The 54,775-nt window shown below is 58.9% G+C and carries 61 protein-coding genes and 1 riboswitch (2 of these 62 running past the window's edge); of the genes, 24 read left to right on the plus strand and 37 right to left on the minus strand.

Features of this window, described 5'->3' with window-relative positions; translation table 11 throughout:
- On the plus strand, positions 1-708 hold the 3' portion of the coding sequence (gene ligD, locus ACYJRZ_RS16800) for a non-homologous end-joining DNA ligase (protein ID WP_459460723.1). 180 nt of this gene lie to the left of the window's left edge; only the last 708 of its 888 coding nucleotides appear in the window; its start codon lies off the left edge, out of view; the stop codon is at positions 706-708.
- Positions 709-710: 2 nt separating this feature from the next.
- On the opposite strand, the gene ACYJRZ_RS16805 is transcribed toward ligD, so the two are convergent.
- From ACYJRZ_RS16805 to ACYJRZ_RS16815, 3 genes are all read right to left on the minus strand, one after another.
- A complete protein-coding gene (locus ACYJRZ_RS16805; protein ID WP_459460725.1) occupies positions 711-1,274 on the minus strand; it encodes a methyltransferase family protein in 564 nt (187 codons plus the stop codon).
- A gap of 3 nt (positions 1,275-1,277) precedes the next feature.
- The gene (locus ACYJRZ_RS16810; protein ID WP_459460727.1) at positions 1,278-2,015 is read right to left on the minus strand and encodes a glutathione S-transferase; all 738 of its coding nucleotides are present in this window, start codon (positions 2,013-2,015) and stop codon (positions 1,278-1,280) included.
- A gap of 139 nt (positions 2,016-2,154) precedes the next feature.
- Positions 2,155-2,469, minus strand: a complete 315-nt coding sequence (locus ACYJRZ_RS16815; RefSeq protein WP_459460729.1) for a plasmid stabilization protein — start codon at positions 2,467-2,469, stop codon at positions 2,155-2,157.
- A gap of 71 nt (positions 2,470-2,540) precedes the next feature.
- Here ACYJRZ_RS16815 and ACYJRZ_RS16820 point away from each other — a divergent pair, with 71 nt between their 5' ends.
- Entirely contained in the window at positions 2,541-2,831 is a 291-nt protein-coding gene (locus tag ACYJRZ_RS16820) for a hypothetical protein (RefSeq protein WP_459460731.1), read from the plus strand.
- Positions 2,832-2,991: 160 nt separating this feature from the next.
- Here the strand turns inward: ACYJRZ_RS16820 and ACYJRZ_RS16825 are convergent, their stop codons facing one another.
- A complete protein-coding gene (locus tag ACYJRZ_RS16825; RefSeq protein WP_459460733.1) occupies positions 2,992-3,258 on the minus strand; it encodes a DUF2934 domain-containing protein in 267 nt (88 codons plus the stop codon).
- A 327-nt stretch (positions 3,259-3,585) separates the two neighbouring features.
- Here ACYJRZ_RS16825 and ACYJRZ_RS16830 point away from each other — a divergent pair, with 327 nt between their 5' ends.
- From ACYJRZ_RS16830 to ACYJRZ_RS16840, 3 genes are all read left to right on the plus strand, one after another.
- On the plus strand, positions 3,586-5,049 hold the full coding sequence (locus tag ACYJRZ_RS16830; RefSeq protein ID WP_459460735.1) for a phospholipase D-like domain-containing protein: 1,464 nt from the start codon (positions 3,586-3,588) through the stop codon (positions 5,047-5,049).
- 122 nt (positions 5,050-5,171) lie between these two features.
- Positions 5,172-6,014 (plus strand): endonuclease/exonuclease/phosphatase family protein, encoded by an 843-nt coding sequence (locus tag ACYJRZ_RS16835; RefSeq protein ID WP_459460737.1) that lies wholly within the window; start codon positions 5,172-5,174, stop codon positions 6,012-6,014.
- 101 nt (positions 6,015-6,115) lie between these two features.
- Positions 6,116-6,913, plus strand: coding sequence for an NAD-dependent epimerase/dehydratase family protein (locus ACYJRZ_RS16840; protein WP_459460739.1), 798 nt, complete (start codon positions 6,116-6,118; stop codon positions 6,911-6,913).
- Positions 6,914-6,916: 3 nt separating this feature from the next.
- Here ACYJRZ_RS16840 and ACYJRZ_RS16845 read toward each other — a convergent pair whose 3' ends face one another.
- The 12 genes from ACYJRZ_RS16845 to kdpF form a co-directional block, all read right to left on the minus strand.
- Complete coding sequence (locus ACYJRZ_RS16845) at positions 6,917-7,963, minus strand: sulfate/molybdate ABC transporter ATP-binding protein (protein WP_459460741.1); 1,047 nt, start codon at positions 7,961-7,963, stop codon at positions 6,917-6,919.
- A gap of 11 nt (positions 7,964-7,974) precedes the next feature.
- A complete protein-coding gene (cysW, locus tag ACYJRZ_RS16850; RefSeq protein WP_459460743.1) occupies positions 7,975-8,847 on the minus strand; it encodes a sulfate ABC transporter permease subunit CysW in 873 nt (290 codons plus the stop codon).
- On the minus strand, positions 8,837-9,694 hold the full coding sequence (cysT, locus tag ACYJRZ_RS16855) for a sulfate ABC transporter permease subunit CysT (protein WP_459460745.1): 858 nt from the start codon (positions 9,692-9,694) through the stop codon (positions 8,837-8,839). Before cysT ends, cysW begins: the two co-directional genes overlap by 11 nt.
- 6 nt (positions 9,695-9,700) lie before the next feature.
- Entirely contained in the window at positions 9,701-10,729 is a 1,029-nt protein-coding gene (locus ACYJRZ_RS16860; RefSeq protein WP_459460747.1) for a sulfate ABC transporter substrate-binding protein, read from the minus strand.
- A gap of 161 nt (positions 10,730-10,890) precedes the next feature.
- Positions 10,891-11,346 carry a PTS sugar transporter subunit IIA gene (locus ACYJRZ_RS16865; protein ID WP_459460749.1) on the minus strand — a complete coding sequence of 152 codons (456 nt, stop codon included), beginning with the start codon at positions 11,344-11,346 and terminating at the stop codon, positions 10,891-10,893.
- 99 nt (positions 11,347-11,445) lie between these two features.
- Complete coding sequence (locus ACYJRZ_RS16870) at positions 11,446-12,138, minus strand: response regulator (RefSeq protein WP_459460751.1); 693 nt, start codon at positions 12,136-12,138, stop codon at positions 11,446-11,448.
- Complete coding sequence (locus ACYJRZ_RS16875) at positions 12,135-14,846, minus strand: DUF4118 domain-containing protein (protein WP_459460753.1); 2,712 nt, start codon at positions 14,844-14,846, stop codon at positions 12,135-12,137. Before ACYJRZ_RS16875 ends, ACYJRZ_RS16870 begins: the two co-directional genes overlap by 4 nt.
- 59 nt (positions 14,847-14,905) lie before the next feature.
- The gene (locus tag ACYJRZ_RS16880; RefSeq protein WP_459460754.1) at positions 14,906-15,511 is read right to left on the minus strand and encodes a K(+)-transporting ATPase subunit C; all 606 of its coding nucleotides are present in this window, start codon (positions 15,509-15,511) and stop codon (positions 14,906-14,908) included.
- 12 nt (positions 15,512-15,523) lie between these two features.
- Positions 15,524-17,611 (minus strand): potassium-transporting ATPase subunit KdpB, encoded by a 2,088-nt coding sequence (gene kdpB, locus ACYJRZ_RS16885; RefSeq protein ID WP_459460756.1) that lies wholly within the window; start codon positions 17,609-17,611, stop codon positions 15,524-15,526.
- A gap of 48 nt (positions 17,612-17,659) precedes the next feature.
- A complete protein-coding gene (locus ACYJRZ_RS16890; RefSeq protein WP_162747771.1) occupies positions 17,660-17,821 on the minus strand; it encodes a hypothetical protein in 162 nt (53 codons plus the stop codon).
- Positions 17,822-17,833: 12 nt separating this feature from the next.
- Positions 17,834-19,537: a potassium-transporting ATPase subunit KdpA gene (gene kdpA / locus ACYJRZ_RS16895; protein WP_459460758.1), complete on the minus strand. Its 1,704-nt coding sequence runs from the start codon at positions 19,535-19,537 to the stop codon at positions 17,834-17,836.
- Positions 19,538-19,564: 27 nt separating this feature from the next.
- A complete protein-coding gene (kdpF, locus tag ACYJRZ_RS16900) occupies positions 19,565-19,654 on the minus strand; it encodes a K(+)-transporting ATPase subunit F (protein ID WP_041678183.1) in 90 nt (29 codons plus the stop codon).
- An 87-nt stretch (positions 19,655-19,741) separates the two neighbouring features.
- On the opposite strand from kdpF, the gene ACYJRZ_RS16905 reads away from it, so the two are divergent.
- The gene (locus ACYJRZ_RS16905) at positions 19,742-19,936 is read left to right on the plus strand and encodes a hypothetical protein (RefSeq protein ID WP_459460761.1); all 195 of its coding nucleotides are present in this window, start codon (positions 19,742-19,744) and stop codon (positions 19,934-19,936) included.
- Between the two features lie 199 nt (positions 19,937-20,135).
- Here the strand turns inward: ACYJRZ_RS16905 and ACYJRZ_RS16910 are convergent, their stop codons facing one another.
- The 3 genes from ACYJRZ_RS16910 to ACYJRZ_RS16920 all read right to left on the minus strand — a co-directional run bounded on the left by ACYJRZ_RS16910 (position 20,136) and on the right by ACYJRZ_RS16920 (position 22,838).
- On the minus strand, positions 20,136-21,146 hold the full coding sequence (locus ACYJRZ_RS16910; RefSeq protein WP_459460763.1) for a zinc-dependent alcohol dehydrogenase family protein: 1,011 nt from the start codon (positions 21,144-21,146) through the stop codon (positions 20,136-20,138).
- 313 nt (positions 21,147-21,459) lie between these two features.
- Positions 21,460-22,458: a Tim44 domain-containing protein gene (locus ACYJRZ_RS16915; RefSeq protein WP_459460764.1), complete on the minus strand. Its 999-nt coding sequence runs from the start codon at positions 22,456-22,458 to the stop codon at positions 21,460-21,462.
- A gap of 158 nt (positions 22,459-22,616) precedes the next feature.
- Positions 22,617-22,838: a hypothetical protein gene (locus ACYJRZ_RS16920; protein WP_459460766.1), complete on the minus strand. Its 222-nt coding sequence runs from the start codon at positions 22,836-22,838 to the stop codon at positions 22,617-22,619.
- Positions 22,839-23,195: 357 nt separating this feature from the next.
- Here ACYJRZ_RS16920 and ACYJRZ_RS16925 point away from each other — a divergent pair, with 357 nt between their 5' ends.
- Positions 23,196-23,474, plus strand: a complete 279-nt coding sequence (locus ACYJRZ_RS16925; protein ID WP_459460768.1) for an HU family DNA-binding protein — start codon at positions 23,196-23,198, stop codon at positions 23,472-23,474.
- A 165-nt stretch (positions 23,475-23,639) separates the two neighbouring features.
- Here the strand turns inward: ACYJRZ_RS16925 and nrdF are convergent, their stop codons facing one another.
- From nrdF to ACYJRZ_RS16960, 7 genes are all read right to left on the minus strand, one after another.
- Complete coding sequence (nrdF, locus tag ACYJRZ_RS16930) at positions 23,640-24,614, minus strand: class 1b ribonucleoside-diphosphate reductase subunit beta (protein WP_459460770.1); 975 nt, start codon at positions 24,612-24,614, stop codon at positions 23,640-23,642.
- 20 nt (positions 24,615-24,634) lie between these two features.
- The gene (nrdE, locus tag ACYJRZ_RS16935; RefSeq protein ID WP_459460772.1) at positions 24,635-26,776 is read right to left on the minus strand and encodes a class 1b ribonucleoside-diphosphate reductase subunit alpha; all 2,142 of its coding nucleotides are present in this window, start codon (positions 26,774-26,776) and stop codon (positions 24,635-24,637) included.
- A gap of 20 nt (positions 26,777-26,796) precedes the next feature.
- Complete coding sequence (nrdI, locus tag ACYJRZ_RS16940; RefSeq protein ID WP_459460774.1) at positions 26,797-27,192, minus strand: class Ib ribonucleoside-diphosphate reductase assembly flavoprotein NrdI; 396 nt, start codon at positions 27,190-27,192, stop codon at positions 26,797-26,799.
- A gap of 11 nt (positions 27,193-27,203) precedes the next feature.
- A complete protein-coding gene (gene nrdH / locus ACYJRZ_RS16945; RefSeq protein WP_113350929.1) occupies positions 27,204-27,425 on the minus strand; it encodes a glutaredoxin-like protein NrdH in 222 nt (73 codons plus the stop codon).
- A 247-nt stretch (positions 27,426-27,672) separates the two neighbouring features.
- Positions 27,673-27,890: riboswitch (cobalamin riboswitch) on the minus strand.
- Between the two features lie 122 nt (positions 27,891-28,012).
- The gene (locus tag ACYJRZ_RS16950) at positions 28,013-29,110 is read right to left on the minus strand and encodes an FUSC family protein (protein ID WP_459460776.1); all 1,098 of its coding nucleotides are present in this window, start codon (positions 29,108-29,110) and stop codon (positions 28,013-28,015) included.
- 220 nt (positions 29,111-29,330) lie between these two features.
- Positions 29,331-29,873 carry a DUF1269 domain-containing protein gene (locus tag ACYJRZ_RS16955; protein WP_459460778.1) on the minus strand — a complete coding sequence of 181 codons (543 nt, stop codon included), beginning with the start codon at positions 29,871-29,873 and terminating at the stop codon, positions 29,331-29,333.
- 91 nt (positions 29,874-29,964) lie between these two features.
- Positions 29,965-30,255, minus strand: coding sequence for a hypothetical protein (locus ACYJRZ_RS16960; RefSeq protein WP_459460780.1), 291 nt, complete (start codon positions 30,253-30,255; stop codon positions 29,965-29,967).
- A gap of 277 nt (positions 30,256-30,532) precedes the next feature.
- Here ACYJRZ_RS16960 and ACYJRZ_RS16965 point away from each other — a divergent pair, with 277 nt between their 5' ends.
- Both ACYJRZ_RS16965 and ACYJRZ_RS16970 read left to right on the plus strand, forming a co-directional pair.
- On the plus strand, positions 30,533-30,808 hold the full coding sequence (locus tag ACYJRZ_RS16965; protein ID WP_459460782.1) for a hypothetical protein: 276 nt from the start codon (positions 30,533-30,535) through the stop codon (positions 30,806-30,808).
- Between the two features lie 62 nt (positions 30,809-30,870).
- On the plus strand, positions 30,871-31,350 hold the full coding sequence (locus ACYJRZ_RS16970) for a pyridoxamine 5'-phosphate oxidase family protein (RefSeq protein ID WP_459460784.1): 480 nt from the start codon (positions 30,871-30,873) through the stop codon (positions 31,348-31,350).
- A gap of 70 nt (positions 31,351-31,420) precedes the next feature.
- On the opposite strand, the gene ACYJRZ_RS16975 is transcribed toward ACYJRZ_RS16970, so the two are convergent.
- Positions 31,421-31,645 carry a hypothetical protein gene (locus ACYJRZ_RS16975; RefSeq protein WP_459460786.1) on the minus strand — a complete coding sequence of 75 codons (225 nt, stop codon included), beginning with the start codon at positions 31,643-31,645 and terminating at the stop codon, positions 31,421-31,423.
- A gap of 666 nt (positions 31,646-32,311) precedes the next feature.
- Between ACYJRZ_RS16975 and ACYJRZ_RS16980 the strand changes: the two genes are divergently transcribed.
- Positions 32,312-33,076, plus strand: a complete 765-nt coding sequence (locus ACYJRZ_RS16980; protein ID WP_459460788.1) for a putative nucleotide-diphospho-sugar transferase — start codon at positions 32,312-32,314, stop codon at positions 33,074-33,076.
- A gap of 40 nt (positions 33,077-33,116) precedes the next feature.
- On the opposite strand, the gene ACYJRZ_RS16985 is transcribed toward ACYJRZ_RS16980, so the two are convergent.
- The gene (locus tag ACYJRZ_RS16985) at positions 33,117-34,046 is read right to left on the minus strand and encodes a phytanoyl-CoA dioxygenase family protein (protein WP_459460790.1); all 930 of its coding nucleotides are present in this window, start codon (positions 34,044-34,046) and stop codon (positions 33,117-33,119) included.
- A 97-nt stretch (positions 34,047-34,143) separates the two neighbouring features.
- Between ACYJRZ_RS16985 and ACYJRZ_RS16990 the strand changes: the two genes are divergently transcribed.
- Positions 34,144-34,971 carry a helix-turn-helix domain-containing protein gene (locus ACYJRZ_RS16990; RefSeq protein WP_459460792.1) on the plus strand — a complete coding sequence of 276 codons (828 nt, stop codon included), beginning with the start codon at positions 34,144-34,146 and terminating at the stop codon, positions 34,969-34,971.
- Positions 34,972-35,013: 42 nt separating this feature from the next.
- On the opposite strand, the gene ACYJRZ_RS16995 is transcribed toward ACYJRZ_RS16990, so the two are convergent.
- A complete protein-coding gene (locus tag ACYJRZ_RS16995; protein ID WP_459460794.1) occupies positions 35,014-35,907 on the minus strand; it encodes a helix-turn-helix domain-containing protein in 894 nt (297 codons plus the stop codon).
- A gap of 95 nt (positions 35,908-36,002) precedes the next feature.
- On the opposite strand from ACYJRZ_RS16995, the gene ACYJRZ_RS17000 reads away from it, so the two are divergent.
- The 9 genes from ACYJRZ_RS17000 (at position 36,003) to ACYJRZ_RS17040 (ending at position 44,608) form a co-directional block, all read left to right on the plus strand.
- The gene (locus ACYJRZ_RS17000) at positions 36,003-37,565 is read left to right on the plus strand and encodes a 4-hydroxyphenylacetate 3-hydroxylase N-terminal domain-containing protein (protein ID WP_459460795.1); all 1,563 of its coding nucleotides are present in this window, start codon (positions 36,003-36,005) and stop codon (positions 37,563-37,565) included.
- Positions 37,566-37,575: 10 nt separating this feature from the next.
- Complete coding sequence (locus ACYJRZ_RS17005; protein ID WP_015342805.1) at positions 37,576-38,088, plus strand: flavin reductase; 513 nt, start codon at positions 37,576-37,578, stop codon at positions 38,086-38,088.
- A gap of 57 nt (positions 38,089-38,145) precedes the next feature.
- Positions 38,146-38,532, plus strand: coding sequence for a 5-carboxymethyl-2-hydroxymuconate isomerase (locus ACYJRZ_RS17010; protein ID WP_459460797.1), 387 nt, complete (start codon positions 38,146-38,148; stop codon positions 38,530-38,532).
- A 41-nt stretch (positions 38,533-38,573) separates the two neighbouring features.
- On the plus strand, positions 38,574-40,091 hold the full coding sequence (gene hpaE, locus ACYJRZ_RS17015; RefSeq protein WP_459460799.1) for a 5-carboxymethyl-2-hydroxymuconate semialdehyde dehydrogenase: 1,518 nt from the start codon (positions 38,574-38,576) through the stop codon (positions 40,089-40,091).
- A 39-nt stretch (positions 40,092-40,130) separates the two neighbouring features.
- Positions 40,131-41,111 (plus strand): 3,4-dihydroxyphenylacetate 2,3-dioxygenase, encoded by a 981-nt coding sequence (gene hpaD / locus ACYJRZ_RS17020; RefSeq protein ID WP_459460801.1) that lies wholly within the window; start codon positions 40,131-40,133, stop codon positions 41,109-41,111.
- Between the two features lie 68 nt (positions 41,112-41,179).
- Entirely contained in the window at positions 41,180-42,634 is a 1,455-nt protein-coding gene (gabD, locus tag ACYJRZ_RS17025) for an NADP-dependent succinate-semialdehyde dehydrogenase (protein ID WP_459460803.1), read from the plus strand.
- A 23-nt stretch (positions 42,635-42,657) separates the two neighbouring features.
- Positions 42,658-43,530 carry a fumarylacetoacetate hydrolase family protein gene (locus ACYJRZ_RS17030; RefSeq protein WP_459460805.1) on the plus strand — a complete coding sequence of 291 codons (873 nt, stop codon included), beginning with the start codon at positions 42,658-42,660 and terminating at the stop codon, positions 43,528-43,530.
- The gene (gene hpaH, locus ACYJRZ_RS17035; protein ID WP_459460806.1) at positions 43,530-44,333 is read left to right on the plus strand and encodes a 2-oxo-hept-4-ene-1,7-dioate hydratase; all 804 of its coding nucleotides are present in this window, start codon (positions 43,530-43,532) and stop codon (positions 44,331-44,333) included. Before ACYJRZ_RS17030 ends, hpaH begins: the two co-directional genes overlap by 1 nt.
- Before the next feature lie 11 nt (positions 44,334-44,344).
- Entirely contained in the window at positions 44,345-44,608 is a 264-nt protein-coding gene (locus ACYJRZ_RS17040; RefSeq protein ID WP_459460808.1) for a hypothetical protein, read from the plus strand.
- 70 nt (positions 44,609-44,678) lie between these two features.
- Here the strand turns inward: ACYJRZ_RS17040 and hpaR are convergent, their stop codons facing one another.
- The 4 genes from hpaR to ACYJRZ_RS17060 form a co-directional block, all read right to left on the minus strand.
- On the minus strand, positions 44,679-45,200 hold the full coding sequence (gene hpaR / locus ACYJRZ_RS17045; RefSeq protein WP_459460810.1) for a homoprotocatechuate degradation operon regulator HpaR: 522 nt from the start codon (positions 45,198-45,200) through the stop codon (positions 44,679-44,681).
- A gap of 122 nt (positions 45,201-45,322) precedes the next feature.
- Complete coding sequence (locus ACYJRZ_RS17050; RefSeq protein WP_459460812.1) at positions 45,323-46,030, minus strand: GIN domain-containing protein; 708 nt, start codon at positions 46,028-46,030, stop codon at positions 45,323-45,325.
- A gap of 34 nt (positions 46,031-46,064) precedes the next feature.
- Positions 46,065-46,637, minus strand: coding sequence for a DUF1700 domain-containing protein (locus tag ACYJRZ_RS17055; protein ID WP_459460814.1), 573 nt, complete (start codon positions 46,635-46,637; stop codon positions 46,065-46,067).
- Positions 46,634-46,960, minus strand: coding sequence for a PadR family transcriptional regulator (locus ACYJRZ_RS17060; RefSeq protein WP_459460816.1), 327 nt, complete (start codon positions 46,958-46,960; stop codon positions 46,634-46,636). The genes ACYJRZ_RS17055 and ACYJRZ_RS17060 overlap by 4 nt, the downstream gene beginning before the upstream one ends.
- Before the next feature lie 175 nt (positions 46,961-47,135).
- Between ACYJRZ_RS17060 and ACYJRZ_RS17065 the strand changes: the two genes are divergently transcribed.
- Together ACYJRZ_RS17065 and ACYJRZ_RS17070 are read left to right on the plus strand one after the other, a co-directional pair.
- On the plus strand, positions 47,136-47,555 hold the full coding sequence (locus ACYJRZ_RS17065) for an NUDIX hydrolase (protein ID WP_459460818.1): 420 nt from the start codon (positions 47,136-47,138) through the stop codon (positions 47,553-47,555).
- A gap of 245 nt (positions 47,556-47,800) precedes the next feature.
- Positions 47,801-48,274 (plus strand): Ros/MucR family transcriptional regulator, encoded by a 474-nt coding sequence (locus tag ACYJRZ_RS17070; RefSeq protein WP_459460820.1) that lies wholly within the window; start codon positions 47,801-47,803, stop codon positions 48,272-48,274.
- Between the two features lie 188 nt (positions 48,275-48,462).
- On the opposite strand, the gene ACYJRZ_RS17075 is transcribed toward ACYJRZ_RS17070, so the two are convergent.
- From ACYJRZ_RS17075 to ACYJRZ_RS17090, 4 genes are all read right to left on the minus strand, one after another.
- On the minus strand, positions 48,463-49,734 hold the full coding sequence (locus ACYJRZ_RS17075) for a CynX/NimT family MFS transporter (RefSeq protein WP_459460822.1): 1,272 nt from the start codon (positions 49,732-49,734) through the stop codon (positions 48,463-48,465).
- On the minus strand, positions 49,731-50,408 hold the full coding sequence (locus tag ACYJRZ_RS17080; protein WP_459460824.1) for a FadR/GntR family transcriptional regulator: 678 nt from the start codon (positions 50,406-50,408) through the stop codon (positions 49,731-49,733). The genes ACYJRZ_RS17075 and ACYJRZ_RS17080 overlap by 4 nt, the downstream gene beginning before the upstream one ends.
- Positions 50,409-50,497: 89 nt before the next feature.
- On the minus strand, positions 50,498-51,700 hold the full coding sequence (locus tag ACYJRZ_RS17085; protein WP_459460826.1) for an MFS transporter: 1,203 nt from the start codon (positions 51,698-51,700) through the stop codon (positions 50,498-50,500).
- 157 nt (positions 51,701-51,857) lie between these two features.
- Positions 51,858-52,550 carry a GntR family transcriptional regulator gene (locus ACYJRZ_RS17090; RefSeq protein ID WP_459460828.1) on the minus strand — a complete coding sequence of 231 codons (693 nt, stop codon included), beginning with the start codon at positions 52,548-52,550 and terminating at the stop codon, positions 51,858-51,860.
- Positions 52,551-52,863: 313 nt separating this feature from the next.
- On the opposite strand from ACYJRZ_RS17090, the gene ACYJRZ_RS17095 reads away from it, so the two are divergent.
- Positions 52,864-52,992 carry a hypothetical protein gene (locus tag ACYJRZ_RS17095; protein ID WP_459460830.1) on the plus strand — a complete coding sequence of 43 codons (129 nt, stop codon included), beginning with the start codon at positions 52,864-52,866 and terminating at the stop codon, positions 52,990-52,992.
- A protein-coding gene (locus ACYJRZ_RS17100) for an ABC transporter ATP-binding protein (protein WP_459461259.1) crosses the window boundary here: on the plus strand, positions 52,992-54,775 show its 5' portion. The gene runs 40 nt beyond the window's last position; 1,784 of the gene's 1,824 nt are visible here — the first part of the coding sequence; it begins with the start codon at positions 52,992-52,994; its stop codon lies beyond the right edge, outside the window. The genes ACYJRZ_RS17095 and ACYJRZ_RS17100 overlap by 1 nt, the downstream gene beginning before the upstream one ends.

Consider the following 54,775-nt stretch of genomic DNA (forward strand, 5'->3'; position numbering starts at 1 on the left):
GATGGCATCGATGGGCCGCGCTTCTTCCAGAAACATGCTTGGAAAGGCATCAATCATCATATCGAGGAAATCGCCGATCCTGAAGACAAAGATGCCGCAAAGCTTTTGAAGATCGAAAATTTTGACGGGCTTGCTGCGCTCGTCCAATCAGCCGCCCTGGAAATACATCCCTGGGGCACCACGATCGAGCACTGGGAAAAGCCCGACATGATCATCATGGATCTCGACCCAGGCGAGGATGTCGCATGGAGCAAGGTCGTGGCCGGCGCGAAGGAGATCAGAGAGCGCTTCTCCGCCCTGGGACTAACCTCCTTCGTCAAAACGTCCGGCGGCAGGGGTCTGCATGTTGTCGCATCCGTTAAACCGCAGGCGACCTGGCCTGATATCAAGGATGCCGCCGAAGCGATCGCCCATGCCATGAGTGCCGATAGCCCTGAGACATATTTGTCGGTTGCCAGCAAGGCAAAACGGACTGGTCACATCTTCATCGATTATCTGCGCAATGGCCGTGGCAATACTGCGGTGGCACCCTATTCGACACGAGCAAGAAAGGGCGCCGCCGTTTCGATGCCGATCAGTTGGCAAGAACTGGACGGTAAGATCGGGCCCGCTTTCTTTACGGTCAAAAATGCGGCATTACGCCTCGACCAATCGAGCGCCGATCCCTGGGCGGATTTCTTCAAGGCGGGATCGCCGCTCAAAATCTGACGCTACACCAGAAACGGAACCAGCGCCGGCGTGCGGGCCTTGTAGTCGGCATAGGCCGAGCCGAAGGTCTCGCTCATCCAGCTTTCCTCGATCCGGACACGGCGCAGCACGGCATAGAGAACGGCGACGATGGCAAAGACCGCCGCGATATCGCCTCGCGCAATTGCCGAGCCGATGATGGCAAGCATCAGGCCGGAATAGATCGGATGCCGGACAAGCGCATAGGGGCCGGAACGTATGAGCGCGTGATCCTCCTTGAGGGTAATCACGCCGCTCCAGTTTCTGCCGATGTGATAGCGCGCCCAGACGGCGAAGAGCAGACCGATGAAGGTCAGAGCAGCACCGATTGCATATGACGTCAGGTTTTGCGGAATGATGCGATATCGCAAGGGCCCGAACCAGGATGGATCGATCATCAGCAGGAAGGCGCCAATCCAGATCGGCGCGGTATTACCGAGCCGCGACAATGGATCCTCCTGCCGCACGCTCTTTTTGACGCCGAACGAAGCGAAAAGCCAGATCAGCAACCAGATGATCCAGCATGCAGGAATGAATTGATAAAGCATCGCTCAGCCCACGTCTCTGTCCAGTTCCGGATAGTGCCGGAAAATGCCGTTCTCATTGAAGGGAATACGGCGATCGGACTGAAGATAGCGAGCAATGTTGGGCCGTTTCATGACAGCTGCGTGCAGCGCAGTTAGATGCGGATAATCGCGCTCATAGTACTTTGTTGCGCGCGGAAAGGCATAGCGCAGCCCCTCGTAGACCTGAAACAGCGAAAGATCGACATAGGTCAATTCACTTCCGAAGATATGCGAGGAGCCGTGCGTATTCTGCCGCAGCACCCGCTCGAAGTAGCCCAGGAATTTAGGGATGCGGTTATCGATGAATTCGGCGGAACGATCCTTGGCCTCGTCCTTCTGGTCCTCGTAATATTTGGAGGTGGCGATTGGGTGATGCGTGTCGTGTACCTCGGCGACAAGATCGGTAATGGTCAATTGCAGGCCATTCAAGACGTGGCGCCGCCCCTCGTCCCTTGGCGCCAGTCCGAGTTTCGGACCAAGATACATCAGTATATTCGCGACATGCGGAATGACGAGGTCGCCATCCCTCAGGAATGGCGGCGCAAACGGAAGGTCGAAGTCGGATTTACCATCCATGATGGCGAACATGGCGGACGTTCCCTGCCCCTTGCTTGCCGGCCCGCGGCAAACATCGACATACTCCGCGCCCGCCTCCTCCAGCGCCAGCCGAACGAATTCGCCGCGCCCTTGAATGCTATCCCAATAATAGAGCTCGTAAGTCATTCGGTTTTCCCTCCCGTCACCGTCACCACCGCGCAGGGCAAGCCTGCAATTTAATGCCGATAGCGCAGAAGATAAGCGGCATTCTTGCAAATTTCATCGTCAGACTGCGTATGGCGCAATGAGACTTCCAACCGATAGGTTAGCTGTGCGTATTATGCTCGTGGCGTCTGCGTGTCGCGGCTGCCTTCTGTGCCGAAGCAGAACGCTCGGCAGCCGGCCGCTTGGCGGCAGCGCGTCCGCCGATCCTGCCGCCCTTTTCGGACGATTCGTGATTTTCGGAATGGCCGCGACCGGAGCCGGATTTCTTGCCGCCGCCGCTTTCCTTATTGACCGTCGCCCAGGCACGCCGCTCCGCCTCCTCATGGGAAATGCCGCGGTCTTCATATCCTTCCTCGATATGCTCGGCCTTGCGCTTCTGCTTATCCGTATAAGCCGATTTGTCTCCTCGGGGCATGATCTTTCTCCTTGTTAGGACGAAAAACCAACCCGTCGTCAGAGAAAAGGTTCCGAGAGCTGGCGGGGCGGATGGCGATTGCCAGACAGGAGATTGCCTGGAAGCAACCGGAAGCGCCGATCATGCCGCGCCGCGGCAGACTGCTTAGGAGATGCGGGGAAAAAGATACCGACGGAACGATCGATGATCAAAATCAGGACCAAGGCCGCCAGCAGATAGAGCACGGTCAATATGAGGAGAGATATCATCGCATCGCCCCAAAGCTACCGGCAAAACACGAAAGGCAGCGCGCCGCGACGATTGCCGCAGCAGCCATTTCCCGGTCATCGATGTCGCTACGACCCATTGCTAAGCTCCCTTAGCAATTCATAGCATCGATGTGTGACAACTATGTCGCGCAGGAGAGCCAAATCACCGGAATTATTGCAAATATTCCGCCAGCCACTGTCTTTTGAAAGAAAGAGGGCCTGCCGTTGCCAACAGGCCACTCCTGTCTCCGCCCATTCTTGAGACCGATACGTCCTACGCCTTCGGCGCTACAGCCTTCTTTGGCGTTTTCTTCGCGGGTTTGGCTGACTTCTCCTCGGCAACCGCAGCGGCGGCGACCGCCGTCTTGCGCTTCGCCTTTGGCTTGACATCGATCGTGCTGCCGTTTGCGGTCTTTTCAAGCGCAATACGCTCGCTGCTCGCTTGCGCCCAGTGCTCGGCATCGCGTCCGGTAGGATGACCTTCCTCTTCCCATATGGCGTATGCGCGTTTCTTGATCCATTCGTCCCGAGGTTCCAACATCTGCTGTTCTCCGTTCGCATCATTGAACATGGTTTCGATGAACAATGCCCGTTCTTGAAATGCGGGCTTTACGCCTCCCCCGAGCAGTCAAGACGCCATATCAAGCGTTTTTCAATCTTGAATGCTCGAACCGCAGTGGCGCTTCAAACAAAAGACAGAATTACCGTGGGGGACGGTAGCGAAGCAGCCGAAGCACCCTAACTATGAAGCCGGCAACAACGGCGTTCAATTAAAAATATCTAATAGGATGAATTTTCGCACCGATAGCCTCCTGACGGCCGCAAGCTGGCTCATTGCAGCTTTTGCGCGCAAGGATATACTTGCGTCATGATCGACCTCGTGGCTGCCCATTGGGGCCAAATTCTCGCCGTCCTGTCCATCATGATGGGGGCCGCCGCTGCAATCCATGCAGCCATGACCAAAGAGGATGTCCGCGCTGCGATCGGCTGGGTCGGCGTCATAATCCTGTCGCCCATCATCGGTGCCGTGCTTTATGCCGTGGCCGGCATCAATCGCATCCGCCGAGCCTCCCTCAGCTCGCAGCGCGACGCGCTCTTTCGCAAGGATGCGAATGGCGAGCTCTCCGGCTTCGACGCCGATGACGATGAGGTGCGGCGGCTCTTCGGCGAACGCTTCTGCTCCATGAAGACGCTCGGCGACCGTGTCGTTCGCTACACGATGAGCACAGGCAACACGATCGAGATGCTGACGAACGGCGATGTTGCCTATGCCGCGATGAAAGCCGCAATCGATGGCGCCGAACGCAGCATCCTGATGGAGACCTATATCTTTGATCGCGACCCGATCGGCCTTCGCATCGCCGATGCCCTGATTGCCGCGACCAAGCGCGGCGTCAGCGTCCGTGTGCTCATCGATGCCGTCGGCGCCCGCTACTCCGTCCCGAGTATCATGGGCTATCTGCGCGAGGGCGGCGTCCAGGTAGCCGTATTCAACGGCAACGTCATCATCGGCCTGCGGTTGCCTTACGCCAATCTGCGTACCCACCGCAAAATCCTCAGCATCGACGGGCGAGTAGCCTTTACCGGCGGCATGAACATACGCCAGGGGTTCACACGCGAGTTCGCGCATGAGCAAAGCGCCCGCGATATGCATTTTTGCGTGACGGGCCCGGCGGTTGCCGATCTCTTCAATACGGCAGCCGAGGATTGGCAATTTACCACCGGCGAAGTATTGAGCGGCGGGGAATGGCGGATTGCCGCTCCCGCCAACAAGCCAGGGGCGCCCGTATTCATGCGGGTCGTCGCGTCCGGTCCGGATCGCAGCGTCGAGACCAATCACAAGATGCTGATAGGCGCGCTTTCGGTGGCACATAGATCCATCCGTATTATGTCGCCCTATTTCCTGCCGGACCGGGAACTGATCAGCGCGCTGGTGACGGCAGCGCGGCGCGGCGTCGAGGTCGATATCGTCGTGCCGACGGCCAATAATCTCGTGCTCGTCGACCGTGCCATGACAGCGCAATTCGACCAGATGCTGAAGAACTATTGCCGCATCTGGCGCGCCGAAGGCGCCTTCAACCATTCGAAGCTTTTGGCCATCGATGGCATCTGGGCCTATGTCGGCTCTTCCAATCTCGATCCCCGCTCCCTGCGGCTCAATTTCGAGGTGGATCTCGAAGTGCTCGATCGCGGATTTGCCCGTACGATCGACGCGCATATCGGATCGATCCTGGAAACGGCGCATCCGGTCGATCTCGAAAAACTTCGGGCGCGACCCTTTGTCGTGCGACTTATCGAAAAAGTGCTTTGGCTTGGCTCGCCCTATCTCTGATGGCTGCAGCGAGAGACTATTTCGCTGTTGTCGCGGCCTTTTTACATGACAAGGCCAACGATCGCTTCTTATACTCTCCTATGTGCCCGACATCATCTGATCAAGGAACGGTCGACGGATAGATGCGAAAGAAGAAAGAAAGCCTCCGTGCGAGCATTCTGGAAAGCCTGAAGAACCGAAACAAGTCGCGCGCTAAGCAGCCGGCCGGCAAGTCGGATCGCCCCGAAGGTACTTTGATCGCTTCCTACAATGTCCACAAATGCGTCGGTGCCGACCGCCGCTTCGATCCGGAGCGCACCAGCCGCGTCATTCATGAAATTGATGCCGATATCATAGGCCTGCAGGAAGCCGATACCCGCTTCGGAGAGCGCACGGGCATCCTCGATCTGCGCCGGCTCGAGCGTGAGACAGGGCTTATTCCGGTGCCGATTGCCGGCGTCACCAAGGCGCATGGCTGGCATGGCAATGTCGTGCTTTTCAAACAGGGTACTGTGCGCGATGTTCATCAGATCAATCTGCCTGGACTGGAGCCGCGCGGCGCACTCATTGCGGAACTGGAATTGGCGCGCGGCGGAAGCCTCAGGATCATCGCCGCACATCTCGGCCTTCTGCATCGTTCCCGTGCTCAGCAGACGCGCCTGATCGTCGATCTCATGAATGACGGCAGCGAGACGCCGACGATCCTGCTGGGCGATCTTAACGAATGGCGCCTGGGCGACCGCTCTTCCCTCAACACCTTCCAGAATGCTTTTGGACCTTTACCTCCCGCAGTGCCGAGCTTTCCATCGACGCTGCCGCTTCTAGCGCTCGATCGCATCATGGCAAACCGGCGTGGTATGATTTCCGCGGTCGAAGTGCATGATTCGCCGCTGGCGCGGGTTGCGTCGGATCATCTGCCCATCAAGGCCATGGTCAGTCTGGAAGCAATCGACATCGACGCCCGAGCACATTCACGGATCGCCTAGACGTTATCGACATGCTTGATGTTGATCCCGCCGATATATGATGACGGGCGAAGGACCATCTTATAGGCTGCCGCCGAATTGACCGATCCGGGAGACAATCGATGCTGAAAACTTTGCTGCTGACTGGCGCTGCCGGTGGCGTCGGGCAAGCGATCAGGCCGCTTCTGTCGCAAATTGCCGAGAATGTCGTTTTGTCCGATCTCTCGCCAATCAGCGATTTGCGTCCGAACGAACGTTTCGTTGCTTGCGATCTCGCAGACCGCAGCGGCGTCGAGGCAATGGTCACGGGCGTGGACGGGATCATCCATCTCGGCGGCATCTCTGTAGAGAAGCCCTTCGATCTGATCCTGCAGGGCAATATTGTCGGCCTCTACAATCTTTATGAAGCAGCGCGCGCTGCCGGCAAGCCGCGCATCGTTTTTGCAAGCTCCAATCATACGATCGGTTTTTATCGCCGCGACGAGCGGATCGACAACAAGGTGCCGACCCGGCCGGATTCGCTCTATGGCGTCTCGAAAGTCTTCGGCGAGGCGGTCGCAAGCCTCTATTTCGACAAGTTCGGCCAGGAAACGCTTTCGGTGCGCATCGGCTCGTGCTTCCCCGAGCCGCGCAATACGCGCATGCTCGCCACTTGGTTCAGCATCGGGGATTTCGTCTCGCTATGCGATTGCGCCTTCAGCGCCCCGCGCCTCGCCCATACGATCGTCTACGGCGTCTCGGACAATGACGAACAATGGTGGGACAACAGCAATGCCGCGTTTCTCGGCTGGAAGCCGCGCGATAGTGCGGCTCCCTGGCGCGCCGAAATTCTGTCGAGGACACCCGCCGAGGATCCGAACGATCCTGCAGTCGTCTATCAGGGCGGCGGCTTTGCTTCTGCCGCCCACCCCGAGGACTGATCCTCAGACGCCGTTGCGGAACAGCTTCCAGCGTGTTGGCCTGAAGGCGATGCGATTGCGGTCCAATGCGTCGGCCTTGTCCGGCGGCAGCTCGATCTCAATGACTTCATGGCTAGCGCCGATATTGATCTCAAGATGGCGGGTGCCCGCGACACGTCGGCTGGCAGCGAGCAGACCGGCAATCGCGCCACCATCTCCGTCACAAAGCTCGATGTCGTGCGGGCGGAAATAGAGATAGGCATCACCATCCGGCTCGTGCGGCGTGCTAAGCCCCAGCGGCTTGTCGTCGAACCAGATCTCGCCACTGGTAATGCGTACCTTCACGCGATTGGACTGGCCGATAAATCCGTAGACGAAAGGCGAGTTCGGCGTGTCGTAAATTTCGTCCGGCGTCCCGACCTGCTCGATCGCGCCCTTGTTGAGCACTACGACGCGATCGGCGAGCTCTAGTGCTTCTTCCTGATCGTGGGTGACAAAGACGGTGGTGTGGCCGGTCCGATCGTGAATCTCGCGCAGCCATTTGCGCAGATCCTTGCGCACCTGCGCGTCGAGAGCACCGAAAGGCTCGTCGAGAAGAAGCACATTCGGCTCCACGGCCATGGCGCGCGCCAGCGCCACGCGCTGCCGCTGGCCGCCTGAAAGCTGGGTCGGATAGCGCTTCTCCAGGCCGTTCAGCTGCACGAGTTCCAGCAGTTCGATTGCACGGCGGCGAATCTCCTCGCGCGGTGGACGGCGCGATGCCGAGCGAACCTTCAGACCGAAGGAGATGTTGTCGAGCACCGTCATGTGACGGAACAGCGCGTAATGCTGAAACACGAAGCCGATGTTGCGCTGCTGCACGGTCTTCGACGAAGCATCATCCTCGCCGAAGAAGATCTTACCCTCTGTCGGCGTTTCCAATCCGGCAATCAGGCGCAGCAGCGTCGTCTTGCCGGAGCCGGATGGTCCGAGAAGCGCGATCAGTTCGCTTGAGCGGATATCGAGGGACACGTCATGCAAAGCGGGAAAGCGACCGAATTCCTTGCGCAGGTTTTGAACGCGAACTTCCATCAAAAATTCCTTCAGTGACGCCGGCTGGCTGCGATCTCTTCGCTATAGCGCATTTCCAGAAACGTCTTCAGTATCAATGTGACAAGGGCAAGCAGAGCCAGGAGCGTAGCAACGGCAAAGGCCCCAGAGAAATTATATTCGTTATAGAGAATCTCGACCTGCAGCGGCATGGTGTTGGTCTCGCCACGGATATGACCGGAGACCACCGAGACGGCGCCGAACTCGCCCATGGCGCGGGCGTTGCAGAGCAGCACGCCGTAAAGCAGGCCCCATTTAATGTTCGGCAGAGTGACATACCAGAACGTCTGCCAGCCATTCGCTCCAAGCGAAAGCGCTGCCTCCTCGTCCGCACTGCCCTGCTCCTGCATCAGCGGGATCAGTTCGCGCGCGACGAAGGGGAAGGTGACGAACATCGTCGCCATTACCAGGCCGGGAACCGCAAATAGTATCTGTATGCCGTGGCTCTGCAGCCAGGGGCCGAGCGTACTGTTGGAATTGAACAACAGCACGAAGACCAGGCCCGATATGACCGGCGACACCGAGAAGGGCAAATCTATCAAGGTTGTGAGGAAGGCTTTACCCTTGAATTCGAACTTGGCCATCGCCCAGGCCGCTGCAACACCGCAGACAAGGTTCAAGGGCACGCTGATGCCGGCAACGATCAGGGTCAGCCGGATCGCCGCAAAAGTTTCCTCGTCAACCAGAGCTTCGAAAAAGGTCTCGAGCCCCTTGCGGAAAGCCTCGACGAAAACGGCAGCCAGCGGCAGCAGGACCATCAATATCAGGAAGGCCAACGAAATCAGCACGAAAATAATGCGTGCGAGGCGGCTTTCGGTGATGACGGAGTGGCCCGTTTCGACTGATGCAGAAAGATCATGCGCCATAGCCGTATCTCCTTCTGCTCCAGGACTGGATGAGATTGATGATCAAAAGCATGGTGAAGGAAATAAACAGCATCAACGTCGCAATCGCCGTGGCTGCGGAATAATTATATTCCTCCAGACGAATGACGATGAGCAATGGGGCGATTTCCGAGACGTAGGGCTTGTTGCCGGCGATGAAGATGACCGATCCGTATTCGCCGGCCGCACGCGCGAATGCCAGTGCAAACCCCGTCAGTGCCGCAGGCGCAAGACCCGGCAGCAGCACGCGGGTTATCGTCTGAAAACGCGAGGCACCAAGGGTCGCCGCAGCCTCTTCGACTTCACGGTCGATCTCCTCCATGACGGGCTGCGCGGTGCGCACCACGAAAGGCAGGCCGACGAAAATCAACGCGATGACTATACCGATTGGGGTAAAGGCGATCTTGATGCCGAGCGGCGTCAGGAACTGACCGATCCAGCCATTCGGCGCATAAAGCGTCGTCAGCGCAATGCCGGCGACTGCCGTCGGCAGCGCGAAGGGCAGATCGACCATGGCATCGAGTATGCGCTTGCCCGGAAAGCGATAGCGCACCAGCACCCAAGCCAGGATAAGCCCGAGCACGGCGTTGACGAGCGCAGCGATGAAGGCACCGCCGAAGCTCATGCGCAGCGCGTAGAGCGTGCGCACATCAAGCGCCAGAGCCCAGAATTTTTCCCAGCCGAGAGCGCTGCTCTTCCACAGCAATCCCGACAGCGGAATAAGAACGATGAAGATGAGCCAAGCCAAGGTAACGCCGAGCGCCAATCCGAAGCCCGGAATGACGCTCGGCTGCCGTAACCGCCACCGTTTGCGGGTTATAGAATGCATTCAGTCTTATTGTCCCGGCTTGTAGATCTGATCAAAAATGCCTCCGTCACCGAAGAACTTCGGCTGAGCCTGGGACCATCCGCCGAAATCGTCAATAGTTGCCAGCTTCAAGGATGGAAAACGGGCAACATCCTTGGGATCTGCCGCTTCCGGTTTGATCGGCCGGTAATAGTGTTTTGCAGCGATCTTCTGACCTTCATCCGAGTACAGGTAGTTTAGGTATGCTTCAGCAACCTTGCGCGTGCCTTTGGTATCGACATTGCCATCGACAACGGCAACCGGAGGGTCGGCGCGGACGGAAACCGACGGCGTCACGATCTCGAATTTGTCAGGACCAAGCTCATCGAGCGAGAGATAGGCCTCGTTTTCCCAGGCAAGGAGAACATCGCCGAGACCACGCTGCACGAAAGTCGTCGTTGCCCCGCGCGCACCGGCATCGAGCACTGGAACATGCTTCAGCAGCTGCGCGACATAGTCCTGCGCCTTGGCATCATCGCCGCCATTGGCCTGCTTGGCCCAAGCCCAGGCAGCGAGAATGTTCCAGCGGGCGCCGCCCGAGGTCTTCGGGTTTGGCGTGATGACTTCGACGCCGTCCTTGACCAGATCCGGCCAATCCTTGATGCCCTTGGGATTGCCCTTGCGCACGAGGAATACAATGGTCGACGTATAGGGAACCGAATTGTTCGGGAACTTGGTCTTCCAGTCGGCTGGAATCTTGTGTGTCGCCTTGGCGATCGCATCGATATCGCCTTCAAGGGCAAGCGTCACCACATCGGCATCGAGACCGTCGATCACCGAGCGAGCCTGCGCGCCGGAACCGCCATGCGAAGCCTTGATATTAATGGTTTCGCCCGTGTCCTTCTTCCACTTGGCAGCAAAGGCTGCGTTGAAGTCCTTATAGAGTTCACGGGTCGGATCGTAGGAAACATTGAGAAGCGTCTTATCCGCCGCCCAGGTTGGCGCGACGGCCGCGATCGAGAAACTGCCGATCAGAACTGCCGTGGCGAGAAGCCGTGAAAGCTTTATCGTCTGCATGAATACACCCCCTTCGTTTGTCCTTAAACCCTACCAACTTGGTCGTATAAAGTAACGAAGACAGTTCCCGTTTTCGGCAACCGTGGAGAACAGCATCCCATAGAATCGAAAAAAGTGAAATCACATTCCTGAAAGGTATCAGATGCCCCATGAGTGCGTCGTCACCGAATAGTGTCGGACATAAAGACAGAATAGAGTTCGTCGGCGCTCTTGGTCTGCCGCATCGCCATCAGAACGCCCTCCGTGCGCAAACGTCTCGCGATCGCGGCAAGCACGTTCAGATAATCGCTCCGACCGCCCTCCCCGAACAGCAGCACGAAGGCCCATTCCGTTGGCAAGTCGTCGATCGCTTCGAAATCGACGGGATGTGCAAAATGCACCATCAGTCCCCGAGGCTTCGTCATGGCAGGAATGGCGGCATGCGGAACCGCAACGCCATTGCCGATCCCCGTCGTGCCCAATTTTTCACGCGTCTCCAGCGCCCGCAGGACCATTGCTTCCTCCACGCCAAAGCAATGGGCTGCCTTCGACGACAGCATCTGCAATGCCCGCCATTTCGTCGGAGTGGAGACGCCGACAAATACGTGTTCGGGAAGAATGATCGTGGAAAGGTCCATGGTCGCACTCAAGGTCCGGCAATAAATTCTGAAATGGCATTCATCGCCACAAGTCCGAGGCCAAATCGCCTCGATAATGGCCTCGTAATCTCCGCCGCCTCAATCGGGCTCGCGCAGCCGATAGCCGACCCCTGTCTCGGTGGTGATATAGTGCGGCTGGTCCGGGATTTCTTCGATCTTTTGCCGGAGCTGACGCACATAGACGCGCAGATACTGCACATCGGCCGCCGGCCCCCAGATCTGTTTCAACAGGAATTGGTGCGTCAGTACCTTGCCGGCGTGCTGGGCAAGCACGCGCAGAATGTCGTATTCCTTCGGCGACAGCTTGATCTCCTTGCCATCGACCTTGACGATGCGCTTGACGAGATCGATCGAAAGGCCGCCAGTCTGGAATATTGCCTTCTCGCCCTGCTGCTGCAGGCGATGGCGCAACGCCACGCGAATACGGGCGGCAAGCTCGTTGACGCCGAAAGGCTTGGTCACATAATCGTCGGCGCCACTCTCGAGCGCCTTGACGATACCCGCCTCGTCCGTTCGGCTTGACAGAATGACGACCGGGATCTGCACCCCATCCTCACGCCATTCCAACAGCAGATCCTGACCGGATTTGTCGGGCAGACCGAGATCGAGCACGATCAGATCGGGCTGATCCTCGGAAACCGATGCCTGAGCCGATGCGGCGCTCTGCGCCTCATTGACGGCATAGCCCTGGGCACCGAGACCGACGCGCAGCAACTTGCGGATCGGCGGCTCATCATCGACAACGAGAATCTTAACGGCGGTGGTGTTCATTTCAATTCATCCAGCTTCGGGACATCTGTTGGTTTCGGCAAGCGGATGGTGAAAACCGCCCCCTGCCGATCCGTTCTATTGCCGGCGGCAATCGCGCCGCCCATCGCCTCGATGAAGCCGCGGCAGATGGACAAGCCAAGGCCGGTGCCGGCACGCACCTGATCGCCCTTGCGCACGCGGTAGAACGTATCGAAGACGCGTTCGAGGTCAGCGGGCGGAATGCCGGGTCCCTCGTCCATCACGCGGAAGACGATATTGTCGACATCCGACCAGGCCTCCAGGCGGATGGCCGATCCCTCAGGCGCGTATTTGGCGGCATTGTCGAGCAGGTTAAAGAGCACCTGTTCGAACAGCACCGGATCGACCTTCACCATCGGTAGATCGACGGGCATCTGCACGTCGACGCGATGATGCGCCAGGATTTTTTCCGCGCGCCGCAGCGCGCTGCCGACGATATCGCCGCCATAATGCAGAGCATAATTCGGCTCCATTGCACCGGACTCGATCTTGGTCATGTCGAGAAGATTGGCGATGAAGCGGTTGAGGCGCTCCGATTCGTCGATGACAGTCGACAGGAGATCGACGCGATCTTCGTGCGGCAGGGTTTCCAGATAATCGCGCAAGGTCCCTGCCGCCCCAAGGATGGCAGCGAGCGGCGTCTTCAGATCATGCGAGATCGAGGTCAGCAGTGCGGAGCGCAGCCGATCGGCCTCGACGGCGAGTTTCGCGCGGTCGACATCGGCCACCAGCTGCACGCGCTCGATGGCAAGTGCGGCCTGATCGGCGAGCGCATCGAGCAGCCGCTGCTGCTCCGGCGTCAAAAGCGGGCCATCGCGACGGTCGCTGTCGAGGCCGATGACCCCGACGGCAGTTCGACCGGTGCGGAGCGGAACGTAAAGGCGCTTGGCGCCAGGCAGGGTATCGGCGCCACGGCCTGCCGCATGATTGTGCTCCCAGGCCCAGCGCGCCGCCGCGATATCGGCATCGTCGAGCGTGTCGTCGGGCGGATAACCGGCCTTGACAGCGATCGTGCCATGTTCGGGAAGCAGCAGCACCACCCGCAGCTTCAGCATCGAGGCCAGCTGAAAAGCGGTCGCCCAGAGAACATCGTCGAGCGTGCCCGTGCCGGCGAGCTTCTTGGAGAAAAGATAGAGGTCTTCCGTTGTTCGCGCCCGTTGCCGCGCCGCCGCCGCCTGGCGCTGCACCGTCGCGGTCAGATTGCTGGCGATTACCGCGACGCCGAGGAAGAAGAAGAAAGCGAGCACGCTTTCCGGATCGCTGATCGTCAGCGTGTAGCGCGGCGGCAGGAAGAAGAAATTGAAGGCAAGCGCGCCGAGAAAACAGGAGTAAAGTGCCGGACGCAGACCCTGGGTCACGGCGCTTACCAGCACCGCCATCAGGAAGACGAGCGCCAGATTTCGCACATCCAGCACCTGATCGAGGATGACGCAAAAGCCGAGCGCAATCGCCACATAAAGCGTTGCCAGCACATAACCGCGAAGCTGGAACGGCGGCGGCGAAGGCGCCACTTTGACACCACGCCTTGCAGCCTCGCCATCCGCTTCGCTACCGGAAATGACGTGGACGCTGATATCTCCGGCCTTCCGGATGAGATCATAGGACACCGAACGCCGCGACCAATCGCGCCAAGAGCCGATTTTCGGTGAACCGATGACGATATGGGTCACGTTGTTGCTGGCCGAATGGCGAAGCAGCTCCTCCGCCACCTCACGACCCGGAAGAGTAATCGCCTCACCGCCGAGCTGCTCGGCTAGCCGCAGCGTTGCCGCAATCGTATCGCGCTGCGCCTCGCTCAAGCTGATCGAGCGGTTGGTCTCGACATAGACGGCTGCCCAGGGGGCCCGCAAGCGCGCGGCCATGCGCGCGGCGTAGCGAACCAGCGCGGCCGAGCGCGGGTGATGATCTATGGAGACGAGCACGCGCTCGCCGGCAGCCCAAGGGCCCTGGATCGCGTGCGCCTGCATATGGGTCAGAAGCTGATCATCGACGCGCTGGGCGGTGCGCCGCAGCGCGAGCTCCCGCAATGCGGTCAGGTTGCCCGGCGTGAAATAATTGGTCAGCGCCCGCTCAGCCGTCTTCGAGACATAAACCTTGCCGTCATGCAGCCGCTTGATGAGATCATCAGGCGTCAGATCGATGATCTCGACATCATCGGCCATGTCGATAATAGAATCCGGCACCGTCTCGCGCACACGGATGCGGGTAATCTGCGAAACGACGTCATTCAGGCTTTCGACATGCTGGATATTCAACGTCGTATAGACGTCGATCCCACGGTCGAGAAGCTCCTTCACATCGAGATAACGCTTCGGATGACGGCTGCCATGGGCATTGGTATGGGCAAGCTCGTCGACAAGCACCAGTTCGGGACGACGCTTCAGGATGGCATCGAGATCCATCTCCTCGAGCGCCCTGCCCTTGTATTCGACATTGACGCGCGGAACGATCTCGAACCCGTCGAGCAAGGCCTGCGTCTCACGGCGGCCATGGGTCTCGACGACGCCGACGACGACATCGACGCCGTCGGCGATCTTCGCCCTGCCCGACATCAGCATCTCATAGGTCTTGCCGACGCCGGGTGCCGCTCCGAGGAATATCTTCAACCGACCGCGCGTCTCGGCCCGCGCCTTTTCGAGAAGCGCATCGGGAGAAGGCCTGCTCAGCATGTCGCGGCTGTCGTCTGCCATTCGGACATCGTCTTTCATGATAAGGTCGAGACGGCGCGAACCGTCTCAACCTCTTCAACTTATTGAGTCATAGAAGCATCGAGCGCCTGGTTCAATGCCAGCACATTGACCACAGACTCGCCGAGAACGCCGAGCTCTCGCCGCTCTATGGCTGCCTTGACGACCGACTTGACCTTGGCCTCGTCCATGTTGCGAGCCTTGGCGACGCGCGGGACCTGGAAATAGGCGGCTTCGGGCGAGATGTCCGGGTCGAGACCGCTGCCCGAAGTGGTGAGCAGATCGATCGGAACCGGCGTATTCGGGTTCTGCGCCTGCAATGTCGCGGCATCCCCCTTGATACGCGTGATCAGGCTCGAATTGGTCGGGCCAAGATTGGAACCACCGGAATTGGCGGCATTATAGGGTGCGGAAACCGATTTGGTCGGGTCGTTCGGGTCAGCGCCGGTCGTAGCCGACGGGCGGCCGTGGAAATACTTATCCGCCGTGAAATTCTGGCCGATGAGGGTGGAGCCGATCACCTTACCGTCCTTCTCCACCAGGCTGCCATTGGCCTGGTGAGGAAAGAGCGCCTGAGCGACGCCGGTCATGGCAAGGGGATAAGCAAGGCCGGTCAGAACGGTCGTGGCGACGATCATGACGATGGCGGGTCTGATTTGTTTCAACATGAGAGAAACTCCTTAGGCGAGGCCGATGGCGGTGATCGCCATGTCGATGGCCTTGATGCCGATGAAGGGAACGATAATGCCGCCGAGGCCATAGATCAGCAGGTTGCGGCTGAGCAGCGCGCCGGCGCCGATCGGGCGGTACCGGACACCCTTCAGTGACAGCGGGATCAGTGCGACGATGATGAGCGCATTGAAGATGATGGCCGAGAGAATGGCGCTTTGCGGCGTTGCCAGCCCCATGACGTTCAGCATCTTCAGCTGCGGATAGAAGGCGATGAACATGGCCGGGATGATGGCGAAATACTTGGCGATGTCGTTGGCGATGGAGAAAGTGGTCAACGCACCGCGCGTCATCAGCAGCTGCTTGCCGATCTCGACGATCTCGATCAGCTTCGTCGGGTCGCTGTCGAGGTCGACCATGTTGCCGGCTTCGCGAGCGGCCACCGTGCCGGTGTTCATGGCAACGCCGACATCAGCCTGGGCGAGTGCGGGCGCATCGTTGGTGCCGTCGCCGCACATGGCGACCAGCTTGCCCTGTGCCTGCTCCTGACGCATCAGCGCCAGCTTCATTTCGGGCGTTGCCTGGGCGAGGAAGTCGTCGACGCCGGCTTCGGCGGCAATGGCGGCAGCCGTCAGCGGATTGTCGCCGGTGATCATCACGGTGCGGATGCCCATGCGGCGCAGTTCCGCAAAGCGTTCGCGGATACCGCCCTTGACGATGTCTTTCAGATGGATGACGCCGAGAAGACGGCCGTCACGGGCAACGGCGAGCGGCGTACCGCCGGCCTTGGCAATCTCATCCGCAATCGCCTGCAATTCGCGCAGCATTTCGCTTGACGAGCGCGACATGACGGCGGTGCCTTCCGTCACACCATTGGCCGCACCTTCGACATAGGCGACCACGGCATCGACGGCGCCCTTGCGGATCGAGGAACCGTCGAGATCGACACCGCTCATGCGGGTCTGGGCGGTAAAGGGAACGAAGGTCGCCTTCAGGCTCGTCATATCGCGCCCGCGGATCGCATATTTCTCCTTGGCAAGCACGACGATCGAGCGTCCTTCAGGCGTTTCGTCGGCAAGCGAGGCAAGCTGTGCGGCGTCGGCGAGGTCCTGCTCGCTCACACCCCGAACCGGGCGGAAGGCGGTTGCCTGACGGTTGCCGAGGGTTATCGTGCCGGTCTTGTCGAGAAGCAGTGTGTCGACGTCGCCGGCGGCTTCGACAGCGCGGCCGGACATGGCAAGCACGTTGAAGCGCACCAGACGGTCCATGCCGGCAATGCCGATCGCTGAAAGCAAAGCGCCAATCGTGGTCGGGATCAGCGTCACGAAGAGGGCAACGAGCACGACCGTCTGGATCGAACCGCCGGCATAGGCGGCAAAGCTCGGGATTGTGACGGTCGCCAGCACGAAGATCAGCGTCATGCCGGCCAGCAGGATGTTGAGCGCGATTTCGTTCGGCGTCTTCTGACGCTCGGCACCTTCGACCAGCGCGATCATGCGGTCGATGAAAGTCGAGCCTGCTGCCGCCGTAATGCGCACGCGTATCTCGTCCGACAGAACTTGCGTGCCGCCGGTTACAGCCGAGCGGTCGCCGCCCGATTCACGGATGACAGGCGCGGATTCGCCGGTGATGGCGGCTTCATTGACGGAAGCGACTCCTTCGATGACTTCACCGTCCGAGGGGATGATATCGCCGGCTTCGACCAGAACGATATCGCCGACCTTGAGGCTGGTGCCAGGCACCATCTTGTAGTCGGTGTGGCTGTTGCCGACGAGCAGCTTCGCCTGGGTTTCGGTGCGCGACTTGCGCAGCGAATCCGCCTGCGCCTTGCCGCGACCTTCGGCGACGGCTTCAGCGAAATTGGCAAACAGCACCGTGAACCAAAGCCAGATGTTGATCTGCAGCGAGAAGCCGAGATTGCCGCCGCCGGTGACGAGGTCGCGCAGGAAGAGAACGGTCGTCAGCATCGAAACGACGGCGACCACGAACATGACGGGGTTCTTGGCAAGCGTGCGCGGGTTCAACTTCTTGAACGAAGCGCCGATCGCCGGAATGAGGATGCGAGAATCCAGAATACTCGCTGATTTTAACTGGCTCATAAGAGGCTCCAGCGTGAAGAGGAAAACGTCAGATCGGAACGCTGCCGATCAGCCGATCAAAAATCCGAAGACGACAAGGCCGAGAAACAAGGCAACCATCGCCAGCAAAATGGCGTCGGACGCGCAGGTCGTTCCGGCCGGGCCACGCCCCCTATCGAAGGGGCGTGGATCGATGACTTTTCTAAGCTTGCCCAGAAGCGGTTGGCTCATGGCCGTCATTCCTCAAAAGGTCTGGCCTGCGATCATCGCGAGATGTTCGACGATCGGTCCGAGCGCCAGCGCCGGGAAGAAGGTCAGGCCGCCGACGATGAGGATCGTGCCGACCAGCAGGCCGACGAATAGCGGGCCATCCGTCGGGAAGGTCCCAGCCGAGGTAGGAACCGTCTTCTTGGCAATGAGCGAACCGGCGATCGCAAGGGCCGGAACGATGACCAGGAAGCGGCCGATCAGCATGACGATACCAAGCGTGGTGTTGTACCAGGGGGTATTGGCGGACAGACCGGCAAAGGCCGAGCCGTTATTTGCCGCCGCGGAACTGTAGGCATAGAGGATTTCAGAGAAACCATGCGGACCGGCATTGCCGATAGCGGCGACTGCCGATGGCAACACTGCGGAGATCGCAGTGAAGATCAGCATGCCGAAGGGGAGGCAAAGTACGGCGAGCATCGCCATCTTCACTTCCTTCGCTTCGATCTTCTTGCCGAGATATTCCGGCGTGCGCCCAACCATGAGGCCGGCGACGAAGATCGCAATGATGACGAACATCAGGATACCGTAGAAGCCGGCGCCGACGCCGCCGACGATGACTTCGCCGAGCTGCAGGTTGATGAGCGGAATCATACCGCCAATCGCCGTGAAGCTGCCCAGCATACCGTTGACTGCGCCGCAGGATGCCGCCGTGGTGATGACGGCGAAGAGCGAGGAGGCAGCAAGCCCAAAGCGGACTTCCTTGCCTTCCATATTGCCGCCCTGGATACCGAGCGCATGAACAAGCGGATTGCCTGCCGCTTCAGCCCAATAGGTGACGATCACGCCAGCGATGAACAGCGTGCCCATCGCAGCCAGGATCGCCCAGCCCTGCCGCTGGCTGCCGACCATACGCCCGAAGACGTTGGTCAGCGCCGCGCCGATGGCGAAGATCGCCAGCATCTGCAGAAGGTTGGAAATAGCGTCCGGATTTTCAAACGGATGCGCCGAATTGGCGTTGAAGAAGCCACCACCATTCGTGCCGAGCATCTTGATGGCAAGCTGCGAGGCAACGGGGCCAACGGCGATCGTCTGCTGCGCGCCTTCGAGCGTCGTGGCATTGACATAGGGGCCGAGCGTCTGCGGTACGCCGAGATAGACGAAAGCAATCGTCAGCACGATGCAGATCGGCAAGAGGACGTAGAGCGTCGCGCGGGTCATATCGACCCAGAAGTTGCCGATCGCCTTGCCCGAGGCACGCGCGAAAGCACGGATCAGCGCAATGGCGATGGCAATGCCGGTTGCCGCGGAAACGAAGTTCTGCACGGTCAGGCCCGCCATCTGCACGAGATAGGACATCGTGCTTTCGCCGCCGTAGTTCTGCCAATTGGTATTGGTGACGAAGCTCGTTGCCGTGTTGAAGGACAGTTCCGGGCCGACTGCGGTCATCCCGGCCGGATTATACGGCAGGCTGCCTTGCAGGCGCTGCAGCGCATAAAGAGCGAGAAAGCCGGCGAGGCTGAACAGCAGCATGGAAACCGAATAGGTCGTCCAGTGCTGCTCTTCGCGCTCATCCGTGCCGGCCAAACGATAAAGCCCCCGTTCCACAGGACGAAGGATGAAGGAGAGGAAGGTGCGCTCGCCGGTAAAGACACGCGTCATGTAACCGCCGAGCGGTTTGACGAGCAGGAGAAGGATCCCGATATAAATGAGGATCTGAAGCCATCCGTTGAAGGTCATGGAGGTAACTTTCCCTATCCAGCGCTATTAGAAGCGCTCGGGGCGAATGAGAGCGTAGACCAGGTAGACGGTGAGAAAGATCGTCACGCCGCCACCGAGAATGTAATCGAGAAGCATTGCCGTCTCTCCGACTAGAGGCTGTCGCAGGCCTTGGTATAGGCGACGCAAAGGAGGAAGAATAAAACGCCGATCCCGACAAGAAGAATGTCCATCATCGATCGCGATTCCTTGATTGTTATTGTTGAATGCAGAAATGACGGAGAGCGCCCTTACTCAGAGCGCCTCTTTTTCCTGCCGACCAGGAAGATCACTTGGGGTGCATCTTCCAAACGCAATATGCGACCGAACCGCATTAAGGTTCGAGACGGCGGAAAAGCTGAAGATATAAAAATCTTATAAATGCCGGGGCGGATGATGACGGCTTGCGAAGATGCTCATACGCCAATCCTATGCCGGGAGACAGTCCGGCGACTGGAAGCCCTGATCGATGACGACCAAGTCGATGGCAAACGGCGAATGGACAGCTTCATTAAAGTACCTGTCACCTTGGTCCGGCGCGCCTCCACCGGCCTCGTTCGCACATGAATGCGATCGGCGCTCAGGGCCGGACGATAACCTTGATCTCGCCGACCAATGGCCCGCTGCCGACCACGCTCGCCACCTCTTCAAGACCTATGGTCTTCGTGACGAGCGAATCCAGCTCCAGAATCCCGCTTGCCGCCATGGCGGCGGCGCGAGCGTGTGTGAAAGGATTGAGATAGGCCGGCCTGATCTCGACCTCATTGACGAGCAGATCGAACGGGAGGATGGGCACTTCGAGGCCTGCCGGCGTTACACCGAAGAGAACGAAAGCACCGCCGCGTCGCACCATCCGCACGCCGGTCTGAAGCGTTTCGGGGACTCCAGCGCATTCAATGACGAAATCCACGCCGCCGTGGGTCGCCTCCTTGACGGCAGCGACCGCATCGATCGCCGTCGGATCGAGGGCCTGCGTCGCCCCCAGCCGCAACGCCGCCTCACGTCTCGATTGCTGCCGGGTGACGAGGACGATCTGGTCCGCACCGGCCAAACGAGCTAGTTGGACCATGAGCAGACCGATGACCCCGCCGCCTAATATGGCGACGCTATCGCCCGGACGGATTTTCGCCTTATCGATGGCATGGATGCAGCAGGCGAGCGGCTCGCAAAAAGCGCCATGGACGGGGTCGAGATCCGGAGGCAGCGTGAACGCCTGACCGCAGGGAACCGCGACATATTCGGCAAAACCGCCATCGCGCGTCACGCCGATAGCCTGGAGGTTCGCGCAGAGATTCGGCCGTCCGCGCCGGCATGCGGGACATGTGCCACAAGCAATATTCGGGTCTATGGTGACGAGTTCGCCGCCCACGAAGGAGGTAACACCCTCGCCCACGTCTTCAACGAGGCCGCAGAATTCGTGACCCAGGGTTACCGGGATCGCCGTCGGATATTCGCCCCTATACATGTGCCGGTCGGATCCGCAGATGCCGGCGGCCAGAACCCGCACAACGATTTCTCCTGGTCCAGCGCTCGGCTTCTCGACCATGCGCATGGCCAATTCGCCGATCGCTTCCAAACGGACTGCCCTCATTCGCCTCCTCCAAGCATAAGGTTTGATGCCTTCGCTATCGCACCGCTCCCATCGGCACTCCAGCCCTCGTTGATGAGCGTAGCCGCTCCACAGCCAATACGCTAGATGTCCGAGCAAGTACCAAAGCACTCGCCCGAAAGTGTTCTCACGACGGTTTTGGAGGACTTAGAAAAGAATAGGTCTTTCGGACCGCGACCAAAATAAGGTCCGAATAAAAGCCGAGCCCTGCCTTGGAAAGCCTCATGCCTGTGCCGAGTCAGGCGATTGCCCCGGCTTCCGCCCGGGGCAATCTCCAACTGGCTTCAGTTCGGGCTCAATGCTGGCCTGTTCCCTGGATCGCCGAAAGCTTCCAATCCGAACCGGGCTTGCGCACGAAGGTCCACAGTTCCGTCGTCTCGGAGGGATTGCGGTCGTCGCCGTCCACAAGCTTTCCGGTCGTGCGATCCACCATCGCGTCGATGCTCGAGTAGCGCATGGCAAGTGTCGCGTATTCGGCGTCTCCCTCGCGCCAGGCCTCGGCGATATCGCCCTGAAGCAGGCGTACATCGGAAACGCTGTTGCGCACGCCACGCGTGGCGTTCTCGCCAAGCTCTTCGGCCAGATAAGACATCGCTTCGGGCGTGGTCAGCCGCCGGATGGCGGCATAATCCTCGGCGCCGTAGGCCGTTTGGATTTCGGTGAGCAGGTGCTCGAAACGATCGAGATCCGCCTGCTGCAGTCCGATCTCATCATTGGCTTCGCGCACCTTCGGCGCGGCCGCTGCTCCGCCGCCGATGGATGGGATGGAGAAGGAAGGACGCGACGATGCGCCGGTATTGTTCATCGGATTCATGCTATAGGGAGAACCTGATCCGGGTGCTGCATACTGCGTGCGCTGGCGGTTTGCGAAGAAGCGCATGGCGAAGCTGATGAGCAGCACGATCAAGCCGATCTGCAGCAGCATGCCGAGAAAGCCGATGCCGCCGCCGAAACCATGGCCGAGCATCATGCCGAGAAGACCGCCGGCGATCAACCCGCCGATCATCGATCCGCCAAAGCCGCCGAAAAGGCCCGGACGCTGCGGCGCGCCGAGCGGCGGCTGCGTCGTTGTCTGCTGCTGCGGACGCTGCGTCATCGACCGGTCGATCGGGGCAGCCTGCGTAGGCGCCGTCCGCGTTATGGCCGGGGTATCAAAGGTGCGCGTTCCGCGGCTTCCGAAGCCGCTGGATCCAGCCCGACGCGCGTCGGCGGCATCAAAGGTCGCTACGGACGAAGCGGCGGCAAGGACGACGATAGCTGCGATCTTGGCGAAACGCGGTACTGCACTGAACATTGGCTCTCCTGTCATAGGGCAGAAAGACGAATTTGCCTCTATATGGGGATGCCTGTTCGTGATTGTAAGGCTGCGATTTTAAGTTGACGAAATTTCGTATTTCAATCAAACTAATCTATCCGTATGCAGATGCATGGCCGCAAGGGTCTAAGACGATCCTAATCATCGCCCGCCCTTTCGATCAGACCATCATAGACTTCCATCATTGCATTGGTGATCGCCTGACCAAGTGCGTTGCCGGCCGCGCGGACATCATCGTCCGTGCCGTCCCTTGCCGCTCTTGCCAGTTCAAAACCCTCATTGCTGATGATCTGCTTTGCGACCTCGATGGCCCACAGCCCGAAATCGCCGCGGTTGTCTATCTTGATATCATGTTCCATTGCTCGTCCCATTCACCCATCGTGAGCCAGCCTCTATAGATCCAACCAGCGAAAAGCCACCCCCGATCGCACCGCGATGGTGGGCATCCATATAGGGAAAGGATGCGCCGAGCTCCCTCAAAGTCCGTCCATTTCGGGAGATTCGCGGGCTTCTGCGGATGCCCGTTGTCGCACTCTATCGGCTGCGTGAGCTGGGCTAGGCCTGGAAAATCACCCGCCAAAAACCCTCAAAATGGCGTCAATGCGTCGGAACCTGTGGAAATGCAGGCTTTCTCGGCCTTTCATGTCAGAACTCCTCGTGACATTGGGCATCTCCAATGGAAATGATTCCGCCGTTATCAATGCGGGGGAAGCCTCATGACCACTACCAATGAAATTGCAGACAAGATTGCCGCTGACCACAAGCTGACCAAGGCACAGGGCAAGGCAATCGTCGAAGCCGTCTTTGCCTCCATCACCGGAGCCGCGACTTCCGGCGCCGAAACCTCCATTCCAGGTTTTGGTAAGTTCAAGGTCAAGGATACGCCTGAGCGCGAAGCACGCAATCCCGGAACGGGTGCAACCATCAAGGTTGCCGCTTCGAAGAAGCTGACCTTCACGCCGGCCAAGGCGCTGAAGGATGCGCTCAACAAATAATACCTGCTCTGGCTTTCAAAGCCCGTAGGCTCCACGGCCGGCCCTATCCGCTAGGGCTGGTCGTTTGTCTGCCATACGAAGTGAATGCGCTCAGCTACAGGAACTTTCCTAATCGGCTTCGAAAGCCTTGGTTCGAACTCCCTGATCTGCGCCAAGCCCGGTCCTTCAGAAATTCCAATCTTCATCCTCGGTGGCGACCGCCTTGCCGATCACATAGGAGGAGCCGGAGCCCGAAAAGAAGTCGTGGTTTTCATCCGCATTCGGCGACAACGCCGAAAGAATGGCCGGATTGACCTTGCAGGCCTCGGCCGGGAACAGCGCCTCGTAACCAAGATTCATCAGCGCCTTGTTGGCATTGTAGTGCAGGAACCTCTTGACATCCTCGGTCAACCCGACGCCGTCATAGAGCGCTTCGGTATACTTGGCTTCATTATCATAAAGCTCCAGCAGCAGATCGAAGGCGAAATCCTTGATTTCCTGCCTGCGCTCTTCCGAAAGCCCTTCAAGTCCGCGCTGGAATTTGTAGCCGATGTAATAGCCATGCACGGCTTCATCACGGATGATGAGACGGATCATATCGGCTGTGTTGGTGAGCTTGGCACGGCTCGACCAGAACATCGGCAGATAGAAGCCGGAATAGAACAGGAAGCTTTCGAGGAAGACGATGGCGACCTTCTTCTTCAAGGGATCGCCCGAGGCATATTGTTCCATGATCAGCGTCGATTTCTTCTGCAGGAACTCGTTCTCCTCCGACCAGCGATAGGCGTCGTCGACATCGGGCGTCAGGCAGAGCGTCGAGAAGATCGACGAATAAGAGCGCGCGTGCACCGCTTCCATGAAGGAGATATTCGACAGCACCGCTTCTTCATGCGGGGTTACGGCATCGGCCATCAGCTTGACGGCGCCGACGCCGTTCTGGATCGTGTCGAGCAGCGTCAGGCCGGTGAAGACGCGGATGGTGAGCTGCTGCTCCTCGGGCTTGAGTGTCGCCCAGGATTGAATGTCGTTCGACAAGGGCACCTTTTCCGGCAGCCAGAAATTGCCGGTCAGGCGGTTCCAGACCTCAAGATCCTTGTCGTCCTCGATGCGGTTCCAGTTGATGGCGCGAACCCGGCTTGCCGGCTTGAATTGCATGTTCATTTTCATCGTCCCTCAAAGGTTCAGAGCGTGCAGGAAACGCAGCCTTGAACCTGCGTGCCTTCGAGCGCCATCTGGCGAAGCCGGATGTAGTAGATAGTCTTGATGCCCTTCTTCCAGGCATAGATCTGCGCCTTGTTGATATCGCGCGTGGTCGCGGTATCGCGGAAAAACAGCGTCAACGACAGGCCCTGATCGACATGCTGGGTGGCCGCGGCATAAGTGTCGATGATCTTTTCCGGGCCGATTTCATAGGCGTCCTGGTAATAGTCGAGATTGTCGTTCGTCATGAAGGCAGCCGGATAGTAGACGCGACCGATCTTGCCTTCCTTGCGGATCTCGATCTTGGAGACGATCGGGTGGATCGAGGAGGTCGAGTGGTTGATATAGGAGATCGAGCCTGTGGGAGGTACGGCCTGCAGGTTCTGGTTATACAGCCCGCCCTCCATGACGGCTCTTTTCAACGCGAGCCAATCTTCCTGCGTCGGGACGGTGATGCCGGCAGTTTCGAAGATTTCCGCGACGCGCTCGGTCGCCGGCTTCCATTCCCGGTTCGTATATTTGTCGAAATAGTCGCCGGAAGCGTATTTCGAATTCTCGAAGCCCTTGAAGCTTTGGCCGCGCTCGACAGCAAGCAGGTTCGAGGCGCGAATGGCGTGGTAGGTCACCGTGTAGAAATAGATGTTGGTGAAGTCGACGCCTTCTTCCGAACCGTAGAAAATGCGCTCGCGGGCGAGATAGCCGTGCAGGTTCATCTGGCCGAGGCCGATCGCATGGCTTTCGTCATTGCCCTTCTCGATCGAGGGTACGGAGGAGATATGGCTCATGTCGGAGACGGCGGTCAGCGCCCGGATCGACATCTCGATCGTCTTGCCGAAATTCGGGCTGTCCATTGCGGCAGCAATATTCAGAGAACCGAGATTACAGGAGATGTCCTTGCCCATATGCTTGTAGGAGAGGTCGTCGTTGTACTCGCTTGCTTCGCTGACCTGCAGAATTTCGGAGCATAGATTGCTCATGGTGATGCGGCCGGCAACCGGATTGGCGCGGTTCACCGTATCCTCGAACATGATGTAGGGATAGCCGCTCTCGAACTGGATTTCGGCGATCACCTGGAAGAATTCGCGTGCCTTGATCTTCTTCTTGCGGATGCGGCTGTCGGCGACCATCTCGCGATACTTTTCCGTCACCGAAATCTCGGTAAACGGCACGCCATAGACGCGCTCCACGTCATAAGGCGAGAAGAGATACATGTCCTCGTTGTTCTTCGCGAGTTCGAAGGTGATATCTGGAATGACCACGCCGAGCGACAGTGTCTTGATGCGGATCTTCTCGTCGGCATTTTCGCGCTTGGTATCGAGGAAGCGCATGATGTCGGGATGGTGAGCGTTCAGGTAGACGGCACCCGCGCCCTGCCGCGCCCCAAGCTGGTTGGCGTAGGAGAAGGAGTCTTCCAGTAGCTTCATGACAGGAATGATGCCGGACGACTGGTTCTCGATATGCTTGATCGGCGCACCGGCCTCACGGATGTTGGTGAGCGATAGTGCCACGCCACCGCCGCGTTTCGACAGCTGCAGAGCGGAATTGATGGCGCGGCCGATCGATTCCATATTGTCTTCGACACGCAGCAGGAAACATGAAACCAGTTCGCCACGCTGCTTCTTGCCGGCATTGAGGAAAGTCGGCGTTGCCGGCTGGAACCGGCCTGAGATGATCTCGTCGACCAGATCGCGCGCAATCTGCTCGCTGCCCTGCGCCAGCGTCAGCGCGACCATGCAGATGCGATCTTCATAACGTTCGAGATAGCGCTTTCCGTCAAAAGTCTTCAGCGTGTAGCTGGTGTAGTATTTGAAGGCGCCTAGGAAGGTCGGAAAACGGAATTTCTTCGCATAGGCGTGGTCGAAGAGATCGCGCACGAAATTGAAGGAATACTGATCCAGCACCTCCTGCTCGTAGTAGCCTTCCGTCACCAGATAATCGAGCTTTTCCCTGAGGTTATGGAAGAAGACCGTATTCTGGTTGACGTGCTGGAGGAAGTATTGCTTGGCCGCCATGCGGTCCTTGTCGAGCTGGATCTTTCCGTGCTCGTCATAGAGGTTCAACATGGCGTTCAGGGCGTAATAGTCCAATGCCGTTTCCGCGGCCTTCGTTGGCCGGTCGCTCATGTCTCGCGACAAAGAAGAGCTTAGCGTGTCCAAAATCGTTCCAATCCATGTCTGACATTGGCGACATCCTCATCCGTGCCCAGAAGTTCGAACCGATAGAGGTATGGTACCCGGCATTTGGCAGAGATGATGTCGCCGGCGATCCCGTAGGTCGCGCCGAAGTTGCTGTTGCCCGCGGCGATGACCCCGCGGATGTTCGAACGGTTGCCCGCATCGTTGAGGAAGCGGATCACCTGCTTGGGCACGGCCCCCTTGCCGCCTTCGCCGCAATAGGTCGGGACGATCAGGACGTAGGGCGAGGTCGCACGAAACTCGTCTCCCGCGGCAAGCGGAATACGAGCAGCCGGCAATGCGAGCTTGACAACGAAGCGATGGGTATTTTCCGACCGGCTGGAGAAATAGACGATCTCGCCCACCGCCCGGATCCTTAAGCGAGAGCGCTGATCATATCCGGACGGAAGCCGGCCCAATGCTGTTCACCGGCAACAACGACGGGAACCTGGCGGTAACCCAGACCCTGCACCAGTTCATAGGCAGCGGCATCGGTCGACACGTCGACGATGGTGTAGTCGATGCCTTGGCGATCAAGCGCGCGGGTCGTTGCTGTGCACTGGACGCAGGCGGGCTTGCTGTAGACGGTGATGCTCATGAGATATCCTCGTATGGATGGGCATGGAAAATCGCTCGGGCATCGGGTGATGCCCGCTCGTCGGGTGAAAAGTGGAGACAAACCTAGCCGGCGGCCGGACGCATTTGAGCGGCCGTCACTCGCGCTGGCGACTATGGATACTTAGGAACATGCACTTCACCCCGAAGTTATTCAGCGGGTCTTCGAGGAAGCGACGGGCGGCCATCATGCCGCATGATCATCGCTCGCCAGCAGGACACCCCGCCCGTGGACGCTATTGCTCAAGGCAGGTCTCCTGGCTCGCGGGTCGCAACATTCGTCTCGCCTTCCCAAGACACGAGGCCTCAGTGACGTCATCAAACGAATGCTCGCCGCTTACAGTTGCGGGGGCAGCTCCGGCTTGGCAAACATCATGTTCGCTGACCGGATTCCCATCTTAGCCTCCAATCCTTGCGAATCAGAAGAACCTTGAACACTAGATATAGTATCTTCAGTTAAAATTGCGTCAACTGCTTCGATGGCCTCAAGCAGATTTCCATGTTGATGGCTCTCGAACATCGCACCCGACGCGGGGGCTGAGGGATTGGCCAGAAGCAGCCTGAGCCTTTTCACCTGACACTGCTTTCGCGGATACGGTCGGCGAGATCGAGAAAATTCTGGCGCATGCGCCGCAATGTGAAATCGAGGCCGAACAACCGGCCCGCTTCGCTAAATCCCATCGACTGGGCGGCCTCGGAAGTCCGAAGGGTGCTGAACGCGGCGTCGAAGGCTTCGTCGCCTGCCGAAAGCACATCCGGATCGATCTCGCCGCCGGCGCGCAATGCCCTGCCGCATGCCTCCGCAAAGCGGGCTTGTGCCTCCAGAGTTCCGCCTGCCTGAGGTCCGATCGCTTCAACGATTGCCGGCGGGAAAGGCGTTTCCACGATGTGGCTGAGATAGGTCATGTCGTTGCGAATGCGCCAGAGCGAACGTGGGATAGCCTCCGAAATTCCCTGTCGCGTCAGCCAGAAGGCGCGCTCGCGCTGCGCATCGGTCAAAAGCGCTTCCGTCGCCATCAAGGATTGACGGAGCGCGATATTCGCATCCGTAGCCGATACCGGCTCACCCTTTTCGACCGCGGCTGCAAGCCTGCGCAAGATCTGCGCCATGACGTCGAGCGCCGACCCGAAGCGATCCAGCACTATCGTCCGTGAGCGCGTCGGCAGGATGAACAAGCTGGCGAGCACGCCAACGACACCGCCCAGGGTAATTTCGGCAATGCGATCGATCACGAAGATCCCGACGGGGACGGTGGCGGAATGGGTCAGCATGACGATCGCGGCTGTCAGTCCGGCATTGCGCAAACGAGGCACGCGCGCCGCCACGAAGCTCGCAAAGCCGACGGCGCAGATCAAGGCAACGCCAATCGCAAGCGGCTCCTGCGGCGTGAAGAACACGGCGATCCCCCCGAGAATGGCACCTGCGACCGTCGCAACCAGCCGGTCGAAAGCCGCTCCGGCGGTGGCACCCACCGATGCCTGCATGACGATCAACACGGTAAAGACCGCCCAATAGCCTTGCTGAAGGTGAAGAAGCTGGGAGACGGCATAGGTGATCGTGCAGGCGATCATAACCCTAAGCGCCTGCACTGCCGCACGCTTAGTCTGGATCAGCGACGTTTTGGGCGCTGATGGCGGCTGTCGTTGACGAGTTACAGGATCGGTCATCGCGCAAGTTTTCGCCTGGTATGCTGACAATTGCTGTCCGGGCCTTGCCCCTTCCCTACTGCCGCTAGTGAATGACCGCATGACCAACAATGGCAGTATTTGCGCGAATATGGAAGGCGCGCAGGCAATAGCAAGCGCGCCGTCAAGCCGTTGATCCACCATGCTCGCTGTACAAAGCACGCGCAGTCGCCCATGACAGGAGCGGGGATAAGATTTAGCTTCAAACCGTGGCGGAAGCCTCAGATGTCGGCGGCGTCTCCTCAACGAGCACCTGACGCAGCCGTGCCTCTTGTTCGGGCGATAGCGAGGTGCGCAGAAGTCGAGCATGCTCACCCTTGAATTCGGCAAGCACCTTTTCCGGTTGAACCTTGCGGATGAGGAGGAATAGCGCGGAACTCTTCACCGGGATGGTTTCCGCCAGCTTCTCGATAAGACCATCATCGATGCCGTAGTCCGCCAGCGATCCGGCCAAAGCGCCCGAACCCGCACCGATTGCGCCGCCAACGACGAGACCGGCCAGAGGATTGAGGAAAAGCAGCCCAACGAGTGACCCCCAGAGAGCCCCGGAAAGACCGCCGCTTGCGGCGGCGGCCGCCGTCAGATTGACACTCTGCTTCAGGCGAACCTTTCCGGATTCATCACGAACGGCGATAACGGCATCCTCCAGATCGATCAGATATTCCTTTTCGAGCTGAACAAGGCGGTTCAGCACAGCGTCCGCTTTATCGGCATCATCGAAACCAAGCACAACAAGTTCTGACATCGAAATCCTCCGGGTCGTGTTGTCGAAACGAAAAGTCGGGCATTAAGGCTCTTTAGAGCCGTTTCGCTTTTCTTCGAATCGCGAAAACGCTCTAGTGAACAGCCGTGCTGACCAATCGGTAAGGATGAGTAGCATTGAACTGCGAGATCATTGCGACAGCCTGTTGCAAAAGCCGTTCCGCATTTTCCGGATCATCGCGGGCAAGCTGATCTGCATTGACGCGGATGGCTTCCGCCATATTGGTGGACAGGATGGCGAATTGCTTGTTGCCTTCGACAAAGGCCTCGCGTGCATTGCCTTCCAGAGTCTTCGCGACATCGATGAGGATTTCCTCACGCTCTTCGACACTGAGGTCTTCGATCGTTTTTGTTCTTTCTTCCATTTGCTCACTCCTAACAGACGTGATTGTGACCGAGCTCATAAAGCCTCGGCTGCCACTCACTTAGGAAGGCGCAAATTCGTGTTCAAGGTTCCGTTTCACCCAACCCTTCGGTTTACAAAGCCGTAAGAAACCGCCAGTTCGGCGTCTGCCTGGTAAGTACGGAACAATGAAAGCGCCACGCGGTTTGATTGATGTGGCCGGCATCACTGCACCACGAAAGGCTCCAGGCGGCAGCGCTTTCGAAATGATGCGAGACTTTTCCGATCTGACGAACAGGATGAGCGAAATGACAGACACCAGACGCGACAATGGCAATTCGAAGGCCCAACATGACGTCACCCGCAATCGCGTAGGATCAGTTCCCGCCGACCAGACCAAAGGTGAGATCGATGCGGCGTCGGAACACGTCAAAGAGCGCGCTCCTGACGACGTGCCCAATATCGAAGCGGAAAAAGAAGCCGTCCGCCAGCATGGCGATGCCTTCGTCGTGAAGAGCGATCTTGAAGACGCGGACCAGCGTGAGGCGGCACCTGGCACTCGCGAACAACCATAGGTCCTTCATCGGGTGATCTCAGCTTCACTCCATCCCCTTGCAATCGAAACCAGGAGATAATCATGACCGATATCGACGAGAACGCGCGCGTCTGGGAACTGGTCGACAAAATCGGCTTTTGCATGCTGACCACGCAAATATCCGGCAGCCTGCGCGCACGGCCGATGGCTGCACATCCAGAACCGATTGAAAACGCGATTTATTTCCTGACGGATGTCGGGGGCCACAAGGATGAAGAGATCGCCCGCTGGCCGAATGTCTGCCTCGCTTTTGCCGACACCAGGGGTCAGAAATATGTCTCGATATCTGGGACGGCTGAAGTCAGCAATGACCGCGAACGCGTCAGAGATCTCTGGTCCACGGGAGCTAGAGCCTGGTGGGAGAGCGCCGACGATCCGTCGATCCGCGTTTTGAAGGTAACGCCTATCTTCGCCGAATATTGGGATAGCCCCGGTAGCATCATCAGCTACATCAAGATGGCGGCCGCCGCAGTCTCGAATACAAGACCCGACATGGGCGACAACGTGAAGGTCGAGCTTTAGCCTTTAACTGCAGCCATGCCGCACATATGTGGCGGCATGGCTGCATTGAGCCCTAAGAAGGCGCGAATGGCTATTCCTCCCATTCCTCGTCATCGGAGGAAAGCAGATCCACCAGCGCTGCCACCTTGCCGGCGGGCAGATGGCGGCCTTCGCCGATCAAAGCCTCATCGCTGTTAACCCAAGCCCATGCCTCGGACAATTCCGTCGGCGTTGCGCCCGTCGCAACGATATCGGCGATAAGGGCCTCGTCGACAGGGCCGAGTACCGCTGTGACGTCTCGCGAGGTCAATGTCATGTCCTGCTCCTCTTCCTGTTTGTCAGACCATGATCATTCCTAAAATATAGAAACGTGAAGATGAACTTCCACCCGCTGCCGGACAGAAGCGATATCAAAAAACCCCATTAATCCATTGAAATATCTACAATACTCACAAAAGAAAATCTATCCAAAAAGCTCTTTTGCAATCTTGAAAACGCGTGGGATCAAAGCGCCGTTGTGCGGGAACCGTCCCCCTAGCGGCAATTCTGGATGCCAAAGGCCATCATGCTGCCGCAAAGCACCAAGTCGCAGAATCCGTCGTCTGGATACCGACTCAAGATCGCATGAGGCGTGAGTTGTTAAAATATCGGGCCGGCTCCGCCGTTCTTCAGCGTGAAATAAGCGAAGGCTGCTACAAAAAAAGCAATAACGGCTAGGACCGCCAGCAAGCGCTTGAGCCAGGGAGGCGTTTGTCTCGGCGGTTTCGGCTTCGGACGGCGTTCAAACTTGATGACATTATCGGACATGACAATCGATTAGCGAAGATCAAACGGTTTGCCAATCCGGCACAAACGTCACGGATGCGATGCTTCCGCCATCGGCCAGACAAAATGCTCTGTTTACCCACACTCTCAATCTTGTCCGCAACATATTCTAAGCCGCGGATATCCGATTGAAGCTCACAGCCCTGAAGGTGCTTTCTTGAATATCCTCAATAAAATTCGCCCATGGAGCCCGCAGCAGCGTGCATTGATTGTCCCCTTTCCGGCAAAACGGGATCTGGCCGAGCGCAAATCCATGGCAACGAGCGCCGATGGCCCGATTGTCGCGTTTTTCACCGAAGGCAGTTTCTACGAGCAGGAAAAGGAGCGTATGGCCCATTCGGCGGAACGGATCGGGTTGAAAGTATATGCAACCGCAGTGCCCAGCGCCGGCAGCTGGGTGCTGAATGCCGGGCTGAAACCCGGCTTCCTGCTCCAGGAAAGGGCGAGGCTTCGCGGACCGATACTTTATGTCGATGTTGATGCCGTCTTCCATCGCAATCCCTGGCCGGAGCTTCGTAAACTCGAATGCGACATTGCTGCCTACTATGAATTTGATGAACGCCTCATCAGCGCGACCATTCTCATCAACGATACGCCTGGTGCGGCGCAGCTCATCGACCGCTGGCGGGAAGGCTGCCTTGCCAGGCCCGATGTGTGGGATCAGGTCGTTCTGGAAGAAATCATCGCCGAGGATGCGGCAAGTGCGACGCCGCAATTTCGTGTGGTCAGGTTGCCCGCTTCATTCTGCTGGATATTCGATCGGGTCGAGAATGGTTCTGTTGGCCACGTCTTCATCGAGCAGCTACAGGCAAGCCGCGAGGCGACCAAGCGCAAACGCTGGTTTGGCCGCATCGGCAAACGCCTGAAGCGCCGCCGTGATAGGGTCGAAGAAATCGAGCGCGTTCTAAAGGATGATGACTGAGGAACGCTTCAAGCGAAGCTTCAACGGGAGCCAAACCAGATCACAGCATGTCGCCGAGCGTCCAGTGGTTGTTCCATCGTGCATCGATCTCGTCCTCGACGCTCTGATAGCGAATATCGGTGGAAAGGCGCAGTCTGTGCTGGCTGTCCTGATTGGTGGTGGAGGCGTGGATCATGAATGGTGAATGGAGCATGACGTCGCCTGCCTCATAGTTGGCGACCAGCCAGCGTGTATCGAAGCGTTCCGCCATGTCGGGCAGATCCTTCGAAACCCAGCCACCCTCCGTCATTTTTCGATTATAGGCGCTCACGCGTTCCTCAGGATCGAGATCCCTGTTGTTTTCGCCAAACTCCCGCTCCATGTCGAGGCCGATCGCGTGCGATCCCTCCAGATAGGTCAGACCGCCCATTTCGATCGGGATATCGCCGATCGGTATCCATGACGTCACGATCCGGCTGGTGCCGCCGCGAAGATAGACCAGATCATAATGGGCTGGCGTCGCTGTCGTCGTTCCCGGCCGAACATGGCGCATGATCTTGCGCTTGTGCAGATAGGAGATGCCCGACAGGAATTCGTCCATGAAGCGCGAGAGGCGCGGTTGCGCGCAAAAGCCCTCATAGGCGACCGAGCGGACCAGAGACATCAGGCAACGATCGACATCCCGGCTTTCCGGCGCCAATGCGGACGATATTCCATCCCTTGGGTCCGTTCCCTTCTCTATCAGCCCTGTTTTCGCCATATGACCGAAGACCCAGCCGCGAAAATCGATCACGTCCTTGCGCGGCAGAAATCCCTTGAGCCACACATAGCCGTTCTCCTCGTAGAGCGTGCGGATTGCCTCGACGCCGATGCCCGGATCGGTCGGGGTGAGATAACCGAGCCGATGGGGCGCGGTGGAGAGAACCTTTCCATTGGCAACAAGGTTGAATACGCTCTCGCCGGAGGACACGACCTGCATCGAAATCGACATTTCACTCGCCCATGTTTCGAAATGATTGCCCATTGAATCTAGCAATCAGTGATGCTTCACTACATGGACGAAAATCACACTGGACTTTTCGCTCATCATGAAACCGGCAACACATGCCATATACCGCTCGCCGCTTGCCGCCGCCGGAGGGCTGTCGGTCACCGGCAGCGGAAAGCAGCATGCCATGCATGCAGTCAAGGCACGGAAGCTGCCAAGCTATGCGGTGGTTCTCGTCGAGAGCGGCCAGGGTTTTCTCGAAACGGATGCCGGCGGCCGCAGAAGCGTGAAAGGCCCGGCGCTCTTCTGGCTCTTTCCGAACCGCCAGCATTCGTATGGCCCCGATGCTGAAGGCTGGAGCGAACGATGGGCACTTTTCGAAGGCTCTCTCGTGCGCGACTTCCTGCGCCTTCGCCTCATCAGCGAGCAGAATCCGCTCACCATCCTGCGTAATCTCGACAATATTCAGCGTCTCTTCGGTTCTATCCATGACGACCTGATCGAAGACACCAACCTGTCGAGAGCCGCTGCTTCATCCGCTCTTCATCAGATCGTCATTCTGGCTGCACGGCAAGCGAGCCAGGCCGTTCTCTCCCCTCAGCAAGGCTTGGATGTCGGTGAAATCATCGAAGCGCTTCGCCAAAGAGCGACACAATCCCTTGATATGGCAGCCTTTGCCGCGGAATACCAAATGTCACCCGCAACGCTGCGCCGTAAAATCACGGCGGAAGTCGGGCTGCCGCCGAAGGCCTTTCAGCTCCGCCTGCGCATGGACCACGCGAAGGAGTTGTTGACGATGACGGACGACAAGATCGAGATCATCGCTTCGAAAGTCGGATTCGATGATCCATTCTACTTCTCTCGGCTATTCCATGAGCGCGAAAATTGCACGCCGCGCGAATTCCGCGCCCGCTACCGGAGAAACTAATCGATCAAAATATGTCGAACTCGTCATAGCGGCCCACCCTTATTACGCCACATCATTACCCGAGGGCTCCCGCTCCAAATTCCGGCGCCGCCAGGCCGCCGGCGCCTCCCCCACCCGCTTGCGGAAAAAGCGCGAGAAATAGGCGGGATCTTCAAAGCCCACCTCGCGACCGATGTCCTCAACGGAGCGGATAGTGAACATCAGCAGGCGCTTGGCTTCGAGCAGCCGCCGGTCCAAGAGCATTTCCTTGACGGTATGGCCGAATACCTCGCGCGCCGCCTTGTCGAGCAGATGCGGCGTCGTGGCGAGCAACTCGACATAGTTGCCCACCGGCCAATCGCTTTTGTAATGCCTGTCGACAGCGCTGCGCAGCGCCAAGGCAAGCGCCACGATCGGCGAGGCCGACGGCAGTGCCGCGCTACCGCCGAGCCGGTTCATCAGCGACAGTACAACACCGATCAGCCCCAGCATGATCTTTTCGCTCTGACCGCCGCGCTCGCGATACTCGGCACTGACCATTTGCAGCAGTGCATCAACCTTCTGCCAGGAAGGGTCGCGTGGATGAGCTGATAGAAAGGTCGGTAGATCGAGGCTCAGATCTAGCTGGGGCGCCAGCGCCTTTAAAGTATCATCCGATATCGAGACAACGATGGCGTCGGACTGATCATCGACATCGAATCCATGAATGATGTTGCTCGGCACGAAGCTGATCGTCGGAGCGGAAAAATTCCAAGTCCGATCCTCGATTCGGTAGCGACCACCACCCTTGTACCAATAGGTGATTTGCCCCATCAGCGGGTGTTTATGAGGCGCGACATGCCCGAAATGCAGCGTCTTACGATCCATGACCGTTTCCACATGCAGGAATCCGACATCCAGCGCCCGGCTCGGCACGCCATAAACAAAGAAATTCGGGATTTCGCTCTTCTGCGACATGCCGGAAAAAGTACCAGCGAATTGCCCCCTTTGTCCATGGTCGCGGCAATGCTTCGGACGTAGCATTGGCAATGATCTCGAGGGAGGAATACGAGATGCGAGCTGAAGATCACCGCCGCGATAAGACCCGTCCGTTTACCGGCGCCGAATATCTGGAAAGCCTGCGCGACGGCCGCGAAGTCTATATCAATGGCGAGCGCATTGCCGATGTGACCGCGCACCCTGCCATGCGCAATTCAGTCCGTTCGCTCGCCCGCATGTACGACGCGCTGCACGACGAGAAGACCAAGGAACGCCTGACTTCGCCGACAGATACGGGATCGGGCGGCTATACTCATAAATACTTCCGCGTGGCGAAATCTTCCGCCGAGCTTGTTGCCCAGCAGGGCGCCATCGCCGATTGGGCACGCATGTCCTACGGCTGGATGGGTCGTACCGCCGACTACAAGGCGGCCCTCATGAACACGCTCGGCGCCAATGCCGATTGGTACGGACCATTCAAAGACAATGCGCTTTCCTGGCACAAGCGCGCGCAGGAATCCGTGCTTTTCATGAACCACGCGATAGTCAACCCGCCGATCGACCGCCATAAGCCGGCTGATGCCGTGAAGGACGTTTTCGTCCACATCACCAAGGAAACTGATGCCGGCATCTATGTCTCCGGAGCCAAGGTGGTGGCGACGTCTTCGGCGCTGACCCACTATAATTTCCTTGCCCAGAGTTCGGCGACGGTCACGGAAGACCCATCACTCTCGGTCATGTTCATCGTTCCGATGAATGCGCCTGGTATCAAGATGTTCTGCCGCGTCTCCTATGAGCAGACCGCCAATACTGTGGGACATCCCTTCGACTACCCGCTGTCGTCACGCTTCGACGAGAATGACGCGATCCTGGTGCTCGACAATGTCTTCGTGCCTTGGGAGGACGTGCTCGTGCTGCGCGACGCGGCAAAGATCCTCTCCTTCCATCCCGCCTCGGGCTTCATGCATGGCTATTGCTTCCAGGGCTGCACCCGTTTCGCCGTGAAGCTCGATTTTATTGCCGGATTGCTGGCCAAGGCGCTGCGCGCGACCGGAGGCGATGCCTTCCGCGGCAACCAGGCGGCGCTCGGAGAGGTCATCGCGCTTCGCCACATGTTCTGGTCCTTCTCCAACGCCATGGCCTATAATCCGCAGCCTTGGGCCAATGGCGCGGTACTGCCGAACATGGAAGCCGCCCTCTCCTATCGCACCTTCATGTCGGAGGCCTATCCGCGCGTCATCGAAACCGTGCGCAAGGTCATCGCGTCGGGCCTGATCTATCTGCCCTCTTCGGCCAAGGATTTCGGCAATCCGGAGATCGACCGCTATCTCGCGCAATATGTGCGCGGTTCCAACGACATGGGCCATATCGAGCGCATCAAGATCATGAAGCTGCTCTGGGACGCCACCGGCACCGAATTCGGCGGACGCCACGCCCTTTACGAGCTCAACTATGCCGGCGCGCCGGAGGAAGTCCGCCTGCAGGTGCTGAAGGGCGCCGAGCGTGGCGGGCGGCTGAAGGAGATGGAAGCGCTCGTCGATCAATGCATGAGCGATTACGACGAAAACGGCTGGACCGGAGACACGTGGCTGCCGCCGCTGGGTGGTACCTCCCCCGTTCGCAACGCCGCCGAGTGAGGATGTTGCCATGGAGGAGCAACTCTCGAAAACCGAATTTCGCAACGCCATGGCCAGGGTCTGCGCGCCGGTCAACGTGATTACCACCAATGGCCCAGCCGGCCGCGGTGGCTTTACGGCGACGGCCATGTGCAGCGTCACCGACGAGCCGCCGACGCTGCTAGTCTGCATGAACAGCCGCTCGGCGCAAACAAGCCTCTTCCTCGATAATCGCCGCTTCTGCGTCAATGTCTTGACACAGGAGCACAAGGAACTGGCCGGCTATTTCGCCGGCCAGCGCGCCGACATGGAGGAGCGCTATGCCGCCGCGGAATGGATCAACTTCCGCTCCGGCAGCCAGGCACTTTCCGACGCCATCGTCTCTTTCGATTGCCGCCTGACGGAAGCGCGCCTGGTCGGCACGCACCATATTTTCATCGGTGAAGTCATGGATATCCGCAGCCGCAAGGACGGACATGCGCTGCTCTATTTCGACCGCAACTACGTGCATGTGCCGACCCAGACGGGCAGCTTCGGCGGCTAGGGCCGAGGTTGGGTAAAGAGAATAAGCTGTTCACACGTGAGAAGTCGGGAGGACTCAATGCCGCATCTCGCCATCGAATATTCGGCCAATCTGGACGGCCGCGCCGATATCGGTGCGCTCTGCGAGCGGCTGCTGAAGACGGTCCTGGAAACCGGGCTTTTCGAGGTCGGGGCTGTGCGGGTGCGCGCCTTTCGCGCCGATCACTATGCCATCGCCGACAAGCTACCCAAAAACGCCTTCGTCGACCTGAACTTCCGCATCGGCAAAGGCCGCACCGACGACGAAAAGAAGCGCACCGGCGGAGCAATCTTCGCCGCAGCGATCGACGTTCTCGGCCCACTTTTCGAGACGCCGCATTTTGCCCTTTCGCTTGAGATCCGCGAGATCGATGCGGAACTGAGCTGGAAGAAGAACGCCATCCATCCGCGGCTTCGCGGCAAGTGACATTCCCTTCGCGGGACGACATAACACCAAAGGAATAGACGATGTCCAAACTGCAGGAAAACATCGCAAAGGCGGAAGGCTTTCTCGCCCGTTTCAAGGATCGCGGTGTTCTCAACCGCATCAATGGAGAGGATGTTCCAGCCGATGACGGTTCGGCTTTCGAGACCATTTCGCCTGTCGATCTGAAGCCGCTTGCCACCATTGCACACGGCAAGGCAGCCGACATCGATCGTGCGGCAAAAGCCGCAAAGGCTGCCTTCGCAGAGTGGGCCGCCATGCCCGGCGAAACGCGCAAGAAGCTTCTTCACAAGATCGCCGATGCAATTGTGGCCCGCGCCGAAGAGATCGCCTTCGTCGAATGCATGGACACCGGGCAGTCGCTGAAATTCATGGCCAAGGCCGCACTGCGCGGTGCGGAAAACTTCCGCTTCTTCGCCGATCGCGCGCCGGAAGCCCGCGACGGCAAGACGTTGCGTGCCGAAGGTCAGGTGAACCTGACGACACGCGTGCCGATCGGCCCGGTCGGCATCATCACGCCCTGGAACACGCCCTTCATGCTGTCGACCTGGAAGATCGCGCCGGCGCTTGCCGCCGGATGCACCATCGTCCACAAGCCGGCCGAATTCTCGCCATTGACGGCCCGCCTGCTGGTGGAGATCGCCGAAAACGCTGGCCTCCAGAAGGGGGTATGGAACCTCGTCAACGGCTTCGGCGAAGACGCCGGCAAGGCTCTCACGGAACATCCCCTAATCAAGGCGATCGGCTTCGTTGGCGAAAGCCGCACCGGCTCGATGATCATGAAGCAGGGCGCCGATACGCTGAAGCGTGTGCATTTCGAGCTCGGCGGCAAGAACCCGGTCATCGTCTTTGCCGATGCCGATCTGGAACGCGCCGCCGATGCCGCCGTCTTCATGATCTATTCTTTGAATGGCGAGCGCTGCACCTCGTCCTCGCGCCTGCTGGTCGAGGAAAGCATCTACGACAAGTTCACCGCGATCGTCGCCGAGAAGGCCAGGCGCATCAAGGTCGGCCATCCGCTTGATCCGGAAACAGTCGTCGGCCCGCTCGTCCATCCCGTGCATGAAAAGAAGGTGCTGGAATATATTCAGATCGGCCGCTCGGAAGGTGCGAGGCTGGCCGCAGGCGGCGAAAAGGTCAACGGTCCTGGCGGTGGCTGCTACGTCTCGCCCACACTCTTCACCGGCGCCAACAACCAGATGCGCATTGCTCAGGAAGAAATCTTCGGGCCGGTGCTGACCGCCATTCCCTTCAAGGATGAAGCCGATGCGCTGGCGCTGGCCAACGACGTGCAATACGGCCTGACCGGTTATCTCTGGACCTCGGACGTCACCCGCGCCTTCCGCTTCACCGATCACCTCGAAGCCGGCATGATATGGGTCAATTCGGAAAACGTCCGCCATCTGCCGACACCCTTCGGCGGGGTCAAGAGCTCCGGCATCGGCCGTGACGGCGGCGACTGGTCTTTCGATTTCTACATGGAAACCAAGAATATCGCTTTTGCCACCAAGCCGCACACGATCCAGAAACTCGGTGGCTAAGCCGCCAATATCCATAAATATGCATAGGAGGAGGAACAAATGCCCCTGCCGAAACCCAATCTCTATCCGCCTTTCAACATCGTGCGCCTCAGCCATATCGAATTCGGCGTCACCGATCTTGCCAAGTCCCGCGCCTTCTATGTCGACACGCTCGGCCTGCAGGTGACGGATGAAACGGCCGATACGATCTATCTCCGGGCAATGGAGGAACGCGGTCACCACTGCATCGTGTTGAAGAAATCCGACAAGGCCGAAGCCCGCGATCTCGGCTTCAAGGTCTTCAGCGACGAGGATCTCGACAAGGCTGCGCATTTCTTCAAGGGCAAGGACCTGCCGGTCGAATGGATCGAGCGCCCCTATCAGGCGCGCACCTTCCGTACCCGCGACCCGCATGGCATTCCCCTCGAATTCTATTCGAAGATGGACCGTCTGCCGCCGATCCATCAGAAATACGCACTCTACAAGGGCGTGAAGCCGCTGCGCATCGACCACTTCAACTGCTTCTCGACCAATGTCGACGAGAGCGTCGCCTTCTATAATGAGCTCGGCTTCCGCGTGACCGAATATACCGAGGATGCGGAAACCGGCCGCCTCTGGGCCGCCTGGACGCATCGCAAGGGCGGCGTCCACGACATCGCCTTCACCAACGGCCGCGGACCGCGCCTGCACCACACCGCCTTCTGGGTGCCGACGCCGCTCAACATCATTGACTTGCTCGACCTGATGGCGACAACAGGCTGGGTCGCCCATATCGAGCGCGGCCCGGGGCGCCACGGCATCTCGAACGCCTTCTTCCTCTATATTCTCGATCCCGACGGCCACCGCATCGAGATCTATTGCTCGGACTACCAGACCGTCGATCCCGATCTGGAGCCAATCAAGTGGGATCTCAAGGATCCACAGCGCCAGACATTGTGGGGCGCACCCGCTCCCAAATCCTGGTTCGAACATGGTAGCCTGTTCGCCGGTGCGGAAGTCGCCGAGCCTCATCTGAAGGCACAGCCGATTATCGCGCCTTAAGCGTTACCCTTGAGAGCGGACGAAAACGCCCGCTCCTCATCAACGTTCGAAAGCGCGAGGAGTCCGTCATGAATTTGAAAGACACAACATTGTTCCGGCAGGCCGCATTGGTCGGCGGCGAGTGGATCGAGGCCGATCCCTCCAATGCGATCAAGGTCGACAACCCCGCAACGGGCGAGATCATCGGCCTCGTTCCCAATCTGGGCGCGGCCGAGACCAAAAAGGCGATTGCCGCAGCCGAAGCCGCGCAGAAGGAATGGGCCGTCCGCACCGCCAAGGAGCGCTCCGGCATCCTCAGGCGCTGGTTCGAGCTGATGATGGAAAACCAGGACGATCTCGGACGCATCCTGACGGCGGAACAGGGCAAGCCCCTGCCCGAAGCCAAGGGCGAAATCGCCTATGGCGCCAGCTTTATCGAATGGTTCGCCGAGGAAGCCCGCCGCGTCTATGGCGACATCATCCCCGGCCACCAGAAGGACAAGCGCATCCTCGTCATGAAACAGCCGATCGGCGTCGTCGCGGCGATCACACCCTGGAATTTCCCGAATGCGATGATCACACGCAAGGCCGGCCCGGCCTTTGCCGCCGGCTGCGCCATGGTACTGAAGCCTGCCTCGCAGACACCGTTTTCGGCGATCGCCATTGCGGTCCTTGCCGAGCGCGCCGGCCTGCCGAAGGGCCTTTTCAGCGTTCTCACGGGCTCAGCCCGTGCCATCGGCGGTGAGATGACCGCAAGCCCGGTCGTGCGCAAGCTCACCTTCACCGGCTCTACCGAAGTCGGCGCCGAGCTCTACAAGCAGAGCGCGCCGACCATCAAGAAACTCGGGCTGGAGCTTGGCGGCAATGCGCCCTTTATCGTGTTCGACGATGCCGATCTGGATGCCGCCGTCGAAGGCGCGATGATCGCCAAATTCCGCAACAATGGCCAGACTTGCGTCTGTGCCAATCGTCTCTACGTGCAGGATGGCGTTTATGATGCCTTTGCCGAAAAACTCTCGAAGGCGGTCGGCTCGCTGAAGACTGGTAACGGCTTCGATGAAGGCATCAATCTCGGCCCGCTGATCGACGAGGCAGCTCTTACCAAGGTCGAAGAGCATGTCGCCGATGCCCTTTCCAAGGGCGGCCGCGTCGTCGCCGGCGGTCATCGTCATCAGCTCGGCGGACGCTTCTATGAGGCAACGGTGCTTGCCGACGTGACCCCTGCCATGGCGGTCGCAAGAGAAGAAACATTCGGGCCGGTCGCTCCCCTCTTCCGCTTCAGGGATGAAGCCGATGTCATCGTCCAGGCCAACGACACCGAGTTCGGCCTTGCCTCCTATTTCTATGCCAAGGATCTTGCCCGCGTCTTCCGCGTCGCCGAAGCGCTGGAATATGGCATGGTTGGTGTCAATACTGGCCTGATCTCGACGGCCGAAGCGCCGTTCGGCGGCGTCAAGCTCTCAGGCCTCGGCCGCGAGGGTTCGCGCTACGGCATCGAGGAATTCACCGAAATCAAATATGTCTGCCTCGGCGGCGTCGTCTGAGGTCAAGAGAAGGCCGCGAAAGCATGACCCATCCAAGATTCCTGTCTTTTTCGAGAAGCGGCCGTCATGGCTACGGGCTTGTAGTCGACGGCGGTGTCGTCGACCTCTCGGCTCGCCACGGCGCGACATGGCCAACGCTGCGCGACGTGATCGAGGCCGGTCGCCTCGTTCAACTCGCCGAGGAAGCCAAGACGTTGAAGCCGGATTTCGCGCTCGACGACATCCGCTTCGAAATCCCGATTCCGTCGCCCGAAAAGATCATTTGCGTCGGGGTCAATTTCCCTGACCGCAATGAGGAATACAAGGATGGGCAGGCAGCGCCGCCCAATCCCTCGTTGTTCATCCGCTTTCCGCGGTCGTTCACGGGGCACGGCCAGCCCTTGATCCGGCCGCCGGAAAGCCCACAGCTCGACTATGAAGGCGAGGTCGTCATCGTCATCGGCAAGGGCGGCCGCCGGATCGCCGAGGCCGACGCCTTCTCCCATATCGCAGCCCTGTCGCTCTGCAACGAGGGCACGATCCGCGACTGGGTGCGTCACGCGAAGTTCAACGTTACCCAGGGCAAGAACTTCGACAATACCGGCTCGATCGGCCCCTGGCTGATCCCCTTCACCGATGCGGCCCAGCTCGAAGACATTGCGCTCACGACCCGCGTCAACGGTGAGGTGCGCCAGAGCGACCGCAGCAGCCGGATGATCTTCTCCTTCCGCAAGATCATCAACTACATCTCCACCTTCACTACGCTCGTTCCCGGCGACGTCATCATCACCGGCACGCCGACGGGCGCCGGCGCCCGCTTCGATCCGCCGATCTGGCTAAAGCCGGGCGATGTCGTCGAAATCGAGGCCGATGGCCTTGGCATCCTGAAAAATACCATTGCTGACGAGGTGCGCTGATGTTGTCGCAAGATGAAATCCAGGCTGCGGCCGAAAGCCTCGATCAGGCGGAGCGGACGCGCGTCCAGACCGGGCTACTCTCGCTCAAGCATCCCCAGATGACGATGGACGATTCCTATGCCGTCCAGAGCGCCTGGGTGCAGAAGAAGATCGCGAGCGGCCGCAAGCCGATCGGCTGGAAGATCGGGCTGACATCGAAGGCGATGCAATACGCCCTCAACATCAACATTCCGGATTCCGGCGTGCTCTTCGACGACATGGTCTTCGAAGATGGCGCTACCGTGCCGGCCGACCGCTTCATCCAGCCGCGTATAGAGGCCGAGATCGCCTTCGTCATGAAAGCGCCGCTCAAGGGCTCGAACATTTCGATCTTCGATGTGCTGAACGCCACCGACTATGTGACGCCGGCTCTTGAGATCCTCGACACGCGTATCCTTCGCGTCGATCCCGATACGAAAAAGGCGCGCACCATCGTCGATACCATCTCCGACAATGCCGCCAATGCCGGCATCGTCACCGGCGGCCGCGCTGTGCGGCCCGGTGAGATCGACATGCGCTGGATGGGTGCGATCGTCAGCCGCAATGCCGAAGTGGAGGAAACCGGGCTTGGCGCCGGCGTGCTCAACCAGCCTGCACGTGGCATCGCCTGGCTTGCCAATCGACTGTCGCAATATGGCGACGGCATCGAAGCCGGCCAGATCGTGCTCGCCGGCTCGTTCATCCGCCCGATCGAGGCGCGGCATGGCGATACGATCAACGCCGATTTCGGGCCCTACGGATCGGTCAGCCTGTTCTTTGCATGAAGGAGTGAACCATGCCGGCACTTCAGGGGCATCCGGCTTACCCAGATATGCAGGTGGAAGTTGAAAAGGCGCTTACAAAAATCCAGTCGCACGACAAGGCAGCCGGCATCCTGATCGGCGATCTCTCGCTGGTCAAACGCTATCTCGAACTTGGCGCCACCTTCGTCGCGATTGGCAACGACGTTACCCTGCTTGCCAATGCCACAATCAAACTCCTTGACGATTTCAAGAAGGCGGATGCCGCCAAGCCGCCTCAAGACGTCGAGGTCTATTAACCGCTGAGGCCGCTGCAGTCATAGCTCGTGAATTGCGTATTCAATGGATCAATAAAACCGAAGCGGCTCCTCACTCTTCACCGACCGAGCCATTCTCCAATTTCAAGGCCGCCAATTCATCCAGCATATCGAGAAGCTTCTCGACGCGCTCCACGCCGAAGCGAGCATCGATATCTGCATAGACCTTCAGGCTCTCGGGCATCACGTCCTCGACAACTGCCTCCCCAGCCGCCGTGATCTGCAACAACACCCTGCGGCCATCGGCATCATCCTTATGCTTGGTGATGAAACCGCGCTCTTCGAGTGAACGGATCATACGCGTCAGGCTCGGGGCAAGAATGGATGCCTTGTCTGCGAGTTCCGTGGCGTCGAGCTTGCCGCCTTCGTAGAGAACGCGAATGACGCGCCATTGCTGCTCGGTCACGTCATGCGCCGCCAGGATCGGTCGAAAATGACTCATGACCGCTTCGCGGGCACGCAGAAGTCCGATCGCCAGGGAACGGCGGCGGTCCAGCAGCGGCCGCTTGGGTTGTGTCCTTATCGAGTCCGACTCTGGGCGCGGCTTAACGCCGTTATCTGCTTTGCTCTGCATTGGGCATGTTCGCTTCGGTTACGATTCTCATTGATTAACATGAGAATCATTCAAAACAAGGCGACTGCTAGATACCGCCAATAAGAGAGCGACGCTATCATGAGGAACTTCGTTGGCTGGCCTCACGGCACTTGCACGAGGCGGCCGCTGCCTCTGATTTCGGAACGCCGCAGCACCGGATGTCCGTAAAGTTCGATATTGCCGCTTCCGTTGATCGAGACATCCGCATCCGCAACAGCTGCGACTTGCGCATCACCGCTGCCGTGAATTCTAATCTTCACGGATTGAGCCGCTAGGTCCTTGAGACGCGCCGTGCCCGAACCGGAAACATCCAGATCGATAGTGCGTGCACTTCCAGTCGCCGTAACGCTGCCGCTTCCGAATATACTCAAGCGCAGATCGGCCTGATCGAGCTGCGACAAGACGAGGTCTCCACTGCCATGCACCTTCCAATCGGTAACGAGCGGCCCTGATAGGCTGACATTGAACTTGGAGTTGGACCAGCCCGGATTGCAATCCAGGCTCAGCCTGCCGCCCTGCAGCCGCACATGATCGAGAAGCGCTGGATCACCGCTGACGATGGCCTCCGCCTTTCCACCCGGCTGATACTCAACAGAGGCCGGAATATCGATCGCCAAGCTTCCGTTGGAGCTAAACGGCAGGATAACCTGCTGCCGGCCGGAGGCCGCAGATCCGCAACTGGATTGCGTAACGCCCCACCAATGTCCTGCATTGGCCCAATCCGGCCCGGAAAGCCCGATGCCAAGGGCGATAAAGACGAATGCACAAATCAGTCCGGTCGTCGCAATAGTCGCCAATTTTCCGTTCATTGTTCATTTCCTCCAACGATTCGCGGCCCAGCTCTCAAGCGCGGCTTTCGTCTACCTGCGCCAAGCGAAAGTGCAGCCGGGCATATCGCCCGAGCATGCGAATCCCCAAACTCAACCCCATCAGCAGTAGGGCCCCGCCACCCACGAAGCAGCTCACCAGCCCGGCGCCAACGAGCAGACGAGCCAGCATGCCGATGGAGGGCAAGCCGACGTGAAACAGCACGGTCGTCACGACAATCTTCAGACCGACGACCCCAACGGCCACCAAAGCGATCGCAAGGCCGAGCGTCACGAACAGTGCCGCAAACAGCAGAGGCAACAGGAAGAGGATATCGACGAGGGCAAGGCCTGCCAGCGCCATCATGGCAGCCAACAGGTTCGGTACGCTCCACTGCGCCTCGAAACGACGTAGCCCGGCATCTGCGCGCAATTCCCTTGCGATCCTGGCGGGATCGCCCAGCGCGGTGCAAACCTCCTCCTCGCTTCGACCTGACGCCTGGGATTCGGAAAAATGGGCAGCATAGTCGGCAACGATATCGTCGATCTCGTGCGGAGGCAGGCCTGCAAGCCCCAATCTCAGCGTGCGCAAAAAGGCTTCCCTGGTCATGGCAAATCCTCAAGTAGCTTGTCGACGGAGCTTGCTAACGTGCGCCAGTCGCGGCGATGCGCTTCGAAAATCGAACGCCCCAGCGGCGTGAGCCGATAATATTTGCGCGGCGGCCCATTGCTCGACTCGACAATGCGGGTCGCGACGAGGCCGTCATTCTGCATCCGGCGCATCAGCGGGTAGATCGTTCCCTCGCCCATGCCGACCGCCGCCACAAGTGTGCTCGCAATCTCATAGCCGTAGCTTTCGCCCCGGGAGAGTACGGCCAGGACGCAAAGATCGAGTACGCCCTTTCGCAATTGAACTTGGATCGAGTCAGTCATGAACGCCTCAGCTTTCCGGGGAGGATATAACAAGCTATCTGTTTATGCAAGATAGCGGGCGTACCGTGCTTTTAATCGCGCCGCTTTCAACAAGCAGCGGGCGCGAAGAAGCATGTACTAATCACGCGCGGACATGAGTATTGAAACTAGGCCGCGAATCCGCTCAGATCACCACATGGCGAAAACGATACGAATAGCAGCCGCCCTGATACTTCGCCCGGATGGAAAAACGCTGCTTGTGCGCAAGCGCGGCACGGTTGCCTTTATGCAGCCGGGGGGCAAGATCGAGCCGCAGGAAACGGCGGAGGCCGCCCTTGTCAGAGAGCTCTTCGAAGAGTTGGGCCTTATGGTAGAGACAAGTGATCTGAGTTTGCTCGGCCACTTCCAGGCGCCGGCCGCCAACGAGCCGGACCATACCGTCATTGCAGATATATTCCGACTGCGCGTGGGCGATGCTGAAATCGAAGCAACGGCCGAGATCGAGGAGATCCGCTGGATTTCACCCCAAAATCCGCAGGGTATCGTCATGGCGCCGCTCACCGAGCATCATGTCCTGCCGCTTCACCGACAACAAAGTATATCCTCCGGCAACTAACATCCGATTCCGGCAGGACCGGTCCTCGATACGGCTACCCGGAGAGGCCTCCAACGTTAATGGAGTGACCGAAGGCGCAAGTCTGGAAAGTGAAAACTGGGAAAATAACAACTTTGGACTTTCAGCCCCTCATGTCTAATATAACTATATCTTATCGCAACATAATATCTTTTAATCGTGCCGATTTCTATTGAAAGCAGAAACAGCATTTCATACATAAGTAAAGAGTGCCACGGGAGGCGGAAATGACAACACAAAATACTATCATAAACGAAAGGTTTCTTGAGCTGACGAGCAAGATCGTCGCCGCCTACGTCCTTAACAATAAGGTCGCGACGAGAGATTTATCGAAGCTTATCACGGAAACCTATTCCGCACTTGCAGGCTCTCAGCAATTTCTGCCGTCGGTATCGCCAACGGAAAGGCTGCAGAAGCCGGCGGTTCCGATCAAGAAATCCATCACGGATCATTATCTTGTGTGCCTGGAAGACGGCGGGAAATACAAATCCCTAAAACGGCACCTGAACAGCAAGTATGGTCTCACGCCCGAAGAGTACCGAAGGAAATGGGGCTTGCCTGCGGATTATCCAATGGTGTGTGCCTCCTATGCCGCCGCAAGATCGACGTTGGCCAAGAAGGCTCTCCTGGGCCACACCAAGGACACGAGCGACACTCCTCCGGCGGCTGAGCCGCGCCGCCGGCAACGCAAAGCCGGATAATCGGCAGCGCTTCGCCAGGCGCCGCGAGCGTGCTGTTTTTTCTAATGAGCAGTCATTCTTGCGTGAGCAAACTAATCCGGCGGCTGGCACATCGATAGAGACCGCCTTTTGCAGGCGAAGCTAGTATGTGATCCGTACCAGCGCCCTGCCCTCACCCATCGCTCTGCAAGCGACCAACACTCATCCCATCATGAGTTTTCGATTGTCCTCGCGTTGACGGTGATCGCGCGGCCGGCAAACCAGCCATTGATCGCAGCGCCTAGACCGAGCAGCGCGAACAATACCGCGCACCAGGCAAAGCTTCCCGTCCAGCCATGGATCATACCAACCACGAGCGGACCAATTGCAGCGAGCAAATAACCGACGAATTGCGCCATGCCGGAGAGATGCGCTGCGACTTGCGCATCAGGCGAACGTAGCACGATGACGGTCAGCGCTACCGCGATCAATCCACCCTGGCCAATACCCTGAAGCACGGCCCAGAACCAGACCGTCCACAGCGGAGCGAAAAGCAGACCCAGCAAGGCGATGACGGCGATCGCGCACAGGCCGACATTGATGACCCGCTGATCCTTACCCTTGACAGCGATATGTGGGGCCACAAGGCATGCGGCCGCCTGCACCATGACCGAGGCCGATACGATGACGCCAGCCGTTACACCGTCAAGACCACGCTCGCGCAGAATAGGCACGAGCCAGCCGAAGACGCAGTAGGCAAGCGCCGACTGCAGCCCCATGAAAAGCGTCACCTGCCAGGCGATGCGGTCACGCCATAAACCGGTGACGCGGAAGCCGGTACGTCGCGCCTGGCTATGTGCTCCGATCACCTGCGGCAGCCAGAGAAGTCCGACGGCGAAAGCAGGCAAGGCCCAGATGGCGAGCGCGCCGCCCAGTGAACCGCCGAGAGCATGTTCGACAGGAAGCGTGAAGCCGGCCGCGCTCGCCGCGCCGGCGCATAGCGCCATCGTATAGCAACCTGTCATGAGCGCTGCTCTGTCGGGAAAATCGCGCTTGACCACGCCCGGTAGCAGTACATTGCCGATCGCAATGCAGGCACCAGCCAAGCCGGTTCCCAAGAACAGCAGCGCACTCGAGGAAAAACCCCGCAATGCTGTGCCCAGCGCAAGCAGGAAAATGACGCCGAGAAGAACACGCTCGGTACCCATGCGTTGCGCGAGCCTTGGTGCAAGCGGCGAGAACAGTCCCATGCAGATGACGGGCAAAGTCGTGAGAATGCTGGTGCCGAAGGCGGAGAGACCAAGCCCGGTCCGTATCTCCGGCAAAAGCGTCGATGCGCTCGAAAAGACCGGCCTCAGGTTGAAAGCGATAAGCACAAGGCTTGCACCCAGCAGAAACCTGCCGATCGGCGATTTGCCTCCATGCGGCAGCGGCGCTGGAACTTCATCGGCCTCGGCATCGATCAACTCGACCGAGGCGGGATTTTGCGATGGCATGGTCATGACATAAGCAACCGATCAAGAGCAGCGACGATGGGGGCCATGAAGTGGCGCACGGCTCTGTCGGCCGCTTCGGGACTGCCGCTTTCGATGGCATCGACGATGGCGATATGCGCCTGCATATCCGGCTCGGGAATATCCTCACCGAGCGTCGCCTCGATGGTTTCAGCGATCGAGAACGAGAAGAACTCATAGATTTCGATCATGGCCCTGTTCTGCGAGGCAGCAACGACGGCCCTGTGAAAGGCAAGATCGCGCTCGACGAATGCGGCCTTATCACCGCCCGTATAATTGCCGCGGGCAACCAGCAAGGCGCGCAACTGTGAAACGACGTCCGGTGAGTGGCGCAGCGCGGCAAGCCGCGCGGCCTCGACCTCCAGCGCAAGCCGGGCTTCGAACTGATCCCTCAATCCAGCGCGGCGCGCCATATCCAGAGGAAGACTGACATCCTTGTTCGACCGAACATAGGTCCCGGATCCCTGCCGGGTTTCGAGATAGCCTTGGGACACCAGGACCCTCACCGCCTCGCGGATCGTGCCGCGACTGACTGAAAGCATGGACGAGAGGGAGGCTTCATTCGGCAGCCTTTCCCCGACCAGCCAGCGTCGGGCGGTAATTTCACTGCGGATTGCCTCGACGGCTGTATCCGCAAGCGTCGTTTTTGTCAGAGCGCGCATGGCTGAACTTTCATCAAGTCATCGGATGACTTTATCACTTAGGCAATACTCGATGCCTCGTCAATGATTTTCACCAGACAAATGACCGCCTAGCCATGCCGCCTCACCCTTTCGAAGAAGAGCAGCAAGCCAAGCCCCAGCAAACCGGCAGCGGCCCCGATGAGCGCCGTTCCGGAATAATTGCTGACGGCCGTGCCGATCGCGAAAAGAAGGGCGCTAAGCCCTGCGCTTAGAAAGATATTGACCGAAATCAGGGCACTGCCCAAACCCGGGCGCTCGGCAATCAGATCCTGCAGGTAGGTAATTGGGATGCTGATCAGGGCAGCCGCCCCAATCCCGCTGACGAGGGTCAGCGCATAGACATGCCAGGGGGCGGACGCCAATCCGAGCAGGACCAAATAGAAGATATAGATCACCGTGCCGATCGCCAGCGCCATGACGTGGCTCATGATCCGCTGCGCACGTCCCCAGACGACGATGAAGATGATTTCGAGAAGGGCGACGATCCCAACCAAAATGCCGATATCCGCCACGGTTCCGTGCGCCGCGCCAGTGACGATAAGCGGCAGGATGGCGCCATTGACATGCAGTGTACTGCTGATCAGCGCGACGGCGATTAGCCGCACGAAGACCGGCGGCGAAATGACCTCACCCAGCGCCGCAAGATAGGAGAGATGATGTACCGCGGCCTTGTCTATGCCATTCTGGCGCGGCAGAAAAATCGCGATCAATCCGAAACAGGCGACGCAGGCGAGACCGGCGAAAAGATAGGCAGGCAGCATGCTCGCCGAATTTGCAAGCAGCGCTCCGGTTATGCCGGGAACAAGTACCCAGGAAAGGGAGATCATCGCTCGCACGCCGGAATTGACGGTGGCGACATCGTTGCGCTCCATTTCCCTCGTTGCAACGCGGACATTGGCAAAGAGCAGCGAGTTGAGCGAGCCATAGATGGGCAGAAAGAACAAGGCGCTGAGCACGAAAGTCGCCTGCGCCGGTACGACATAAATGGCGCCGTAACCCAGCACGCCGAAAGCGGTGACCGTCAGCATCATGACTCGATATTGGCCGAGCCTGTCCGCCAGATTTCCAAGCAGAATACTGACGACGACATTCACCGCTGCCGCGCAGAAAATCAGCGTCGAATAGAGCCCATTGCTGAGGCCGAGCTCGCGGATACCGACGACCGATTGATAGGGTGACGTCGCGGCTCCGGCAAAACCAAAGGCGAAAATGGCAAGCATGCTCACCCGTATGATCGGGTCGCGGAAAACATCGGGAAGAAGGCGGGTCATTGGCGGGATCGAGAATGTTGCAAATCACGCCTTCATCCGAGGCGCTGGATATCCTTCCGTCAAAGCTGGTCGGGACGCAAATGGTTGCATTGCGCTTGAGCTCTTCGGACGTGAATTGTCCACATCATTCATCATATCAATCACAGCGACTTAGTGTTCAGCCGGGCATTGCGCGCGAATAGGCAGCCAGAATGAAGCGTTCGGCCTGGAACAGGTATTTTTCCAGCGCCTCGGCGGCTCTCGCCGAAGCCCCCTCCTCCAGATGCGCAAGAATAGTCGCGTTCTGGCCGACATAGGGAGCGTGCAGATATTCTGGATCGCGGATCAGCCCGAAGACGAGGCGCAGTTCCAGCGAAATCTGTGCATAGAAGGCAGAAAGCCTGGGACTGTCGGCAAGCTCGACGATCGCGGCGTGAAAGGCGATATCGGCGCTGCCGACCTCCAGCCATTCGCCACGGTCGCGATGCTGGACGGCGGCATCGATGGCGGCACGCATCTTGTCGACGCTTGGGTGGCGGTGATGTGCATTGGCGAGTGCCGAACACTCGATCAGACGGCGAATCTGGAAGATATCCATGATCGTCGATATACTCGGCGTAGTAACGAAGACGCCGCGATTGGCCTCATGACGCAGCACGCCCTCTTTCGTCAGCAGCCGGAAAACCTCGCGCAGCGTGTTGCGCGAGACCTGCAATTCCTCGCAAAGAGCAGCCTCCGATAGATGGCTGCCAGGCGAAAGCGTGCCGCTGATCACGCGCTCGCGGATGCGGGCGGCGGTCAGTTCCGCAACCGTCTGCCCCGTCTCCACGACGGCCGCCGGCTCGATGCTGGCAAGATTTGTCTGCTTCATTCGCTCTCCCGGCATCTGCATTCAATCGTCTCAAACGCCCGCGATATCAGGCGATTGCTGAAAAGCGATCGGGTATTCCGCTTGCCTGGGGCAGACGCCTGTCGACGTCCAGATTCGGCGGAAGATTTTGCGCAGATTTGCCCCCATTTTTGATTGGCAATATGAAAATTGTTGAACAATATAGACCAGATTGTCGTTTGATGCTATCTCACGCCATAACAAATATAATGGGAACGCAGATACAGATGTTCGTGAGACGCTTGTCTTATAGAAAAACATCGCCTGATTTTGTCAGGCTGCAACAGGTGTCGGCATGAGCACGCTGCGGTCCGATCTTGATGGCGGTTTCAGCGAGCGCGCCTGCATCATCGATGCAAAGAACAGCACGGCAATCATCGCGGATGCCATGAACGACCTGCCCAATACCGAGGTAAGCGCATGATGACTGCCGCAGGCGACACCAAACCGGTTCTATCTGTAGCGGATCTGACTGTGCGGTTCGGCGAAAACCGCGTGGTCGAGGGACTTTCCTTTTCGGTCGAACCGGGGCGGACGCTCGCAGTTGTCGGCGAATCCGGTTCAGGCAAATCCGTGACCTCGCTTTCGATCATGCGCCTCGCCGATATGATGGGCGCGCGCTTTGAGAGTGGAAGCATCCTCTTTAACGGCAAAGACCTGCTGAAACTAACGCAGAAGGACATGCGTGCAGTTCGCGGCAAGGAGATCGCCATGATCTTCCAAGAGCCGATGACCTCGCTCAACCCTGTCTTCACCATCGGCGACCAGATCTGCGAGGCCCTTCTCCTTCATGAGAAGACCGGCAAATCCACTGCCATGAAGGAAGCGCGGCGCCTGCTGGAAATGGTGCGCCTGCCGGACGCGGAAGCCCTCTTGAGCCGCTATCCGCATCAGCTTTCCGGCGGCATGCGCCAGCGCGTCATGATCGCCATGGCGCTGGCCTGCCGCCCGAAGCTGCTGATCGCCGACGAGCCGACGACCGCCCTCGATGTGACGATCCAGGCGCAGATCCTCAACATCATGCGGGACCTGCAAAAAGATCTCGGAATGGGCATGATCTTCATCACCCATGACATGGGTGTGGTTGCCGAAATGGCCGATGATGTCGTTGTCATGTGGAAGGGCAAGAAGGTCGAGGAAGGCCCGGTTCGCGAGATATTCGCCAACCCCAAGCATCCCTATACGAAGGCACTTCTCGCCGCAGTGCCAAAGCTTGGCAGCATGACCGGTCAAGATTTTCCAAAGCGCATACCGCTGACTGTCCTCGACGGCGGCGAGACGAAGATCGTCGGCGAGGAGCGGGTTCAGAATACCGCCCGCTACGACCAGCAGCCGCTCCTATCCGTACGCGACCTCTTCGTACGCTTCGATATCAAGAAGAACATATTCGGCAAGGTCACGCATCGCTGCAGTGCCGTCCAGAAGGTCGCTTTCGATATTCATCCCGGCGAAACCTTGGCCCTCGTCGGTGAATCCGGCTCCGGCAAGTCAACGATCGGCCGCACCATTCAGCAATTGCAGAAAGCGCGCTCCGGCGAAATCACCTTCAGCGGCAAGAGTTTCGCAGCCATGTCGGCGCTGGAGCGCTTTCGTCTGCGGCGCGACGTGCAATACATTTTCCAGGATCCTTTCGCCTCGCTGGACCCGCGCAAGACTGTGGGATTCTCGATTGCGGAGCCGATCAACACCCATGGCATCATCTCCGGATCAAAGGCGGTACGCCGCCGAGTAGACGAGCTTCTGGAGCGCGTCGGTCTGACGTCGGCCCATGCCGAACGCTATCCGCATGAGTTTTCCGGTGGTCAGCGCCAGCGCGTCTGCATTGCCCGTGCCCTGGCCTCCAATCCCAAGCTCATCATCGCCGACGAAGCGCTTTCCGCGCTCGACGTGTCGATCCAAGCCCAAATCATCAATCTCTTGATGGATCTCCAGGCCGAACATGGGCTCGCCTATCTGTTCATCAGCCACGACATGGCTGTGGTGGAAAAGATCAGCCATCGCGTTGCCGTCCTTTATCTCGGCCAGATCATGGAGATCGGTAGCCGCCGCCAGGTCTTCGAAACACCGATGCATGCTTATACGCAGCGCCTTCTCTCGGCCGTACCGATCGCCGATCCGACGCAGGAGCGCAGAAGCACCCTGCTGGAAGGCGAGATCCCCAATCCCGTCCGCCGCGTCGGCGACGAGCCGCCGATCCTGGCTCATGA

The sequence above is a fragment of the Rhizobium sp. No.120 genome (assembly GCF_054558365.1).

Coding starts and splice junctions, on each gene's coding strand:
- cysW (WP_459460743.1), bottom strand. CDS start 8,847: ATGGCGCATGATCTTTCTGCATCAGTCGAAACGGGCCACTCCGTCATC.
- ACYJRZ_RS16910 (WP_459460763.1), bottom strand. CDS start 21,146: ATGAGGGCAGTCCGTTTGGAAGCGATCGGCGAATTGGCCATGCGCATG.
- ACYJRZ_RS17095 (WP_459460830.1), top strand. CDS start 52,864: ATGAGCACGCTGCGGTCCGATCTTGATGGCGGTTTCAGCGAGCGCGCC.
- ACYJRZ_RS16970 (WP_459460784.1), top strand. CDS start 30,871: ATGACCGATATCGACGAGAACGCGCGCGTCTGGGAACTGGTCGACAAA.
- ACYJRZ_RS16965 (WP_459460782.1), top strand. CDS start 30,533: ATGAGCGAAATGACAGACACCAGACGCGACAATGGCAATTCGAAGGCC.
- nrdH (WP_113350929.1), bottom strand. CDS start 27,425: ATGAGCATCACCGTCTACAGCAAGCCCGCCTGCGTCCAGTGCACAGCA.
- ACYJRZ_RS17040 (WP_459460808.1), top strand. CDS start 44,345: ATGCCGGCACTTCAGGGGCATCCGGCTTACCCAGATATGCAGGTGGAA.
- hpaE (WP_459460799.1), top strand. CDS start 38,574: ATGTCCAAACTGCAGGAAAACATCGCAAAGGCGGAAGGCTTTCTCGCC.
- nrdF (WP_459460770.1), bottom strand. CDS start 24,614: ATGAACATGCAATTCAAGCCGGCAAGCCGGGTTCGCGCCATCAACTGG.
- ACYJRZ_RS16915 (WP_459460764.1), bottom strand. CDS start 22,458: ATGTTCAGTGCAGTACCGCGTTTCGCCAAGATCGCAGCTATCGTCGTC.
- ACYJRZ_RS16865 (WP_459460749.1), bottom strand. CDS start 11,346: ATGGACCTTTCCACGATCATTCTTCCCGAACACGTATTTGTCGGCGTC.
- ACYJRZ_RS17060 (WP_459460816.1), bottom strand. CDS start 46,960: ATGACTGACTCGATCCAAGTTCAATTGCGAAAGGGCGTACTCGATCTT.
- ACYJRZ_RS16830 (WP_459460735.1), top strand. CDS start 3,586: ATGATCGACCTCGTGGCTGCCCATTGGGGCCAAATTCTCGCCGTCCTG.
- ACYJRZ_RS16960 (WP_459460780.1), bottom strand. CDS start 30,255: ATGGAAGAAAGAACAAAAACGATCGAAGACCTCAGTGTCGAAGAGCGT.
- hpaD (WP_459460801.1), top strand. CDS start 40,131: ATGCCCCTGCCGAAACCCAATCTCTATCCGCCTTTCAACATCGTGCGC.
- ACYJRZ_RS17070 (WP_459460820.1), top strand. CDS start 47,801: ATGACAACACAAAATACTATCATAAACGAAAGGTTTCTTGAGCTGACG.
- ACYJRZ_RS16820 (WP_459460731.1), top strand. CDS start 2,541: ATGGCGATTGCCAGACAGGAGATTGCCTGGAAGCAACCGGAAGCGCCG.
- ACYJRZ_RS16920 (WP_459460766.1), bottom strand. CDS start 22,838: ATGGAACATGATATCAAGATAGACAACCGCGGCGATTTCGGGCTGTGG.
- ACYJRZ_RS16995 (WP_459460794.1), bottom strand. CDS start 35,907: ATGTCGCAGAAGAGCGAAATCCCGAATTTCTTTGTTTATGGCGTGCCG.
- ACYJRZ_RS17065 (WP_459460818.1), top strand. CDS start 47,136: ATGGCGAAAACGATACGAATAGCAGCCGCCCTGATACTTCGCCCGGAT.
- ACYJRZ_RS16890 (WP_162747771.1), bottom strand. CDS start 17,821: ATGAGCCAACCGCTTCTGGGCAAGCTTAGAAAAGTCATCGATCCACGC.
- ACYJRZ_RS16985 (WP_459460790.1), bottom strand. CDS start 34,046: ATGTCGATTTCGATGCAGGTCGTGTCCTCCGGCGAGAGCGTATTCAAC.
- ACYJRZ_RS17010 (WP_459460797.1), top strand. CDS start 38,146: ATGCCGCATCTCGCCATCGAATATTCGGCCAATCTGGACGGCCGCGCC.
- ACYJRZ_RS17055 (WP_459460814.1), bottom strand. CDS start 46,637: ATGACCAGGGAAGCCTTTTTGCGCACGCTGAGATTGGGGCTTGCAGGC.
- cysT (WP_459460745.1), bottom strand. CDS start 9,694: ATGCATTCTATAACCCGCAAACGGTGGCGGTTACGGCAGCCGAGCGTC.
- ACYJRZ_RS16955 (WP_459460778.1), bottom strand. CDS start 29,873: ATGTCAGAACTTGTTGTGCTTGGTTTCGATGATGCCGATAAAGCGGAC.
- ACYJRZ_RS17075 (WP_459460822.1), bottom strand. CDS start 49,734: ATGACCATGCCATCGCAAAATCCCGCCTCGGTCGAGTTGATCGATGCC.
- ACYJRZ_RS16815 (WP_459460729.1), bottom strand. CDS start 2,469: ATGCCCCGAGGAGACAAATCGGCTTATACGGATAAGCAGAAGCGCAAG.
- ACYJRZ_RS16975 (WP_459460786.1), bottom strand. CDS start 31,645: ATGACATTGACCTCGCGAGACGTCACAGCGGTACTCGGCCCTGTCGAC.
- ACYJRZ_RS17050 (WP_459460812.1), bottom strand. CDS start 46,030: ATGAACGGAAAATTGGCGACTATTGCGACGACCGGACTGATTTGTGCA.
- kdpF (WP_041678183.1), bottom strand. CDS start 19,654: ATGCTTCTCGATTACATTCTCGGTGGCGGCGTGACGATCTTTCTCACC.
- ACYJRZ_RS16835 (WP_459460737.1), top strand. CDS start 5,172: ATGCGAAAGAAGAAAGAAAGCCTCCGTGCGAGCATTCTGGAAAGCCTG.
- nrdE (WP_459460772.1), bottom strand. CDS start 26,776: ATGAGCGACCGGCCAACGAAGGCCGCGGAAACGGCATTGGACTATTAC.
- ACYJRZ_RS17005 (WP_015342805.1), top strand. CDS start 37,576: ATGGAGGAGCAACTCTCGAAAACCGAATTTCGCAACGCCATGGCCAGG.
- ACYJRZ_RS16845 (WP_459460741.1), bottom strand. CDS start 7,963: ATGGAAGTTCGCGTTCAAAACCTGCGCAAGGAATTCGGTCGCTTTCCC.
- ACYJRZ_RS16860 (WP_459460747.1), bottom strand. CDS start 10,729: ATGCAGACGATAAAGCTTTCACGGCTTCTCGCCACGGCAGTTCTGATC.
- ACYJRZ_RS16990 (WP_459460792.1), top strand. CDS start 34,144: ATGAAACCGGCAACACATGCCATATACCGCTCGCCGCTTGCCGCCGCC.
- hpaR (WP_459460810.1), bottom strand. CDS start 45,200: ATGCAGAGCAAAGCAGATAACGGCGTTAAGCCGCGCCCAGAGTCGGAC.
- ACYJRZ_RS16880 (WP_459460754.1), bottom strand. CDS start 15,511: ATGTTGAAACAAATCAGACCCGCCATCGTCATGATCGTCGCCACGACC.
- ACYJRZ_RS16840 (WP_459460739.1), top strand. CDS start 6,116: ATGCTGAAAACTTTGCTGCTGACTGGCGCTGCCGGTGGCGTCGGGCAA.
- ACYJRZ_RS16905 (WP_459460761.1), top strand. CDS start 19,742: ATGTCCATCATCGATCGCGATTCCTTGATTGTTATTGTTGAATGCAGA.
- hpaH (WP_459460806.1), top strand. CDS start 43,530: ATGTTGTCGCAAGATGAAATCCAGGCTGCGGCCGAAAGCCTCGATCAG.
- ACYJRZ_RS16950 (WP_459460776.1), bottom strand. CDS start 29,110: ATGACCGATCCTGTAACTCGTCAACGACAGCCGCCATCAGCGCCCAAA.
- ACYJRZ_RS16805 (WP_459460725.1), bottom strand. CDS start 1,274: ATGCTTTATCAATTCATTCCTGCATGCTGGATCATCTGGTTGCTGATC.
- ACYJRZ_RS17085 (WP_459460826.1), bottom strand. CDS start 51,700: ATGACCCGCCTTCTTCCCGATGTTTTCCGCGACCCGATCATACGGGTG.
- ACYJRZ_RS17000 (WP_459460795.1), top strand. CDS start 36,003: ATGCGAGCTGAAGATCACCGCCGCGATAAGACCCGTCCGTTTACCGGC.
- ACYJRZ_RS16825 (WP_459460733.1), bottom strand. CDS start 3,258: ATGTTGGAACCTCGGGACGAATGGATCAAGAAACGCGCATACGCCATA.
- ACYJRZ_RS16925 (WP_459460768.1), top strand. CDS start 23,196: ATGACCACTACCAATGAAATTGCAGACAAGATTGCCGCTGACCACAAG.
- ACYJRZ_RS17030 (WP_459460805.1), top strand. CDS start 42,658: ATGACCCATCCAAGATTCCTGTCTTTTTCGAGAAGCGGCCGTCATGGC.
- ACYJRZ_RS17090 (WP_459460828.1), bottom strand. CDS start 52,550: ATGAAGCAGACAAATCTTGCCAGCATCGAGCCGGCGGCCGTCGTGGAG.
- ACYJRZ_RS16810 (WP_459460727.1), bottom strand. CDS start 2,015: ATGACTTACGAGCTCTATTATTGGGATAGCATTCAAGGGCGCGGCGAA.
- ACYJRZ_RS16870 (WP_459460751.1), bottom strand. CDS start 12,138: ATGAACACCACCGCCGTTAAGATTCTCGTTGTCGATGATGAGCCGCCG.
- gabD (WP_459460803.1), top strand. CDS start 41,180: ATGAATTTGAAAGACACAACATTGTTCCGGCAGGCCGCATTGGTCGGC.
- kdpA (WP_459460758.1), bottom strand. CDS start 19,537: ATGACCTTCAACGGATGGCTTCAGATCCTCATTTATATCGGGATCCTT.
- kdpB (WP_459460756.1), bottom strand. CDS start 17,611: ATGAGCCAGTTAAAATCAGCGAGTATTCTGGATTCTCGCATCCTCATT.
- ACYJRZ_RS16875 (WP_459460753.1), bottom strand. CDS start 14,846: ATGGCAGACGACAGCCGCGACATGCTGAGCAGGCCTTCTCCCGATGCG.
- ACYJRZ_RS17080 (WP_459460824.1), bottom strand. CDS start 50,408: ATGCGCGCTCTGACAAAAACGACGCTTGCGGATACAGCCGTCGAGGCA.